Origin of the sequence: Bradyrhizobium retamae (genome assembly GCF_001440415.1) — a bacterium.
Classification (GTDB): Bacteria; Pseudomonadota; Alphaproteobacteria; order Rhizobiales; family Xanthobacteraceae; genus Bradyrhizobium; species Bradyrhizobium retamae.
The window spans coordinates 1-56,601 of sequence record NZ_LLYA01000024.1 but is presented as its reverse complement, the minus strand read 5'-3'; the positions used below and the strand labels follow the sequence as shown (position 1 = coordinate 56,601).

General features: G+C 63.6%; 52 protein-coding genes and 1 other RNA gene (1 of these 53 only partly in view). 24 read left to right on the top strand and 29 right to left on the bottom strand.

What is annotated here, in order from left to right; all coding sequences use genetic code 11:
* Window positions 1-1,460 carry the 3' portion of a dihydroxy-acid dehydratase gene (gene ilvD, locus CQ13_RS05380; protein ID WP_057841967.1) on the top strand. 385 nt of this gene lie to the left of the window's left edge, so the window shows 1,460 of its 1,845 coding nt (coding positions 386-1,845); the start codon falls outside the window, past its left edge; its stop codon occupies window positions 1,458-1,460.
* Window positions 1,461-1,550: 90 nt separating this feature from the next.
* Here ilvD and modC read toward each other — a convergent pair whose 3' ends face one another.
* From modC to mepA, 5 genes are all read right to left on the bottom strand, one after another.
* Window positions 1,551-2,216 (bottom strand): molybdenum ABC transporter ATP-binding protein, encoded by a 666-nt coding sequence (modC, locus tag CQ13_RS05375; protein WP_057841966.1) that lies wholly within the window; start codon window positions 2,214-2,216, stop codon window positions 1,551-1,553.
* 3 nt (window positions 2,217-2,219) lie between these two features.
* On the bottom strand, window positions 2,220-2,915 hold the full coding sequence (gene modB / locus CQ13_RS05370) for a molybdate ABC transporter permease subunit (RefSeq protein WP_057841965.1): 696 nt from the start codon (window positions 2,913-2,915) through the stop codon (window positions 2,220-2,222).
* On the bottom strand, window positions 2,915-3,700 hold the full coding sequence (modA, locus tag CQ13_RS05365) for a molybdate ABC transporter substrate-binding protein (protein ID WP_057842086.1): 786 nt from the start codon (window positions 3,698-3,700) through the stop codon (window positions 2,915-2,917). The genes modB and modA overlap by 1 nt, the downstream gene beginning before the upstream one ends.
* 201 nt (window positions 3,701-3,901) lie before the next feature.
* A complete protein-coding gene (locus CQ13_RS05360; RefSeq protein ID WP_057841964.1) occupies window positions 3,902-4,426 on the bottom strand; it encodes a Spy/CpxP family protein refolding chaperone in 525 nt (174 codons plus the stop codon).
* Complete coding sequence (mepA, locus tag CQ13_RS05355; RefSeq protein WP_057841963.1) at window positions 4,423-5,403, bottom strand: penicillin-insensitive murein endopeptidase; 981 nt, start codon at window positions 5,401-5,403, stop codon at window positions 4,423-4,425. Before mepA ends, CQ13_RS05360 begins: the two co-directional genes overlap by 4 nt.
* Before the next feature lie 198 nt (window positions 5,404-5,601).
* Here mepA and CQ13_RS42545 point away from each other — a divergent pair, with 198 nt between their 5' ends.
* Both CQ13_RS42545 and CQ13_RS05350 read left to right on the top strand, forming a co-directional pair.
* Window positions 5,602-5,772: a hypothetical protein gene (locus tag CQ13_RS42545; protein ID WP_156433514.1), complete on the top strand. Its 171-nt coding sequence runs from the start codon at window positions 5,602-5,604 to the stop codon at window positions 5,770-5,772.
* A 275-nt stretch (window positions 5,773-6,047) separates the two neighbouring features.
* Window positions 6,048-8,252, top strand: coding sequence for a putative bifunctional diguanylate cyclase/phosphodiesterase (locus tag CQ13_RS05350; RefSeq protein WP_082637328.1), 2,205 nt, complete (start codon window positions 6,048-6,050; stop codon window positions 8,250-8,252).
* A gap of 52 nt (window positions 8,253-8,304) precedes the next feature.
* On the opposite strand, the gene CQ13_RS05345 is transcribed toward CQ13_RS05350, so the two are convergent.
* From CQ13_RS05345 to lepA, 4 genes are all read right to left on the bottom strand, one after another.
* Window positions 8,305-8,697, bottom strand: a complete 393-nt coding sequence (locus CQ13_RS05345; protein WP_245309026.1) for a DUF1801 domain-containing protein — start codon at window positions 8,695-8,697, stop codon at window positions 8,305-8,307.
* A gap of 80 nt (window positions 8,698-8,777) precedes the next feature.
* Window positions 8,778-9,950 carry an acyl-CoA dehydrogenase family protein gene (locus CQ13_RS05340; RefSeq protein ID WP_057841962.1) on the bottom strand — a complete coding sequence of 391 codons (1,173 nt, stop codon included), beginning with the start codon at window positions 9,948-9,950 and terminating at the stop codon, window positions 8,778-8,780.
* 39 nt (window positions 9,951-9,989) lie between these two features.
* Window positions 9,990-11,225 (bottom strand): MFS transporter, encoded by a 1,236-nt coding sequence (locus CQ13_RS05335; protein WP_057841961.1) that lies wholly within the window; start codon window positions 11,223-11,225, stop codon window positions 9,990-9,992.
* Window positions 11,226-11,547: 322 nt separating this feature from the next.
* On the bottom strand, window positions 11,548-13,359 hold the full coding sequence (lepA, locus tag CQ13_RS05330) for a translation elongation factor 4 (protein WP_057842083.1): 1,812 nt from the start codon (window positions 13,357-13,359) through the stop codon (window positions 11,548-11,550).
* A gap of 113 nt (window positions 13,360-13,472) precedes the next feature.
* Here lepA and CQ13_RS05325 point away from each other — a divergent pair, with 113 nt between their 5' ends.
* Window positions 13,473-15,068, top strand: coding sequence for a glycosyltransferase family 39 protein (locus CQ13_RS05325; protein ID WP_057842082.1), 1,596 nt, complete (start codon window positions 13,473-13,475; stop codon window positions 15,066-15,068).
* A gap of 22 nt (window positions 15,069-15,090) precedes the next feature.
* Window positions 15,091-15,888, top strand: a complete 798-nt coding sequence (locus CQ13_RS05320) for an SDR family NAD(P)-dependent oxidoreductase (protein WP_057841960.1) — start codon at window positions 15,091-15,093, stop codon at window positions 15,886-15,888.
* A gap of 166 nt (window positions 15,889-16,054) precedes the next feature.
* Here the strand turns inward: CQ13_RS05320 and CQ13_RS05315 are convergent, their stop codons facing one another.
* The 5 genes from CQ13_RS05315 to CQ13_RS05295 form a co-directional block, all read right to left on the bottom strand.
* Complete coding sequence (locus CQ13_RS05315; protein WP_057841959.1) at window positions 16,055-16,381, bottom strand: HPr family phosphocarrier protein; 327 nt, start codon at window positions 16,379-16,381, stop codon at window positions 16,055-16,057.
* On the bottom strand, window positions 16,378-16,779 hold the full coding sequence (locus tag CQ13_RS05310) for a PTS sugar transporter subunit IIA (RefSeq protein ID WP_024339151.1): 402 nt from the start codon (window positions 16,777-16,779) through the stop codon (window positions 16,378-16,380). Before CQ13_RS05310 ends, CQ13_RS05315 begins: the two co-directional genes overlap by 4 nt.
* A gap of 132 nt (window positions 16,780-16,911) precedes the next feature.
* Entirely contained in the window at window positions 16,912-17,433 is a 522-nt protein-coding gene (locus CQ13_RS05305; protein ID WP_057841958.1) for an HPr kinase/phosphorylase, read from the bottom strand.
* A complete protein-coding gene (locus CQ13_RS05300; protein WP_057841957.1) occupies window positions 17,430-19,247 on the bottom strand; it encodes a sensor histidine kinase in 1,818 nt (605 codons plus the stop codon). Before CQ13_RS05300 ends, CQ13_RS05305 begins: the two co-directional genes overlap by 4 nt.
* A gap of 99 nt (window positions 19,248-19,346) precedes the next feature.
* Entirely contained in the window at window positions 19,347-20,048 is a 702-nt protein-coding gene (locus CQ13_RS05295) for a response regulator transcription factor (protein WP_027541437.1), read from the bottom strand.
* A gap of 218 nt (window positions 20,049-20,266) precedes the next feature.
* On the opposite strand from CQ13_RS05295, the gene CQ13_RS05290 reads away from it, so the two are divergent.
* Both CQ13_RS05290 and CQ13_RS05285 read left to right on the top strand, forming a co-directional pair.
* Window positions 20,267-21,001, top strand: coding sequence for a HugZ family pyridoxamine 5'-phosphate oxidase (locus tag CQ13_RS05290; protein WP_057841956.1), 735 nt, complete (start codon window positions 20,267-20,269; stop codon window positions 20,999-21,001).
* 454 nt (window positions 21,002-21,455) lie between these two features.
* Window positions 21,456-23,072, top strand: a complete 1,617-nt coding sequence (locus tag CQ13_RS05285) for a phosphoenolpyruvate carboxykinase (protein ID WP_057841955.1) — start codon at window positions 21,456-21,458, stop codon at window positions 23,070-23,072.
* Between the two features lie 35 nt (window positions 23,073-23,107).
* On the opposite strand, the gene rocF is transcribed toward CQ13_RS05285, so the two are convergent.
* The 3 genes from rocF to CQ13_RS05270 form a co-directional block, all read right to left on the bottom strand.
* Window positions 23,108-24,109, bottom strand: a complete 1,002-nt coding sequence (gene rocF / locus CQ13_RS05280) for an arginase (RefSeq protein WP_057841954.1) — start codon at window positions 24,107-24,109, stop codon at window positions 23,108-23,110.
* A 116-nt stretch (window positions 24,110-24,225) separates the two neighbouring features.
* On the bottom strand, window positions 24,226-25,044 hold the full coding sequence (locus CQ13_RS05275; RefSeq protein WP_057841953.1) for an acyl-CoA thioesterase: 819 nt from the start codon (window positions 25,042-25,044) through the stop codon (window positions 24,226-24,228).
* A gap of 175 nt (window positions 25,045-25,219) precedes the next feature.
* Window positions 25,220-27,748, bottom strand: coding sequence for a glycogen/starch/alpha-glucan phosphorylase (locus CQ13_RS05270; protein ID WP_430649655.1), 2,529 nt, complete (start codon window positions 27,746-27,748; stop codon window positions 25,220-25,222).
* A gap of 241 nt (window positions 27,749-27,989) precedes the next feature.
* On the opposite strand from CQ13_RS05270, the gene CQ13_RS05265 reads away from it, so the two are divergent.
* Together CQ13_RS05265 and CQ13_RS05260 are read left to right on the top strand one after the other, a co-directional pair.
* Complete coding sequence (locus CQ13_RS05265) at window positions 27,990-28,220, top strand: hypothetical protein (RefSeq protein WP_057841952.1); 231 nt, start codon at window positions 27,990-27,992, stop codon at window positions 28,218-28,220.
* Between the two features lie 255 nt (window positions 28,221-28,475).
* Window positions 28,476-28,907, top strand: a complete 432-nt coding sequence (locus CQ13_RS05260) for a hypothetical protein (RefSeq protein ID WP_028350968.1) — start codon at window positions 28,476-28,478, stop codon at window positions 28,905-28,907.
* Window positions 28,908-29,013: 106 nt separating this feature from the next.
* Here CQ13_RS05260 and CQ13_RS05255 read toward each other — a convergent pair whose 3' ends face one another.
* Both CQ13_RS05255 and pyrE read right to left on the bottom strand, forming a co-directional pair.
* Complete coding sequence (locus CQ13_RS05255) at window positions 29,014-29,826, bottom strand: DUF2865 domain-containing protein (RefSeq protein ID WP_057842080.1); 813 nt, start codon at window positions 29,824-29,826, stop codon at window positions 29,014-29,016.
* Window positions 29,827-29,994: 168 nt separating this feature from the next.
* Window positions 29,995-30,558, bottom strand: a complete 564-nt coding sequence (pyrE, locus tag CQ13_RS05250) for an orotate phosphoribosyltransferase (RefSeq protein ID WP_057841951.1) — start codon at window positions 30,556-30,558, stop codon at window positions 29,995-29,997.
* 231 nt (window positions 30,559-30,789) lie between these two features.
* On the opposite strand from pyrE, the gene CQ13_RS05245 reads away from it, so the two are divergent.
* Complete coding sequence (locus CQ13_RS05245) at window positions 30,790-31,416, top strand: glutathione S-transferase family protein (protein ID WP_057841950.1); 627 nt, start codon at window positions 30,790-30,792, stop codon at window positions 31,414-31,416.
* Between the two features lie 184 nt (window positions 31,417-31,600).
* On the opposite strand, the gene CQ13_RS05240 is transcribed toward CQ13_RS05245, so the two are convergent.
* The 3 genes from CQ13_RS05240 to CQ13_RS05230 form a co-directional block, all read right to left on the bottom strand.
* Entirely contained in the window at window positions 31,601-32,236 is a 636-nt protein-coding gene (locus CQ13_RS05240) for a LysE family translocator (protein WP_057841949.1), read from the bottom strand.
* A 179-nt stretch (window positions 32,237-32,415) separates the two neighbouring features.
* Complete coding sequence (gene polA, locus CQ13_RS05235) at window positions 32,416-35,442, bottom strand: DNA polymerase I (protein ID WP_057841948.1); 3,027 nt, start codon at window positions 35,440-35,442, stop codon at window positions 32,416-32,418.
* 112 nt (window positions 35,443-35,554) lie between these two features.
* The gene (locus CQ13_RS05230) at window positions 35,555-36,607 is read right to left on the bottom strand and encodes an acyltransferase family protein (protein ID WP_057842079.1); all 1,053 of its coding nucleotides are present in this window, start codon (window positions 36,605-36,607) and stop codon (window positions 35,555-35,557) included.
* A gap of 180 nt (window positions 36,608-36,787) precedes the next feature.
* Here CQ13_RS05230 and CQ13_RS05225 point away from each other — a divergent pair, with 180 nt between their 5' ends.
* The 6 genes from CQ13_RS05225 (at window position 36,788) to CQ13_RS05200 (ending at window position 43,844) form a co-directional block, all read left to right on the top strand.
* Window positions 36,788-38,104, top strand: coding sequence for a UDP-glucose dehydrogenase family protein (locus CQ13_RS05225; RefSeq protein WP_057841947.1), 1,317 nt, complete (start codon window positions 36,788-36,790; stop codon window positions 38,102-38,104).
* 140 nt (window positions 38,105-38,244) lie between these two features.
* The gene (hrpB, locus tag CQ13_RS05220) at window positions 38,245-40,728 is read left to right on the top strand and encodes an ATP-dependent helicase HrpB (RefSeq protein WP_057841946.1); all 2,484 of its coding nucleotides are present in this window, start codon (window positions 38,245-38,247) and stop codon (window positions 40,726-40,728) included.
* 271 nt (window positions 40,729-40,999) lie between these two features.
* On the top strand, window positions 41,000-41,515 hold the full coding sequence (locus CQ13_RS05215) for a TIGR02281 family clan AA aspartic protease (RefSeq protein ID WP_057841945.1): 516 nt from the start codon (window positions 41,000-41,002) through the stop codon (window positions 41,513-41,515).
* 59 nt (window positions 41,516-41,574) lie between these two features.
* Entirely contained in the window at window positions 41,575-41,871 is a 297-nt protein-coding gene (locus CQ13_RS05210; protein ID WP_057841944.1) for a nucleotidyltransferase family protein, read from the top strand.
* Window positions 41,861-42,208, top strand: a complete 348-nt coding sequence (locus CQ13_RS05205; RefSeq protein WP_057841943.1) for a HepT-like ribonuclease domain-containing protein — start codon at window positions 41,861-41,863, stop codon at window positions 42,206-42,208. Before CQ13_RS05210 ends, CQ13_RS05205 begins: the two co-directional genes overlap by 11 nt.
* A gap of 136 nt (window positions 42,209-42,344) precedes the next feature.
* Window positions 42,345-43,844: a phosphomannomutase/phosphoglucomutase gene (locus tag CQ13_RS05200; RefSeq protein ID WP_057841942.1), complete on the top strand. Its 1,500-nt coding sequence runs from the start codon at window positions 42,345-42,347 to the stop codon at window positions 43,842-43,844.
* A gap of 150 nt (window positions 43,845-43,994) precedes the next feature.
* Here CQ13_RS05200 and CQ13_RS05195 read toward each other — a convergent pair whose 3' ends face one another.
* The 4 genes from CQ13_RS05195 to CQ13_RS05180 form a co-directional block, all read right to left on the bottom strand.
* A complete protein-coding gene (locus CQ13_RS05195; RefSeq protein ID WP_028351627.1) occupies window positions 43,995-44,495 on the bottom strand; it encodes an Lrp/AsnC family transcriptional regulator in 501 nt (166 codons plus the stop codon).
* Between the two features lie 66 nt (window positions 44,496-44,561).
* Window positions 44,562-45,524, bottom strand: coding sequence for a sugar kinase (locus CQ13_RS05190; protein ID WP_057841941.1), 963 nt, complete (start codon window positions 45,522-45,524; stop codon window positions 44,562-44,564).
* A gap of 62 nt (window positions 45,525-45,586) precedes the next feature.
* Window positions 45,587-46,537, bottom strand: coding sequence for an NAD(+) diphosphatase (gene nudC, locus CQ13_RS05185; RefSeq protein ID WP_057841940.1), 951 nt, complete (start codon window positions 46,535-46,537; stop codon window positions 45,587-45,589).
* Between the two features lie 4 nt (window positions 46,538-46,541).
* Window positions 46,542-46,967: an HIT domain-containing protein gene (locus CQ13_RS05180; protein WP_057841939.1), complete on the bottom strand. Its 426-nt coding sequence runs from the start codon at window positions 46,965-46,967 to the stop codon at window positions 46,542-46,544.
* A 225-nt stretch (window positions 46,968-47,192) separates the two neighbouring features.
* On the opposite strand from CQ13_RS05180, the gene ffs reads away from it, so the two are divergent.
* From ffs to CQ13_RS05160, 5 genes are all read left to right on the top strand, one after another.
* An RNA gene (gene ffs / locus CQ13_RS40115) (signal recognition particle sRNA small type) lies at window positions 47,193-47,289 on the top strand.
* A gap of 108 nt (window positions 47,290-47,397) precedes the next feature.
* Window positions 47,398-49,239, top strand: a complete 1,842-nt coding sequence (locus tag CQ13_RS05175; protein WP_057841938.1) for a DNA polymerase III subunit gamma/tau — start codon at window positions 47,398-47,400, stop codon at window positions 49,237-49,239.
* 24 nt (window positions 49,240-49,263) lie between these two features.
* Window positions 49,264-49,584 (top strand): YbaB/EbfC family nucleoid-associated protein, encoded by a 321-nt coding sequence (locus CQ13_RS05170; RefSeq protein WP_057841937.1) that lies wholly within the window; start codon window positions 49,264-49,266, stop codon window positions 49,582-49,584.
* A gap of 1 nt (window position 49,585) precedes the next feature.
* Window positions 49,586-50,191, top strand: a complete 606-nt coding sequence (gene recR / locus CQ13_RS05165) for a recombination mediator RecR (RefSeq protein WP_057841936.1) — start codon at window positions 49,586-49,588, stop codon at window positions 50,189-50,191.
* Between the two features lie 24 nt (window positions 50,192-50,215).
* Complete coding sequence (locus CQ13_RS05160; protein WP_057841935.1) at window positions 50,216-50,635, top strand: hypothetical protein; 420 nt, start codon at window positions 50,216-50,218, stop codon at window positions 50,633-50,635.
* Between the two features lie 185 nt (window positions 50,636-50,820).
* On the opposite strand, the gene CQ13_RS05155 is transcribed toward CQ13_RS05160, so the two are convergent.
* The 3 genes from CQ13_RS05155 to CQ13_RS05145 all read right to left on the bottom strand — a co-directional run bounded on the left by CQ13_RS05155 (window position 50,821) and on the right by CQ13_RS05145 (window position 53,856).
* Complete coding sequence (locus CQ13_RS05155) at window positions 50,821-52,182, bottom strand: AmpG family muropeptide MFS transporter (protein WP_057841934.1); 1,362 nt, start codon at window positions 52,180-52,182, stop codon at window positions 50,821-50,823.
* 78 nt (window positions 52,183-52,260) lie between these two features.
* Entirely contained in the window at window positions 52,261-52,566 is a 306-nt protein-coding gene (locus CQ13_RS05150) for a GIY-YIG nuclease family protein (protein WP_057841933.1), read from the bottom strand.
* A gap of 81 nt (window positions 52,567-52,647) precedes the next feature.
* A complete protein-coding gene (locus CQ13_RS05145) occupies window positions 52,648-53,856 on the bottom strand; it encodes a DNA recombination protein RmuC (RefSeq protein ID WP_057842078.1) in 1,209 nt (402 codons plus the stop codon).
* A gap of 182 nt (window positions 53,857-54,038) precedes the next feature.
* Between CQ13_RS05145 and def the strand changes: the two genes are divergently transcribed.
* The 3 genes from def to truA all read left to right on the top strand — a co-directional run bounded on the left by def (window position 54,039) and on the right by truA (window position 56,528).
* Window positions 54,039-54,566: a peptide deformylase gene (gene def, locus CQ13_RS05140; RefSeq protein WP_057841932.1), complete on the top strand. Its 528-nt coding sequence runs from the start codon at window positions 54,039-54,041 to the stop codon at window positions 54,564-54,566.
* 140 nt (window positions 54,567-54,706) lie between these two features.
* Window positions 54,707-55,639 carry a methionyl-tRNA formyltransferase gene (gene fmt / locus CQ13_RS05135; protein WP_057841931.1) on the top strand — a complete coding sequence of 311 codons (933 nt, stop codon included), beginning with the start codon at window positions 54,707-54,709 and terminating at the stop codon, window positions 55,637-55,639.
* Between the two features lie 151 nt (window positions 55,640-55,790).
* Window positions 55,791-56,528, top strand: coding sequence for a tRNA pseudouridine(38-40) synthase TruA (gene truA, locus CQ13_RS05130; RefSeq protein WP_057841930.1), 738 nt, complete (start codon window positions 55,791-55,793; stop codon window positions 56,526-56,528).
* Window positions 56,529-56,601 lie beyond the last annotated feature (73 nt).

Here is a 56,601-nt window from a genome sequence, read left to right as displayed (position 1 = left end):
TGCTGATGGCGGCGCTGCGCATCAACATCCCGACCGTGTTCGTCTCGGGCGGTCCGATGGAATCCGGCAAGATCAACCTCAAGGGCAAGGTCCGCGCGGTCGACCTGATCGATGCCATGGTCGCAGCCGCCGACAGCAATGTCAGCGATGCGGACGTGGAAGTGATCGAGCGCTCGGCCTGTCCGACATGCGGATCGTGTTCGGGCATGTTTACCGCCAATTCCATGAACTGCCTGACCGAGGCGCTTGGCTTGGCGCTGCCGGGTAACGGCTCGGTGCTGGCGACGCATGCCGACCGCAGGGGATTGTTCGTCGAGGCCGGGCACCTGATCGTCGACCTGGCGCGGCGATATTACGAGCAGGAGGACGAAACCGCGTTGCCGCGGGCGATTGCCAACTTCAAGGCGTTCGAGAATGCGATGACGCTCGACATTGCCATGGGCGGCTCGACCAACACCGTGCTGCATTTGCTGGCGGCGGCTTACGAGGGCAAGGTGCCGTTCACGATGCAGGACATCGACCGGCTGTCGCGGCGGGTGCCGGTGCTGTGCAAGGTCGCGCCGTCGGTGGCGGACGTGCATCTGGAAGACGTGCACCGCGCCGGCGGCGTGATGGCCATCCTCGGCGAACTCGATCGCGCCGGGCTGCTCAACCGCGGCCTTCCGATGGTTCACTCCAAGACGCTGGAAGACGCGCTGTGCCGCTGGGATATCAAGCAGACGAAGAGCGAAAGCGTCCGCAAGTTCTTCACGGCGGCGCCGGGCAATGTGCCGACGCAGGTCGCCTTCAGCCAGGAGCGCCGGTTCGAGGAACTCGATACCGACCGCGCCACGGGCTGCATCCGTGACGCCGCGCATGCGTTCTCCAAGGACGGTGGCCTCGCGGTGCTCTCGGGCAACCTCGCGCTCGACGGCTGTATCGTGAAGACGGCGGGCGTCGACGAGAGCATTTTGAAGTTCGAAGGACCGGCGCGGATTTTTGAAAGCCAGGATGCCGCGGTCGAAGGTATTTTGGGCGGCAAGATCAAGGCCGGGGACGTCGTCGTGGTTCGCTATGAGGGGCCCCGCGGCGGTCCCGGCATGCAGGAGATGCTGTATCCGACCAGCTATCTGAAATCGAAGGGCCTCGGAAAGGTCTGCGCGCTGATCACCGATGGCCGGTTCTCCGGCGGCTCCTCGGGCCTGTCGATCGGACACGTTTCGCCGGAAGCGGCTGAGGGCGGCCTGATCGGCCTCGCGGCAGACGGCGACCTGATCAAGATCGACATCCCCGCGCGCTCGATCAGCCTCGTGGTGGATGACGCCACGCTGGCGAAGCGGCGCGAAGCCATGCTGGCCCGCGGGGCGGACGCCTGGAAGCCCGCCAAGAAGCGCAGCCGCAACGTGTCGATGGCGCTGAAGGCCTATGCCGCGCTGACGACGAGCGCGGCCCGCGGCGCGGTGCGGATCGTTCCGGAATGAGCGATAGAGCGAGATGACTTTCGTCATCCCGCTCTATCCCTTTTGTTTGAGCATGATCTTTTTCGGAAAACCGATGCCCACTTTTCCGGATCATGCTTGTGTCAGCACCTTGACGCCGCCGAGCGCGGTGACGCGGCCGCGCTTGAGCATCACGATCTGCGTCGCGAGCTGGCGCAGCTCGGCCGCGTCGTGGCTGACATAAACCATGGGGATGCCTTCGTCGCGCAGCCGCACCAGGTAGGGCAGGATTTCCTCCTTGCGGCCTTCGTCGAGCGATCCCAGCGGCTCGTCCAGCAGCAATAGCCGCGGCTTCGATAACAGCGCGCGGCCGAGCGCGACGCGCTGGCGCTCGCCGCCGGAGAGTTTTCCGGGACGGCGATCGAGCAGATGGCCGATATCGAGCAGGTCGGTGATGCGCGTGAATTGCGCGGGATCCGCCGCGAGACGGTTCATGCGCCGGCCGTAGTCGAGGTTTTGCCGCACGTCGAGATGCGGAAGCAGCCGGGCGTCCTGAAACACGTAGCCGATCCGTCGCCGATGCGGCGGCACGTGGACGCCTGCGGATGTATCATCGAGCGTCTCATCGTCGAGTGCGATGATGCCACGATCGGGCCGCAACAGCCCTGCGATCATGTTGATCAGCGAGGTCTTGCCGGCGCCGGATGCGCCGAACAGGCCGGTGACGCGGCCTTGGCTCTCGAAGGAAGCCTCAAGCGAGAATTCGCCGAGCTGCTTGGTGACGTCAACGCGCAGCATGGGTCAATTCCCGTGCAGGCGCTGCGTGGCGCGCCGCGCGAACCATTCGGACGCCATCAGGGCGCCCATCGAGATCACGATCGAGATCAGCACCAGTCGCCCCGCCGCGGCATCGCCGTCCGGCGTCTGGATCAGCGAGTAGATCGCCGATGAAATGGTCTGGGTTTCGGCGGGAATGTTGGAGACGAAGGTGATGGTAGCGCCAAACTCGCCGATTGCCTTGGCAAAGCCGAGCACCATGCCTGCGAGTACGCCCGGCAACGCCAGCGGCAGGGTTACCGTCGCAAACACCTGCCACGGCGCCGCGCCGAGCGTGCCTGCCGCCTGCTCGAGGCGACGGTCGACCGCCTCGATCGAGAGCCGGATCGGCCGCACCAGCAGCGGAAATGACATGATGCCGCAGGCGAGCGCGGCGCCGGTCCAGCGAAACGCGAAGACGATGCCGAGATGATCGGCGAGCCACGCTCCGACCAGGCCACGGCGGCCGAAGGTCAGCAGCAACAAATAGCCGGTGACGACCGGTGGCAGCACCAGCGGCAAATGGACCAGAGCGTCGAGAACCGATTTGCCCCAGAACTCACGCCGCGCCAGCAGCCATGCCAACGCGATGCCGAACGGCGTCGCCACCAGCGTTGCGATGATGGCCACCCGCAGCGACAGCAGGATGGCGGTCCATTCGGCCGGCGAGATCTCGAACATCAGGTTGACGGGCTGACGAGGAATTTGAAGCCGTATTTTTCAAAAATGGCCTTCGCCGCGGTCGAGCGCAGGAAGGCGAGATAATTGGAGGCTTCCGGCTTCGCGGTCGTCGTCGCCGCGACGGGATAGATGATCGCGGAATGGGAATCGGCCGGAAAGGCGCCGACGATTTTGACGCCGGGCTCGACCTTGGCGTCGGTGGAATAGACGATGCCGAGTGCAGCCTCGCCGCGCGCCACCAGCGTCAGCGCGGCGCGAACGTCGACGGCCATCGCAAATTTCGGCTCGGCGGCCTGCCATGCGCCGAGCTTCTCCAGCGCCGCCTTGGCGTATTTGCCGGCGGGCACGGATTTCACGTCGCCGGTGGCGATCCGGCCGTCGCTGGCGAGTTTTGCAAGATCGAAGCCGGGGCCGATGTTCACATTGTCAATTTTCGAATCCTTCGGTGCGATCAGCACGATGCTGTTGCCGAGCAAATTGACCCGGCTCGGTTCGTTGATGGTTTTCTTTCCGATTGCGTAGTCCATCCAGTCGGTATCGGCGGAGATGAATACATCGGCCGGTGCGCCCTGTTCGATCTGTCGGGCGAGCGCAGAACTGGCGGCGTAGCTGACGGTGATCTTGGCGGCCGTCTTCACGGCATAGGCGGCGTCGATCTCGTCGAGCGCATTCTTCATCGAGGCCGCGGCGAAGATGGTCAGCGATTTGTCCTGCGCGGCGGCGGGTGAGGGGATAGCTGCCAGTGACGCGGCGAAGGCCAGGACAAGGCCGGCAAGACGATTCATCGGGCGCTCCATGCATGATTGCGAGCTGCGGTTGCCGCGCGCAAGACAGGCGTTGGTTGGGGTAAGGCGACCATCGGAAGCGCCGTTCCGGTATTCCCTGAAAGACTTGCGGTCGATCGGGATATCGCCAGCCCTGACAATAGTCAGGATGGGAAAGGAGGTAAAGGCGGCTGCACCGGCTTGCAAGGTGCAGCCTGGCCGTCAATGGTGATGGGGTCGCTTGTGCCCGCCACCGCTGTAACCCCGCAGCTCCGCATACCTGGTCATCTGCGACGGGGTTAAAATGCTGCCGGTCGACAAGTGATATTTCAGATGGGTCTCGCGCAGCACCCCTTGCGTGGCGGCAACGGCTGCGGTGGACGCCTTCAGGCTTTCGGGCGTGACGGTGCGGGTGGCAAACTGCTTGTCCAGTTCGGCTTCCTGCTCGATCAGCTTGGCGCCCAGCGGCATCGCTTCGGCCTTCATGGAATCGAACAGCCGCTGCATGCTGGCGCGTTGCTCGGCAGAGAGTTCGAGCTTGTCGGCCAGCTCGAGAACGTGCAACGGCCCTGGATAGCCGTTCAGTTCGGCCGCGAGCGCCAGGCCCATTCCGCGGCCGGCGCCAAGATCGGAAATCTGCTGCTCCGATAGCGCCTTGATCGAGCGCGTCTGCATTCCTGCGTAAGGGGTCTGTGCGTGCACGCTCGTGACAAATGCGATCGATGCAATCAGGGGCCAAATCTTCATCGTCGTTCTCCGGTGGGTCTGCTTGACACTTCGTGTTTGGCATCCGGCGCGTTCAGCACCGTCTTGCAGGCGGGCGGCAGCGCCGCCATCGTCATCGGCGGCTTCGGCTTCGGCGGCACTTTCGGCGGCTTCGGGCGCAGCACGGCATCGCTGAACCAGTAGGCGAGATCGCCCGCGCTGCAGCCTTCGCCCTCGTTCGGCTCGGGCTGGCTCTCGCATTCGCTCGCGCCGGGCGGGCATTTGATGCGGATGTGGACGTGATAGTCGTGGCCGTACATCGGCCGCACCTTGTGGAGCCAGCCGCGGTCGCCCTTGGCTTCGCGGCACAGCGCCTTCTTGATTGCGGCATTGACGAAGATGCGCTGTACGGTGGGCTCGATCGCCGCGGCGCGGATCACCGCAAGATGCGTCGGCGTCCAGGCGTGCGGATCGATATCGAGCCGGTCGCTGCGCACCATCATCACCGCGGACATTTCCTCGCGCTCGTTGCGCGATAGTTGCCGGTTCGGCATCGGCGTCAGCCAGATGTCGGCGTCGAGCCCCACCTGATGGCTGGCATGCCCGGTCAACATCGGCCCGCCGCGTGGCTGCGACATGTCGCCGACCAGTATGCCGGGCCAGCCGGCATCCCGGCGCGCCCTTGCGGCCAGCCGCTTGACCAGTGCGACCAGGTCGGGATGACCCCAATGGCGATTGCGCGACAGCCGCATCACCTGCCAGTTATCGCCGTTGATCGGCAGCCCTTCCGCGCCCGCGATGCAGCCATGGGCATAGAACCCGTGCACGCGCGTCGGCATTGCCGTCGGCAGCACCTTGCGGCCGAACAGTTCCTTGGCGGCGATGTTGGGATCGTTGGGATTTGCCAGCGGCGGCAGCGGTTTTGGATGGACCGTGCCCTTGTCCTGCGCCCATGCGCTTGCGGCATGGGCGGCGGCTAGCAAGATTATCAGGGGGATCAGAAACAGGCGCGGGTGCATTGGACCAGAGAGTTTCAGGGATCACTCAGTTCGCGCAAACGTAGCACGAAATCGGCAACAGGGGAGAGGCGCGGCTAGCACAATTGCGTGGTCCCCGCTCCAGCGCAACAATCCGCGCAACATCCCGCATCGGGACCAGCCGAGCGGCTGAGACGCGAGCGGGTAGCGGCCGTTCAGCGCGGTGCGCGCGAGAATGGGATGCGCTACGACTCGTCCTACGCCGATCTCGACGTGCGCGATGCCGAGATATCAGCCCATGCGGCGTTCCGCAGGCGGCTTTGCGATCACGACGTGGTGCCGGAAGCGCAGCCGCAGCATCTTCGCTGTACTAAACAGTCGTTGCACGCGGTCGTATTAACCGCGCGATAACCCTCTCGGTCACTGACGGACATTTATGCGCACGTTCGGCGTTTCGCGCATTCCTTGTGCATCCGTCGCGCGAGAAGCTGTGCCCGGCGGCCGCGCGTCGATTACGCCCCGTGGATCGGCGGTCTGCACCGAGCTTGTACACGCAAAGCGTGTGCGTGCCCTTCTTGTCAGGCGGCGCATGAGCGCGTGCGGTAGCAGTTTATACGACAAGAGATACCTTTTTTTCAGAGAGTTATCTGAAAACTTTGCACGCACAGTGCGAGTAGAGCGTAGTAATGCCGAAGAAGCCAAAAGCTACCAGGAAGCCGAAACAGTTGATTGTCCGTTTTCCTGGCCGACCGGCAAAGCCCGCTGCGAAGCTGTCCGCCAATCGCCGGCCCGCGACTGGCGAGGCCGTGCGCAAGGCCGCCGAGGTCAAAGCCGCGCTTGCGGAGGCGCGCAAATCGCACGAGCGCTTGCGTGAGGCGATCGATATCCTGCCGCAGGGGATCGTGTTTCTTGACGCCGACGGCCGTTACATTCTCTGGAACAAGAAGTATGCGGAGATGTACAGCCGCAGTTCGGACCTGTTCAGGCCGGGCGTGCGGCTGGAGGATACGATCCGCGTCGGCATCGCGCGGGGCGATTACCCGGAAGCGATCGGGCGCGAGGAAGAATGGATCGCCGCGCGGCTCAAGAAGCTATTTCAGCCGGGCGAGCAGCATGAGCAACGGCTGGCCGACGGCCGTGTCATCCTGATCGATGAACGGCTGACCGGGGATGGCGGCATCATCGGGTTGCGCGTCGACATCACCGAGTTGAAGCAGCGCGAGGCTTCGTTCCGGCTGCTGTTCGACAGCAATCCGGTCCCGATGATCGTCTGCGCACTGGGTGACGAACGAATTCTCGCCGTCAACGACGCCGCAATCCAGCACTATGGTTACAGCCGCGGTGAATTCGAGAAGCTTACGATCCGCAACCTGCAGGCCTTCGACGTCGAGCCGCCATGGGCCGGCGAACACGCCGGCGACGAGCGCGCGGCCCACGCCTGGAAGCATGTCAGGGGCGACGGCGCGCTGATCGATCTGGCGATCTATTCGCGCCAGCTTGTTTACGGCGATCGGCCTGCGGTCCTGCTTGCGCTGCTGGACACCACCGAGCGCAAGCGCGCCGAGGCGCGGCTGACGTTCATGGCCCAGCATGACGGGCTGACCGGGCTACCGAACCGTAATCTGCTCCGTCAGCAGATGGACGACATCCTGCTGCGCACCCGCCGCAACGCCGAGAAGGTGGCGGTGCTCGTGCTCGGCCTCGACCATTTCAAGGCGGTCAACGATACGCTCGGTCACGGCATCGGTGACAAGCTGCTGCGCGGCGTCGCCAAGCGATTGCAATCGATGCTGCGCGAGGAAGATGCGCTGGCCCGGCTCAACTCCGACGAATTCGCTGTCATCCAGAGCGGGGTGACGCGACCTGAGGACGCGATATCCATGGCGAGGCGCCTGTTGGACGCGATCGCTGACCCCTATCTTCTGGACGGGCATTCGGTCGTCATCGGCGCCAGCATTGGCGTTGCGATGTCGCCCAGCGACGGCGATGAATCCGAGAAACTGCTGAAGAACGCCGACCTTGCATTGTCGCGCGCCAAGAACGATTCCCGCGGCACGTTCTCGTTCTTCGAAGCGGGAATGGATGCGCGCGCCCAGGCCCGCCGCAAGATCGAAACCGACCTGCGCGAGGCCGTGCACACCGGTGCGCTGCGACCCTATTACCAGCCGTTGGTTGATCTCGCGAGCGGGCGCATCACCGGTTTCGAAGCGCTGGTGCGCTGGCCGCATCCCGAGCGCGGCATGATCTCGCCGGCCGAGTTTATCCCCGTTGCAGAGGAGACCGGGCTGATCAACGCCGTCGGCGGCTTGATGCTGCGCCGCGCCTGCACGGATGCGGCGCAATGGCCCGATGACGTCCGCGTCGCGGTCAATCTGTCGCCGCTGCAGTTCCGCGTCGGCAATCTCTTGTCGCTGGTCGTGGAAACATTGGAGCAGTCCGGCCTGCCGGCGAAGCGCCTGGAACTCGAGATTACCGAGACGCTGCTATTGGAAAAGAGCAGTGAGGTGCTCGCGACGCTGCATGCGCTGCGCGCGCTCGGCGTTCGCATCTCAATGGACGATTTCGGCACCGGCTATTCCAGCCTGAGTTACCTGCGCAGCTTTCCGTTCGACAAGATCAAGATCGATCAGTCCTTCGTGCGCGACCTCGTCGCCAATCCCGACGCGCAGGCGATCGTGCGTTCGATCATCAGCCTCGGCAAGGGCCTCGGCGTCACGATCACGGCGGAAGGCGTCGAGAGCGAGGCCGAAGTAAATTGCCTGCGCAACGAGGGATGCCACGAGGGACAGGGTTTTCTGTTCAGCCGTGCGCGGCCCAACGCGGAGATCGTCAGCCTGTTGAAGACGCAAGGCAACTGGAGCGCGCCGGCGGGTGCGGCGCTGGTGGCGTGATTTGAGGCCGTCATTCCGGGTCTGGTGCTAGTGCACCATCGCGGAATGACGGTCATCTCCCCCTCCGCTTCCTCGCATGATACGTCAGCGCCAGCGCCACGCAGTGGCGCAATTCCGCCTCGGGCAGCTTTTCACCGGCGTCAAGCAGAATGCTGCGGTTGCCGCCGTAGCGCAGTTCCGGATACAGCTCGCGAAAGGTCTCGACCAGATCGGTCTGGCAGTGAAAATAGACCGCGTAGCGGCCGGCTTCCGCCTTCACCTGGTCGATCCGGATCGTGCTGCCGCTCTTGCTCTCGGTCGTGAGATAGCTCGGCTGGCCCCATTTCAGCGTCTCTTCCAGGGAGCCGACGCCCTCGGTGGTCCTTGCGGTGTCAAAAATCAGCCGGCGCAGCGCCAGCAGTTTTGCCCTGACCGGATTGGGATAGGCCTTGAAGACGGCTTCCACCACAGCGTCCCGAGCGGCAGCGCTCGGCCGGATGCGAGCGGGCGGAAGCCGTCTCTTGCGTGCCTGTCGGGCCGGCTGCTTCATCGCGTCGTCGGCGGTGCGTCGAGATTGCCCGCGAGGATCGCCCGGCCGGCATCCTCATAATGGGCGTCACGGCCCTGGATCTGCTGCGCGATCGCGTGCATGTCGCGAAAGCGGCGCTCGAACTTGTTGGCATTGAATACGGCCGTTGCGCCCGTCATGTGATAGGCGGTGTCGACCACGGCGGCCGATTGATGGATCGTCCATGTCGAGGCGATGCGCAACGCCACGCGATGGGCTTCGGTGATAACAGCGCCTTGCGATAGATCATGCCACACATCCGCTGCTGTGGCATAGAGATAGGCGCGCGTGGCGCGCAGTTGCGCCTCGGTGCGGCCGATCAGCCCCTGCACGGCGTTGTTGTCGCGCATCGCCTTTGACGCTTGCGGTGTCTTGCCCCGGGCAAGATCGATCGCCGCATCGAGCGTGGCGCGGGCGACGCCGAGCGAGGTCGCTGCAAAGCCCATGCCGAAAACCATGTTGGTAGAGAGCTTGTACAGCGGCCCGCTCTCGCGCAGCGCCGCCGGATCGTCGCGCAGCGCTGCGAACTTTTCCGGGATGAACAGATTGTCGACCGAATAGGAATCGGTGCCGGTGCCGCGCAGGCCGATCACGTCCCAGACGTCGTGCATCGTGGCGCTGGTTACCGGAAACAGGATGGTACGAATTTCCGGCGAACCGTCCGGCCTGCGCCGCGGCGTGCCGTCGGCTTCGACGACCCGGACATGGGCGCCGAGCCAGCTTGCCTGCCGCGAGCCGGACGCAAAATCCCAGCGCGCGCTGGCCTTGTAGCCGCCGGGAACCGCCTGCACTTCGTGGTTGATCGCGCCCCAGGCCAGAATGCCGGGTGCAACGTTGAAGATTTCGTTGGCAGCATCGGGATCGAGATAGGCCGCGGTCATGGCGCAGACGCTGCACTGGCCAAGGCACCATGCGGACGAGGCATCCGCCTTGGCGACCTCCTCCTGCATCTGCATGAACGTTTCCAGCGGCACCTCGGCGCCGCCAAAACTTTTCGGCAACAGCGCGCGGTAGAGCCCGTTCTCGATCAGCGCCTGTGTCACCGCTGGAGTCAGGCGGCGGGTCCGCTCGATTTCGTCGGCCTCGCGCATGATCAATGGCGCCAGCGCCCGCGCGCGTTCCACAAGGTCGATGCCGGGCTGCCTGTTCATGCGTTCCTCGCGTTTTCTTCTTCGCTGCGGCGTTCGGTTTCACGCCGCCGCCCGGCCCAGATCGAGCGATGGCTGCGGCGGTCGCTTGGCGGACGGGAAACTCAAGGCTATGGCGACGGCGGCTATACCGATCGTGAAAGAGCCGACATAGAGCCAGCTATAGCCGTGGAAGGCGTCGAATACCCAGCCGCCGGCGAGCGGCCCCAGCGCCATGCCGAGGCTGGCAAAGGCGGAGACGGCGCCGAACATGCTGCCCATGATGCGCACGCCGAAATATTCGCGCACCAGCACGGCGTATAGCGGCATTACGCCGCCATAGGCGAGGCCGAAGACAACCGACAGGGCGTAGAATTCGCCGAGTTGGCCGACCGCGAGATAGGTTGCGATCGCCAAGGCCTGGACGAACAGGCCGCCGACCAGAACGTGCTTGGCGCCGAAGCGATCAGCCAGCAAGCCGAGCAGCAAACGGCCGCCGAGGCCGGAGAAGCCGGCGAGGCTGTAGACCGTGACCGCGGTCAGCGGCGCGATGCCGCAGATCATGGCGTAGCTCACCAGATGGAAGATCGGCCCCGAATGCGCCGCGCAGCAGGCGAAATGCGCGGATGCCAGGATGATGAATTGCGGCGTTCGCAGCGCCTGCGCGACCGTCCACTGCCCGTCAGGCGCGCCCGTCCCATGGGCGGCAGCAGGCGTTGACGGCTCCGGCGGCCGTCGCACCAGCAATGAGGCCGGGATCAACAGCGCCAAGGCGACGATGCCGATTATCAGCATCGCCATGCGCCAGTCATAGGCCGTGATCAAATAGCTTGCGAATGGCGCGACCGTCATCGGCGAAACGCCCATGCCGGCCGACACCAACGCCACCGCGAGGCTGCGGCGATGTTCGACCCAGGCGCTCGCCACCGCGACCATCGGCGCATAGAAGCTGCCGGCCGCAATCCCGATCGAGACGCCGAACGCCAATTGAAATTGCCACAGGCTGGTGGCCTGGCTCGCGCCGATCAGCCCGGCGCCAAGCAGCAGGGTGCCAGACAGGACGACGATGCGGGTGCCAAACCGGTCGGACAGCGTGCCCCAGAAGAACGCTGCCAATCCCATGGCGAGAAAGTTGATCGTCGCTGCCGCCGAGACGCCGCTGCGCGACCATCCCATGGTCTCCGAAATCGGTTGCAGGAACACCGCGAGCGCCAACATCGAGCCGAACGCGACGCAGGTCATCAGCGCGCCTACGGCGACGACGACCCAGCCGTAGGATGAACCGGAGGCCTTGCCCATGCGTTTCCCCGCGCGTGTGCTGTTGTTTATATGCGCGGGATGATGGTGGCCTATTCGCCGCCAGCGCGCAATGCGGTAGAACGCAACTCTCTCATTCGAAAGATCGCTTGATCCAGCGTTGCATTCGCCTCAGCGTCGTCGCCGCGCCGATTCAGCGAAGCCTGCCCGCCCGCGATTGGATGGTGGGCACGCTACGCTTTGCCCACCCTACAAATCCCGATGTCTACTTCGCATGGGGTTATTTTCGATCTTTTTGTTGTGCGGCACGGGAGCCTCAAGACCGGACCTGATCCATCATGCCCTGTTGGTTTCAGCACTCTCCTCAGCTATCCACCTTCAGCGCGGCAATGAACGCTTCCTGCGGGATGTCGACCTTGCCGAACTGCCGCATCTTCTTCTTGCCTTCCTTCTGCTTCTCCAGAAGCTTGCGTTTGCGCGTGATGTCGCCGCCGTAGCATTTGGCGGTGACGTCCTTGCGCAGCGCGCGGACGGTTTCGCGGGCGATCACCTTGCCGCCGATCGCGGCCTGGATCGGGATCTGGAACATGTGCGGCGGGATCAGTTCCTTCATCTTTTCGACCATGGCGCGGCCGCGGCCCTCCGCGCGCGTCCGGTGCACCAGCATCGACAGCGCATCGACCGGCTCGCCGTTGACGAGGATCTGCATCTTGACGAGGTCGGCCACCTTGTAGTCGGTCAGATGATAATCGAACGAGGCATAGCCCTTCGAGACGGATTTTAGCCGGTCGTAGAAATCGAACACGACTTCGTTGAGCGGCAAATCGTATTTCACCATCGCGCGGGAGCCGACGTATGTGAGCTCCTTCTGCGCGCCGCGGCGGTCCTGGCACAGTTTTAGCACACTGCCGAGATATTCGTCCGGCGTGAGGATCGTGGCCTCAATCCACGGCTCCTCGATGTCGGCGATCTTGACAACATCAGGCATGTCGACCGGGTTGTGGATCTCGATCTCCTGCCCATCGGTCAGGTGCATCTTGTAGATCACGCTCGGCGCCGTCGCGATCAGGTTGAGATCGAACTCGCGCGACAGCCGCTCCTGGATGATTTCGAGATGCAGCAGCCCGAGGAAACCGCAGCGGAAACCGAAGCCCAGCGCGGCCGAAGTCTCCATCTCGTAGGAGAAGCTCGCGTCGTTGAGCCGCAGCTTGCCCATTGCCGCGCGCAGCGTCTCGAAATCGTTGGCATCGACCGGGAACAGGCCGCAGAACACCACCGGGATCGCCGGCTTGAAGCCGGGCAGCATCTCGGTGATCGGCTTCTTGTCGTCGGTGATGGTATCGCCGACGCGGGTGTCGGCGACTTCCTTGATCGCCGCGGTAATGAAGCCGATCTCGCCGGGGCCGAGCTCGTCGACCTGCTCCATCTTCGGCGTGAAGAACCCGACGCGCTCGACGTCATAGGCCGCGTTGGTGCCCATCATGCGGATGCGCTGGCCCTTTTTCATCGTGCCGTCGACGACGCGGATCAGCACGACGACGCCGAGATAGACGTCGTACCAGCTATCCACCAATAGCGCCTTCAGCGTCGCGCCGCGGTCGCCCTTCGGCGGCGGCAGCCGGGTCACGATGGCTTCCAGCACGTCGGGAACGCCCAAGCCCGTCTTGGCCGAGATCATCACGGCGTCCGAGGCGTCGATGCCGATCACGTCCTCGATCTGCTGCTTGACCTTGTCAGGCTCGGCCGCCGGCAGGTCGACCTTGTTGAGAACCGGCACGATCTCGTGATTGTTGTCGAGCGCCTGATAGACGTTGGCGAGCGTCTGCGCCTCGACGCCCTGGCTGGCATCGACCACCAAGAGCGACCCTTCGCAGGCTGCCAGCGACCGCGAGACTTCGTAGGCGAAGTCGACATGGCCGGGCGTGTCCATCAGGTTGAAGATGTAATTCTTGCCGTCCTTGGCGCAGTAGTTCAGCCGCACCGTCTGCGCCTTGATGGTGATGCCCCGCTCGCGCTCGATATCCATGGAATCGAGTACCTGTTCCTTGCCCGCCATTTCGCGGTCCGACAGCCCGCCTGTCATCTGGATCAGACGGTCGGCCAGCGTCGATTTGCCATGGTCGATGTGAGCGACGATGGAGAAGTTGCGGATGTTGGAAATGGGCGCAGTTGTCATGGGCGCGGGATAGCATTCGCGTCCCCGTGCGGCAACCATCTTGCTGTATTTTAAGGGGCTTTCTTCGCGCCAAGCTGATTCCACTTGAGCCGAAAACACGCTAGGCAATGGCCATGTCGATTGCATCCATTTCATCCACGGCCGCGCGCAGGCGCATTCCCACGATCCGGCGGCTGGCGGCGTGGCTGGCCTCACGCGCCAGTGATCCCAAAGCTGGCCTGTGGCTGGCGACCGGCTTTGCCGTGGTCCACGCCGTGCTGTGGACGCTGATCCTGGTCAGTCTGAAGACCGGGCAGGACGTCCATATGGACGTCGCGGAGGCCTTCGCCTGGGGGCAGAAGTTCCTGCTCGGCTATGGCAAGCACCCGCCACTGTCGGGATGGGTCGCCGGTGCCTGGTTCATGCTGTTTCCAGTAACGGACTGGGCGACCTATGCATTGGCAATGGCGACGCTCGGCTGCTCCCTCGTGATCTGCTGGCTGTTGGCGCTGCGCGTGGTCGATCGCCGCCGCGCGTTCTTCGTCGTGGCGATGCTCGCGCTCTATCCGATCTTCAACTTCAAGGGCTTCAAGTACAATCCGGACCTGTTGCAACTCGTCACGCTGCCGCTCGTCGTGCTGGCTTATCTCGACGCGTTCGAGAAGCGCAGCATCAAATCGGGCGTGTGGCTCGGGCTCGCCGGTGCGCTGGCGCTGATGACAAAATACTGGGTGCTGACCATGATCGGCGCCGTCGGCCTTGCCGCATTGATCCATCCGCAGCGTTTGCAGTTCCTGCGTTCGCCGGCGCCATGGGTCGCGATTGCCACGCTCGTCGTCGCAATGCTCCCGCACTTCATGTGGCTGAAGCAGGTGGACTTCGTCCCGCTCACCTATGCCGGCGATACTTACTCTCTCACCGATCGTGCGATGATCGACGATCTCGCGCTGGGCTATGTCGGGCACAATCTCGCGCTGCTGGCAGCACCGGTGATACTCGGCGCGATCGCGCTGATGTGGCGGCCGTTCCGCCTGATGCCGTTTCCGTTCCTGACGCGCGGCGCCAGTACCGGCGTCAACATTTCGCAGGCGATCAATGTCTGGATCGTCCAGGCGGTGGTGGCGATCGGTCCGCCGCTGGGTGCGCTGATATTCCACGTCTACATCAAGACTGACTGGGGCATCCCGCTGTTCTTCCTGGTGCCGCTCGCGCTGGTCGCGATCCCTGCGGTGCGGATCCGGAGAATCGCGCTGTTGAACCTGACGACGGCCTGGCTCGTCATTTCGCTCGTCGTGCTGGCGATGTCGCCAAGGATCGTCGCCTACGAACTGGATGAAAAGCGCACCGCAGGCGCGACCTACCGGGCGCGTTCCGAGCTCGCCCGCGAACTGACGGAAGCCTGGCACACGCGGTTTTATTCGCGCTGGCCGGTGGTCGCCGCCTATACCGATACCGGCCAGCCTGTCACCTTCTACAGCCCCGACCATCCGACGCCGCTGACGCCGGACGAGCCGTGGTCGTCCGGCCTGACCTCGCTCGAGGAGGCGAAGCGATCGGGCTTCATCGGCATCTGCGAGGTCGACCACTGGAAGCTGGAAAAATGCGAGGCGTGGATGCAGGCCCATGCCGCCAATGCCGAGCGCATGGTGATGACCACGCGGCGATTCTTTCTCGGCAAGGCTGGCCCCGCGACGGCCTGGAACATCTTCATCGTGCCGCCGGCCAGATAGAAATCACTCGAAGGGGTAACGCATGGATCTCGACCTGACGGATAAAACGGCGCTCGTGACCGGCTCGACTCGCGGCATCGGGCTCGCGACCGCTATCGGGCTTGCGCAAATGGGCGCGGAAGTGATCGTCAACGGCCGCGAGAAGGCGGCGGTCGGCGAGGCCGTGGCAAAAGTCCAGCAGGCTGCGCCGTCAGCCAAGGTGCACGCGGCGGCGTTCGATCTCGGCAATGCAGCGGGCTGTGCCGCGCTGGTGGCGCAATTTCCCGACGTCGACATCCTCGTCAACAATCTCGGCATCTACGAACCGAAGGGATTTTTCGAGATCGAGGATTCCGATTGGTCGAGGATGTTCGAAGTCAATGTCATGAGCGGGGTGCGGCTGACGCGACACTATTTGAAGCGGATGCTTGATAATAAGGACTGGGGCCGTGTCGTGTTCGTCTCCAGCGAATCCGGCGTCTTTGTTCCGAAGGAGATGGTGCACTACGGCTTCTCGAAATCGGCGCAGCTCGTCATCGCGCGCGGCGCGGCGGAAACCACCAGGGGCACCAGCGTGACTGTCAATTCGGTGATGCCCGGCCCGACCTGGGTCGAGATGGCGCCGGTTCGCCTGGCCGCGCGCGCGAAAGCTGCGGGCACGACCGTCGACGACCTCGTCTCGCGCACCTTCAGCGAACGTCGCCCGGCGTCGCTCTTGCAGCGTTACGCCGCGCCGGAAGAGATCGCCAATCTGATCTGCTATGTCTGTTCAAAAGCCTCCAGCGCCACCAACGGCGCCGCGCTGCGCGCCGACGGCGGGATCGTGACGAATCCGTTTTGATGTCTCGACTCCCTCGCCCCGCTCTTGCGGGGAGAGGGTAGGGGTGAGGGGCTCTTTCCGCACAGTAGGGTGGGCAAAGCGAAGCGTGCCCACCATTTGAGACGAGCGCCGGGATAGATGGTGGGCACGGCGCAAGCGCGCCTTTGTCCACCCGAACAGCGTTCGCTCACACGCCTTCTTCGTTGAATTTGTCGGCGACCAGCGCGGCGATGGCATCGACCGCTTGCTGCGCCTCGGGGCCGATCGCGGAGACCGTAACCGAGGTTCCAGGTCCCGCTGCCAGCATCATCAAGCCCATGATCGAGGTGCCGCCGACGGTCTCGTTGCCACGCGTCACCCAGACTTCGGCATTGAAGCGTTCCACCATCTGGACGAACTTCGCCGACGCCCGCGCGTGCAGGCCGCGCTTATTGATGATCTGAAGTTCCCGCGAGATGGCGCCCGCGGGCACACTCGGCCCGAGTTCCTTGTCGGGCGCAGCCTCGTCGCTCATTTGCCGGCGAGCACGCGGCTGGCGATGGTGACGTACTTGCGGCCGGCTTCCTGCGCCATGGCGATGGCATCGGGAAGCGAGCGCTCTTCGCGCACCTTGGCAAGCTTAACCAGCATGGGAAGATTGATGCCTGCGAGCACTTCCACCTTGGGGCGGCTCATGCAGGAAATTGCGAGGTTGGAAGGTGTGCCGCCGAACATGTCGGTGAGGATGGCGACGCCATCGCCGCTGTCGACGCGATTCACCGCTTCGATGATATCGCTTCGACACAGATCGGAGTCGTCTTCGGCTCCAATCGTGATGGCTTCAATTTGTTTTTGCGGACCCATGACATGTTCGAGCGCCGCCTTGAACTCGTCGGCAAGGCGCCCATGGGTCACAAGCACTAGACCAATCATCGGAAACTCCTCGCGGGTGCTTTTTGGTGCACCGCACGAACGCGCCACTTTGACCATCCAGAGGCCCCGCGCAAGAGGGCATCTTGGCTATTGTTCCGGAATTTGCCGGTAGAGAGTGAGGCCTGCGCCGGTTTATTCGGTGGCGATATTGGGGCTTATATGGTTACCAATCCCCTTCGAACAATCATCCAAAGGTTGGACGGAACCTGAACCGCCGGTTGTCGTCAGGGCCGCTGCAATCAGCGGGAGGGGGTCGTAACCGGTTCCGACGGGAATCCTCGGTAACAAAACACCGTTCAGGCGAATGGAGAGCGCTTCTGGCGGCGGCAGCCGCTGGGCATCGCTGGCCGCGAGGTCGGCGACGAGGCCCACCACCGCCTCCCCAACAAAGTCACAATGGCGAATGCCGAGGCCCCGGACCTCGATCAGCCCGGCCAATTCTCGCGCCGGGCGGACCAACAATTGTCCGGCCACTGTGTCAAGATGGACACGGTCATCGCCGACTAAAACGGCCCGCGGAAGCTGTCCGGCGCGTCCGGCGAGAATCAGGTCGAAGGCTAGCCGCGACTTGCCGGCGCCTGATGGCCCGCGGATCAGCACGGCGCGATCGCCCACCAGCACAGCGGAGGCGTGCACGCTCGCGCCCGCCGTCATGGCGTGGGCAGCCTGACCACGAACCGCGCACCCGCCACACTCGGCCTGCCGTCGGCGCCGGCGGGGCCATGGCGGTTTTCCGCCCAGATCCGCCCGTTATGCGCTTCGATAATCTGCTTGGAGATCGACAGGCCGAGACCTGAGTTCTGGCCAAAGCCCTGATGGGGACGGTCGGTGTAGAAGCGCTCGAAGATGCGTTCCAGCGCATCTTCGCCGATGCCCGGTCCATCGTCATCGACGATGATCTCGATCTCCGAGCGCGCGCGGCGGCAGGTGACGCGCACCTTCCCGCCGGGCGTGGAGAAGGATTGCGCATTGGACAGCAAGTTTGAGATCACCTGTCCCAGCCGGGAATCGTGGCCGGGGACCGAGAACGTATCGGTGGCGCCGCGGCCCTCGAAGCGCGCTTCGACCGCGACGTCGTGGCCGAGCCGGGTTTCGTTGGCGACCGAGGTCAGCGTCGTCAGCAGCCGGCGCAGATCGACCGGCGCCATGTCCTGGCGCTGCAATTCGGCATCGAGGCGGCTGGCATCTGAAATATCCGAGATCAGCCGGTCGAGCCGCTTGACGTCGTGCTCGATCACCTCGAGCAGGCGCGCGCGGCTAGTGTCGTTGCGTGCCAAAGGCAGCGTTTCCACCGCCGACCGCAGCGACGTCAGCGGATTCTTCAATTCATGGGCGACGTCGGCGGCGAACATCTCGATCGCCTCGATGCGGCTGTAGAGCGCGTTCGTCATGTCGCGCAGCGCGCCGGACAGATGGCCGATCTCGTCGCGGCGGCGGGTGAAATCGGGAATCTCGACGCGGGTCTGGATGCGCCGGCGGACGCGCTCGGCGCCGTCGGCCAGCCGCCGCACCGGACCTGCGATCGTGCTCGCGAGCAAGAGCGACAGCACGATCATGACCGCCGAGGCCACGCCGCCGACCTTGAGGATCGCCAGCCGCTCGGCGGTCACCATCTGGTCGATGTCGTCGCCTTGAGTCGAGAGCATCAGCGCACCGTGTACGGCACGGAACCGCTGTACGGGGACCGCGACCGAGACGATTACCTCGCCGCGGTCGTTGACGCGCACCATGCTGCTTTTGACGCCGTCGAGCGCCTGCACGATTTCCTGATAGCCCTTGCCGTTCTCCGGGCCCAGTTCGCGATAGAGCGGCAGGTCGCCGCGATTGAGCCAGGTACGGGTCGCGATCAGCGCGCGTTCGACGAAGCCCGGCTTCTCCGTCGAAGGTGGCGGCAGTTCGAATCGCAATACGTCGCCGCGGCCATAGAGACTGCGGCTGTCGAGGATCATGCCGCCGTCGCCGCCATAGATGCGGGCGCGGGTCTTGGTCGGCGAGATCAGCCGCCGCAGCACCGGCGCGACCCGCTCCGGATTGATCGGAAAATCCAGCCCGGAAGATTCGTCCGGCGCGCCGTAGCTTTCGCCAGGCTTGAGGTCGAGCAGCCGGTCCGGATCGATCGTGATGGTGTTGGTTTCGACGGTGGCGGAGGCGGCAATCGCGCCGGCGATGATTTCGGCCTGCACCAGAAGGCTCTGCGCCCGCGCATCGATCAGGCCGGCACGGAACTGCGAGAGATAGAGAATGCTCGCCACCAGCGCGACGAGGCCCGCCAGATTGAGCGAGACGATCCGGCGCGTGAGGCTGGAGAAGGAGAGCGCGAAGAAGAACTGCCCGGCCCGGCGCAACCAGCCGAGCGGTCGCCGCCAGCCCTTCTCGCCCGCATTATCCTCGGCAACGCGTTCCCGCTCGAGGAGCTCCAAAGCATCCTCGTGGTTCAGGTTGGGATCGGGCTGCGTTCGATCTAGCAATGGCTGAACTGCCGGTTGTGATGCGCCGATTTCTAGCTCTACGCCTTTACGCCGAACGGGCGGATGTGTCAGTTGACACTTCCGCCCGGAAAACGCAGATCAGGCTTCCTTGAAGCGATAGCCGACGCCGTACAGCGTCTCGATCATCTCGAAATCGTCGTCGACCACCTTGAACTTCTTGCGCAGCCGCTTGATGTGGCTGTCGATGGTACGATCGTCGACATAGACCTGGTCGTCATAGGCCGCGTCCATCAGCGCGTTGCGGCTCTTCACCACACCGGGCCGCGTGGCCAGCGCCTGCAGGATCAAGAACTCCGTCACCGTCAGCGTCACCGGCTCGTTCTTCCAGGTGCAAGTGTGACGCTCCGGGTCCATCCGCAACAGGCCGCGGTCCAGCGCGCGTGCATCCGGCTCCTTCGGAACGGCGGTCGGATCCTTGGGCTGGCCGCGGCGAAGCACGGCCTTGACCCGCTCGACCAAGAGGCGCTGCGAGAACGGCTTGCGGATAAAATCGTCGGCGCCCATCTTGAGGCCGAACAATTCGTCGATCTCTTCATCTTTGGAAGTCAAGAAGATCACCGGCAGATCGGACTTCTGCCGCAAACGGCGTAATGTCTCCATGCCGTCCATGCGCGGCATCTTGATATCGAGGATCGCAAGATCCGGCGGTGAGGTGCGGAAGCCGTCCAGCGCCGAGGCACCATCCGTATAGGTCATGATGCGATAGCCTTCGGCTTCGAGCGCGATCGATACGGAAGTAAGAATGTTGCGGTCATCATCGACCAGGGCGATTGTGGGCATGAGCCTCTGCTTTCGAATAAGAGAGTGGCTTAAACGGCGAGCACTTGAGCCAGACGCCGCATAAATGGGCTTCGTACACAGTCAACGAGCAATGCAAGCTGGGCTGAAGTGTGACCGAGTTCCGCAAAACGTTCCCAAGGAGACGCGCGGCCCCCCATATAGCACCCTGACCCGCTGAGAAAAGGCCCTTTTTGCAATCAGATGGCCGGAAAGGAACCATGCAGCCGACCGCAGATTTTGATGCTTTTAAACTGGCCCGATCGCTGCTGCGCCGCTGTCGGCAGGGCGCGTTGGCCACGCTTATGCCCGAAAGTGGCGATCCCTATTGCTCGCTGGTGAACGTCGCCAGTCATGCCGATGCGTCGCCGATTCTGCTGCTTTCGCGGCTGGCGCTGCATACAAAAAACATCATTGCCGACAGCAGGGTATCGCTGATGCTGGACGAACGCGCCGCCGGCGATCCGCTGGAGGGTGCACGGATCATGCTGGCGGGACGGGCCGAGGAAGCCCAAGGGGAAGCTGCGAAAATCCTGCGCCGGCGCTATCTCAACGCTCATCCATCGGCTGAAGCGTTTGTAGACTTCAAGGACTTCTCATTCTTCCGGATCGTCCCGTCAGGCCTGCATCTGGTCGCGGGTTTCGGCCGCATCATCGACCTCAGGCCCGGGCAGTTCATGACCGAGATCGGCGATGCCGCCGATTTGCTGGAAGCCGAGCAAGGCGCTGTCGAGCATATGAACGAGGATCACCGCGAGGCGATGAATCTCTACGCAACCAAGCTGCTGGGCGCCGAGTCGGACAACTGGCGCTGCACCGGCTGCGACCCCGACGGCGTAGACATGCAGGCCGGCTCCGCGACGTTGCGGCTGGATTTCCCGGAGCGGGTCACCAGCGCCACGTCGTTGCGCAAGATGCTGGTGCGGCTGGCGGGCGAGGCGCGGGGCAAGGCCTAGCAAGGGTTAACGCTTGCCGTTACCGAGCAACTACGCCGCGCTGTCGAATTCATCGCCGATGACAGTGAAGAAGATTCAGGCGCTATTGTCGTAAAGCGAAGCGATGGTGCAGTTAGCGATCACGGGCGGAAAGCTTCGTCATGAAAACGCGCTCCGCGCGCTGAAATGCTCTGATTGTGCGACGCAGCAATCACCCGCCGCGCTCGCCAACGACTGATGGTCGCGCAACCAAGAGGGCAAACCGGCGCAAAGCAGTGCAGCAAGCGATTGATGCAAATCAACCTTCCGCGCTGGAATAAACCAAATCGCGTGGATCGGCTTGGCAAGCACGGCGTTCAACAATATAGGTCGCCGCACCGAGGCCGGAAGGCTATATTCAGGGTTCACCGCGACAGAGCGCGTCAAGCGACATGCGCGCGATTCGAGTAACGCGGGTTCGAGGAGGACTTTCTTCGTGCAAGAGACGGGTCTACGTAACGGCGCCTTCGGTGCCGACAAATTCGGCTTAAAAAATCTCAAGACGGTGCATTGGAATCTCGGTGCGCCGCAGCTTTATCAACATTCACTCACGGCCGGCGAGGCCGTGTTGTCGGCCGACGGCGCGCTCTGCGCGGACACCGGCGAATTCACCGGCCGAAGTCCCAAGGACAAGTTCACGGTCCGTGATGCGACCACCGACAAGAACATGTGGTGGGCCGGCAACCAGTCGATCACCTCGGAGCAGTTTGCCGCGCTCTATGCCGACTTCCTCAAGCATGCCGAAGGCATGATGCTGTACGCGCAGGATCTTTACGGCGGCGCCGATCCGAGCTTCCAGATCAAGACGCGCGTCTTCACCGAACTCGCCTGGCACTCGCTGTTCATCCGCACGCTCTTGATCCGTCCCGAGGCTTCGGCGCTGAAGGATTTCGTGCCTGAACTCACCATCATCGACCTGCCGAGCTTCCGCGCCGACCCTAAACGTCACGGTGTGCGCTCGGAGAACGTCGTCGCGATCGATTTCGCCCGCAAGATCGTCCTGATCGGCGGGTCTTATTATGCCGGCGAGATGAAGAAGTCGGTCTTCACCACGCTGAACTATTATCTGCCCGCCAAGGGCGTGCTGCCGATGCACTGCTCGGCCAATGTCGGACCCAAGGGCGACACTGCGATCTTCTTCGGCCTTTCCGGTACCGGAAAGACCACGCTGTCGGCGGATCCCAACCGCACGCTGATCGGCGACGACGAGCATGGCTGGGGCAGCGACGGCGTGTTCAACTTCGAAGGCGGCTGCTACGCCAAGTGCATCAAGCTGTCGAAGGAAGCCGAGCCGCAGATCTTCGCCGCCAGCAGCCGCTTCGGCGCCGTGCTCGAAAACGTGGTGCTCGACGAAAATACGCGCGTGCCCGACTTCGACGACGGTTCGAAGACCGAAAACACCCGTTCGGCCTACCCGCTCGATTTCATCCCGAACGCTTCGCGCACCGGCCGCGCCGGCCAGCCGAAAAACGTCGTGATGCTGGCCGCCGACGCGTTCGGCGTATTGCCCCCGATTGCAAAACTCTCGCCGGCGCAGGCGATGTATCATTTCCTGTCTGGCTATACCGCCAAGGTCGCCGGCACCGAGCGCGGTCTCGGCAATGAGCCGCAGCCGGAATTCTCCACCTGCTTCGGTTCGCCGTTCCTGCCGCTCGATCCGTCCGTCTACGGCAACATGCTGCGCGAACTGATCGCCAAGCACAACGTCGATTGCTGGCTGGTCAACACCGGCTGGACCGGCGGAAAATACGGCACCGGCAGCCGGATGCCGATCAAGGTGACGCGCGCGCTGTTGACCGCAGCGCTGGACGGTTCGTTGCGCAATGTCGAATTCCGAACCGACAAGTATTTCGGTTTTGCGGTGCCGACCGCGCTGCCGGGCGTGCCCAGCGAGATCCTCAATCCGGTCAACACCTGGAAGGACAAGGCCGAGTTCGACAAGACTGCGCGCGCACTGGTCGGTATGTTCCAGAAGAACTTTGCCAAGTTCGAAGCCCAGGTCGACGCCGAAGTTCGCGCTGCTGCGCCGGATTTGAAGCTCGCGGCGGAGTAAGGCTCAAACCCAGGCAACTGCTCCAAAGGGCGGCTTCATGGGCCGCCCTTTTTGCTTTTCCGACGAATTTGGCTGTTGTCCGGAAAGACCGCGTTGCTGGGCGTGCGGCGATCGGTGATCTGCAGGCCGAACAGGCTGCTGATCAATTCGACTGCGACGCGCGCGGTGCGGCCGCGTTCGTCCAGGAACGGGTTGAGCTCGACGACGTCGACTGATCGCACCAGACCGGAATCGTGCAGCAACTCCATGATGAGATGCGCTTCGCGATAGGTCGCGCCACCCGGTACCGTGGTGCCGACGCCGGGGGCGACCGCAGGATCGAGAAAATCGACGTCGAAGCTTAAATGCAGCACCCCGTTGCTCGCCCTGACGCGCTCGATCACGCGCCGGATCAGGACAGCGACGCCGAACTCGTCGATGGCGCGCATGTCGGCGATCGCGACGCGGCGGTCGAACACCAGCTTTCTCTCCAGCGGATCGATCGAGCGGATGCCGAACAGATCGAGCCGCTCGGGACCGATCGAGGCGCGGGGCACGTCGCCGAGCAGGCCCTCGAGGCCGTCTTCGCCGCAGAGAAAGGCCGCCGACATGCCGTGCATGTTGCCGGTCTCGGTCGTCTGCGGCGTGTTGTAGTCGGCATGTGCATCGAGCCACAGCACGAACAACGGCCGGCCCTGTTCCTGCCAGTGGCGCGCGACGCCGTTCACCGACCCCATCGAGAGCGAGTGATCGCCGCCCATGAAGATCGGAACGGCGCCGGATTGCGCGAGCAAATACGAATGCTCGCTGAGCGCGCGGATCCAGGTTTTGATCACGTCGTAATATTTGGCATTCGCCGGCGGCGGCCCCTCGGCGGGAGCAATGGCCGGCGTCAGCATATCGCCATGGTCTTCGACGACAAAACCGAGTTGATCGAGGATACGGCCGATGCCTGCGGTGCGCAGCGCCGCCGGTCCCATCAGCGTGCCAGCCTGCGAGGCACCGATCTCGAGGGGGACACCGAGCAGGGCGATGCGGGGTTGGGCAGCTTCGGACATGAGCCGGGCCTCCGACGAATCGTAGGGTGGACAAAGCGTAGCCTGCCCACCGACCAGGATCACAGTCGGATAGATGGTGGGCACGGCGCAAGCCCGCCTTTGCCCGCCCTACGCTGTCACGCCTTGAAATAGGCGATTTGCGTCGTGGTTGCGAGGAGGCGCCCCGACGGCGACCATAATTCGCCGTGCTGGTCGCCATAACTCCTGTGGAAAATTCTGGCATCGGCCACTGCCAGCACATGGGTGATGTCCTCGGCCGCCAGTTCTTCCGATGCGGTATGGAAATACGTCGTCAGCGACACCGTGCCGAATGGAACCAGTTCGCGGCGAGCCAGGAAAATCCGCCCGAAGAACGCGTCCGACATCGACATCAGCGACAGCATGTCGATCTTCCGCGGCGTGCGGTCGCCGATCCACTGTTTGGAGAATGCATCGAGCGGCGGCGAAGCCGGCGAGCCGTAGAAACTCGGTTCGCCCTCGACGAAGCGGAAATCATACTGGTGCGTCCAGGTCATCGGCGTGTTCGGAAACGAGCGTGACTGCTCGAACGGCGCGGCGCCCGGAAATTTTGCCTGCTGGTGCGACCAGGACGGGCGGCGTTCGGCGAACACGGCGGTCGCCAGCGTCGCGACAGCGCCACCGCCTTGCGTCATCTCCACGCACCAATGCTGGCTCGAACGGTTGGCCTTGACCAGGCGCACGTCGAGATCGAAGCCGCCTTCGGTGACCGGTGCGCAGAAGTTCACCGTGACCGACAACGGATCACCCGCACGTTGCGGATGCTCCATCAGCGCGCGCAGGATGGCGGCGGCTGTGCAGCCGCCGAACGGGCCGACAAAGGCCCAGTAATCCGGGCTGGTCCTGCCTTGCCAGCAGCTATCGCCGGCGGTGACCCGCGTGGCGTCGTCGAAGAGGTGTGGGCCTTTGGTGAGCATTCCATATTTCCCGTCATTGCGAGGAGCAAAGCGACGAAGCAATCCATCTTTTCTTTGCGTAGCGACATGGATTGCTTCGCTTCGCTCGCAATGACGTCGTGAACGTCAAATGCAGTATCACCGCAACTCCGCCGAATTCAATGACGTCTGAGGTAATGGATACCCGCCCACCGGCTTATCGCGTCGCCCCGCGCTGGACGCCTGCCTCCAGCACCGGCGCGGCCGCCCGCACCGGCACGTTCCAGATATCCTCGGCATATTCGCGGATGGTGCGGTCGGAGGAGAACCACGGCATCCGCGCCACATTGAGGATCGAGGCGCGGGTCCAGGCCGGCACCACTTGCCAGCGCGCATCGATGCCGCGCTGCGCCGTGTAGTAGGAATCGAAATCGGCCGAGACCATGTAGTGGTCGAGATAGCGCAGCGCGTGGCCGATCGAGGCGAAACGGGCGCGATCGTCGGGCGAGAACGCGCCGCTCTCGATTGCGGTAATGGCGCGCGCCAGCCGCGGCGAGCGGCTGATCACGTCGGTCGCATCCAGGCCCTGCTTGCGCCGGATCATGACGTCGCCGGCCTCCATGCCGAAGATCGCGATATTCTCCGCGCCGACATGGTCTCGGATTTCGATATTGGCGCCGTCGAGCGTGCCGATCGTCAGCGCGCCGTTCAGCGCCAGCTTCATGTTACCGGTACCGGAGGCCTCCATGCCGGCGGTCGAAATCTGTTCGGATAGATCGGCGGCCGGAATGATCACTTCGGCGAGGCTGACATTGTAGTCGGCGAGAAAGACGACCTTCAGCCTTCCCGCGACATCAGGGTCGTTGTTGACGACTTCGGCGACATCGTTGATCAGCTTGATGATCAGCTTGGCGTAGCGATAGCTCGCCGCCGCCTTGCCGGCGAAGATTTTTACGCGCGGCACCCAGTCGCGCTGCGGCTCGTCCTTGATCGCCTGGTACAGGGCAATGGTCTCGACGACATTGAGCAATTGCCGCTTGTATTCGTGGATGCGCTTGATCTGGATATCGAACAATGCCGACGGATCGATCTTGACGCCAAGGCGCTCGTTGACGAGCCGCGCCAGCGCCAGCTTGTTGTGATGCTTGACCTCGCGAAAACGCTGCTGGAACGCGTTGTCGCTGGCGTGGGCCTCGAGGCGCTCGAACAGCGAGAAGTCGTCGAGCACGGCCTCGCCGCAGACCTCGCGCATAAGACCGGTGAGCTTCGGGTTGGCCAGCATCAGCCAGCGGCGGAAGGTGATGCCGTTGGTCTTGTTGGTGATGCGGCCGGGATAGAGATGATTGAGATCGTGGAATACGGTCTCCTTCATCAGGTCGGAGTGCATCGCCGACACGCCGTTGATGCGGTGCGAGCCGACGAAGGCGAGCTGCCCCATACGCACGCGACGTCCGGACTTCTCATCGATCAGCGACACCGATGCGCGATATTCGATGTCGCCGGGGCAGCGCTGATCGGCCAGCGCCAGATGCGCGGCGTTGATGCGGTAGATGATTTCGAGATGCCGCGGCAGCAGCCGCTCGAACAGTTCGACCGGCCAGGTTTCCAGCGCTTCCGGCAGCAGCGTGTGATTGGTGTAGGACAGCGTCGCCACCGTGATCTTCCACGCCTCGTCCCAGCGGAAATTGTGCAGATCGACCAGGATGCGCATCAACTCGGTGACGGCAAGGCTCGGATGGGTGTCGTTGAGCTGCACCGCGACCTTCGACGCCAAGCTGCGCAACTGCCCGTCCGAGGCGAGGTGCCGCTTGACCAGGTCCTGCAGCGAGGCCGAGACGAAGAAATATTCCTGCCGCAGCCGCAGTTCGCGGCCCGCGGGGCTCTCGTCGTTCGGGTAGAGGAATTTGCAGATCGATTCCGCGCGCGCTTCCTCGGCGACGGCGCCGAGATAGTCGCCGGTGTTGAAGACGTCGAGCCGCAAGGGATCGGGCGAGCGCGCCGACCAAAGCCGCAGCGCGTTGACGTGCTGACCACGCCAGCCCACGATCGGCGTGTCATAGGCGACGGCCTGCACGGTTTCCGCCGGGCGCCACGTCGCGCGGTCACGCCCGCGATCGTCGACGTGATCGACAAAGCCGCCGAAATGAACGTGATAGACCACCTCCGCCCGCAGGAATTCCCAGGGGTTGCCGAAGCTCAGCCATTCGTCCGGATATTCCTGCTGCCAACCCTGCGAAATGATCTGGCGGAACAGGCCGAAATCGTAGCGGATGCCGTAACCGATAGCGGGAACCGCCAGCGTCGCCATGCTTTCCATGAAGCACGCCGCAAGCCGTCCGAGACCGCCATTGCCGAGCGCGGCATCCGGCTCGCATTTGCGCAAATCATCCAGGCCGACGCCGAGATCGCCGAGCGCCGCCTCGAACACCGGCAAGAGGCCCATATTGTTCAGCGCGTCGGTGAACAGCCGGCCGATCAGGAATTCGAGCGAGAGGTAATAGACCCGTTTGCTGCCCGCATCGTAGCTCTCCTTTTCGGCCGTCAGCCAGCGGTGCACGACGCGGTCGCGCAACGCCAGCGCCGCGGCCTTGTACCAGTCGCGACGCGTCGCCATGCCGGCGTCCTTGCCGATCGCAAGGCGCAGCTTGGCGAGGATGGCGCCCTTGATTTCGGCCAGTGCGAGTTCGTCGACCGGCTGGCCAAGTGCCGGATAGTTCCCTGCGATTTGTTCCTGCAACACGTCGATCCCTGCATTGAGACGCACAACATAGGCGTCTTGTCCGGTAATCGAAACGCCGGAGAACGCCGGAGTATGTTGTGCACTGCGCTGGCATGAATTTATGCAAGGACCGGGCCGATTTCGCGGCACCGGCGGCCGGCTTTTGGTGTTATAATTCAATACCAAAGTACAGGGGTCGCCGGGCTTGGTGGGTAGATGCCGATTGGGATCCAAGGAATCGCGTGCCAGTAAAGCGGGGAAGCCTGTCATGAGATTGACGATCGAGATCGCTGCCACCGCGTTATTGATGGTCTGCATCAGCGCCACGAGCGCCGCCTTTGCCGCGGGCAAGACCGGCAGAAGCGCCGACGGGCTGAGCTGCTCGTTTAGCGTCGCAAAGGGCGCTTCGCCAGCCGCGCGTTGTGCCGTGATCAAGCGGCAATGCGGCGGAAAACTTCACGCCAATTATTGCGGTGACAAGCTGTTGTCGGCGATGTGAAGGATCAAGTTGCGGATGGTTCATACCATTGCGGGATCCCAAGGCTCTCGCGTCGGCCGCTTCCAGTAACAGCGTCCGAAATCTGGCTTGCTCGCCCCCGGCCATGATTCTCGATCCTTGCGGCAACCGGAGAGGCAAAGTTTCGGCACGAAGCTGGAACAAATTAAGAACACCTTAGCAAGTCTTTGATATATCATTGTGATTCGGCACGTCGCCGACACAACATATAGGCCCATCCGAGTTTGCGAGGACTACATGTCCACCATCGCTTTCGATCAGTTCGCTCTCACCCGCATCGCCGATTTCGCGCGTTCGTTGTCGCGCCTGCATCAGGCCTCGCGCCGCCAGCTCGTCGACGACGACGCGATCGACCGCGAGTTCAATGCGGTCTGCATGTCGGTGTGGGGCTACACCACGGACGATTTCAGCGACGAACTGTTTTCGATCGAGGATCACGCCTTTCTCGATTCGCTGGATGAGGCGCAGGCGCGGATTTTTGCGGCCGAGCAAGGCTACGATCTCGTTGACGACCAGGGCATGCTGACGGACTGGTGGGGCTATTGCTGGATGATTCTCGCCGAGAAGCGCGGTTTGCTGACGCCGGAAAATCGCGCCGCGGCGCGGGCGGCAATCGAGGAAAAATATCTGTCGGCGCCGAACGTGATCGGCGTCATCGTCGGGCGGTAGTGCTGGCGTCAGCTATGTGAATGCCGGCGAGGCCGGGCCCACGCTACTTTGCATGGGGTTGTTTTCGCAATTTTTGTGTTTGGGCCTGCGGCGTACTGCGGGTGCCCTATCGCGCTTCCGCCCGCTTCGCCGCTTTCGGCGCAGCCGTCTTCGGGATCGAGGCGGTCGGCAGTTCGTCGTCGCGCCGTGCTTCGGGCAGCGGCGTGGTGCCGGCGACCATCTCGGCGCTGACCGGCGCGACCTTCATTTCGCCGAGCCGGGCGCGGACATCCGCCGTGAGGCCAGGATAGGAGGCGACTGGCGTGAACTCCGCCGTGTGGTCGGCGCCAAGACGCACGCCGGTATAGGCCACCAGGCCGTCGGTGGTGGCGACGACATCGCCGGAGCGCAGCGAGGTGTCGAGCGTGAGATCGACCGGCGCAAGCCCGGACGGGCTTCTGCCGTTGCAGGTGCAGTCGGCGCTCAGCGCCTTGCGATAGGCGTAGGCGTTCTCGCTGTCGGCATAACGCTCGCCGTTGCTGGCGGTCGCATGATCGATGTTGCTGCCGTAAAACACCTTGGTGACGCTGGCCGGGCAGAACGCCTGGCAGGCCTGCGCCGGCGAGGCGGTGCCGCGCGTGGTCAGCGGAAAATATTTGCCGTCGCAGCTTCGCACGCAAAACGCTGGCCCGGAGCCGGCCACGCGTGGGGCCGGGGCGGGCGGTGATGGCTGCTGATTGAGGCCGAACGGATCGGCGAAGAAATTGGCCTGCGGTGACGCTTGCCGCGCCTGCTGCTTCTGCGCGCCGCCGAACAGGAAATCGAACAGGCCTTCGGCGGAAACGCTGCCGGGCGCGAGCAGGAGAGCGCCCGAAAGGATCGCTGCGGCAACCAACGTCGCGCGGCGCCGCACGCGCGAAAAAGCCAACTCTGTACGCAACGCCAACTCCACCCAACGCAACCAACGCGCTGAAGCGCGACGGCTTCAGTTCGGGTAACCTTAACGGCGGATGGTAAATGAGTGATGAGCGGGGGCCGGACGAGCCGAAAAGAAATGGGGGCACTTCTTCTCCCTCGCCCGTTTGCGGGGGAGATAAGCCAACAGCCATCACCCCTTCAAAAATTCACCCGCCTTGTACAGCGAACGAAACTCAAGCCCTGCCGCGGCAAAGGCTTCGGTCGCGCCTTCCTCACGGTCTACCATCGTAAGCACGAGCACGATCTCGCCGCCGGCTTCGCGCACGGCCTCGACCGCCTTCAACGCCGAGCCGCCTGTGGTGGTGACGTCCTCGACGATCACGATGCGCTTGCCCTGCAGGGTCTCGCCCTTGGCCAGCCCCTCGACCGCGAGGCGGGCGCCATGTTCCTTCGGCTTCTTGCGCACGAAAAACGCCGCGATCGGGTGGCCCTTGATCCAGGAGAGCTGCGCGATCGCGCCCGCCAGTGGGACCGCGCCCATCTCCAGCCCGCCGACGAAATCGAGATTGTCGTCCTTCAGCGCCTCATAGGTCAGTTCCGCCAACAGCGCCGCACCTTCGGGGTCGAGCATGGTCGGCTTGAGGTTGAAGTAGAAGTCGCTCTTGCGGCCCGAGGCCAGCGTGATCTCGCCGCGGCCGAACGAGCGCTTGCGGATGATCTCGGCGAGGCGGGCGCGGGAGGCTGATTTGGACAAGACGGTTTCCCCAAAGGGTTCAGGCGGGGCGCAATCTATCGGCGCTGCGGGCTAGATTCCAGCGCCGATCCAGCGCCGTCAACAGGGCACAATGTCGTCTCGGCCATCGGGTCGGCGCACCGTGCAGCCCGATGACAGGCTCCAGCGGATGACCCCGTATTCCGCAGCGGCTGTTGTAACACCCTGAAGTTCCGGGGTACTGGATACCCCGCTTTCGCGGGGATGACAAAAATGACGATCGAACTGCACACCTGGAACACGCCGAACGGCCGGAAGATCTCGGTTGCGCTGGAGGAAATGGGGCTGCCCTACAAGGTGATCCCGGTGAACATCACCAAGGGCGAGCAAATGGCGCCCGCCTTTCTCAAGCTCAGCCCGAACAACAAGATCCCGGCGATCGTCGATCCCGACGGCCCCGGCGGCAAGCCGGTCGGCATCTTCGAGTCCGGCGCGATCCTGCTTTATCTCGGCGAGAAGACCGGCAAGTTCCTGCCCAAGCCGCTGGCCGAGCGTATCCCGGTCTATGAATGGGTGATGTGGCAGATGGGCGGATTTGGGCCGATGCCGGGCCAGGTGCATCATTTCATCGCGCTGGAGAACGAAACCGACCGCGCCTACGGCCTTAAGCGCTTCATGGCCGAAACCCGCCGGCTCTACGGCGTCCTCGACCGTCGGCTGGAGGGCCGGGAGTTCGTCGCCGATGCCTTGTCGGTCGCCGACTTCGCCATCCTTGGCTGGGCCTGGCGCCATCCGCGTCACAAGGTGGAGCTGAAGGATTTTCCGAACGTCGAGCGCTGGTACAACGCGATGATGGCCCGCCCGGCGACCAAGCGCGGCATGGAAGCCAAGCTGGATTGAAATTCTCCGCCCCACCCACCGCTGTCGTCGCCCGGCTTGACCGGGCGATCCAGTCCGCCGCGGCCTTCCGATTGAGCGAGGCGGTCAATGCGGCACGAGTTGCGATTTACAGCACTTGCTCTGGAATACTGGGTCGCCCGGTCAAGCCGGGCGATGACGGCCGGTGGCTTGGAGACGGCGACTGCTACGCCCTTTTCGCCTCGAACGCCATCTTCACCGCAAGCGCCGCCAGCACCGTTCCCATCAGCCAGCGCTGCAGCAATAGCCACGTCGGCCGCGAGCCGAGAAACATTGCGATCGATCCGGCAGCGAGCGCGATCATCGCGTTGACGCTGACGCTGATCACGATCTGGATCGCACCGAGCGCCAGCGACTGCGTCAGCACGCTTCCCACGGCCGGATCGATGAACTGCGGCAGCAGCGCCAGATACAGCATCGCGATCTTCGGATTGAGCAGATTGGTGACGAAGCCCATCGCAAACAATTTGCGCGGGCCGTCGACGTCGAGCTTTTTCACTTGGAACGGCGAGCGCCCGTTCGGTCTGAGCGCCTGCCACGCCAGCCACAGCAGATAGGCAGCGCCAGCAAACCGCAGCGCGTCGTAAGCATAGGGCGCCGCAAACAAGAGCGCCGTGATGCCGAACGCCGCGCACAGCATGTAGAACACGAAGCCGAGTGCGACGCCGCCCAGCGAGACGATGCCGGCTGCCGGTCCTTGCGTGATCGAGCGCGAGATCAGGTAGATCATGTTCGGCCCCGGCGTCAGCACCATGCCGAGCGAGACCAGGGCAAAACCAAACAGTGTTGTGATGTGAGGCATGGGGGACTCGCGGCGAGGAATGCACACGTTTCTAGCGCGCAGCACGCGGCGATGTCATTTCGTATATTGCTCCGAGGACATTTCTGGCGGCGATGGAGGCCTATCTGCACACACGCCCGTCATCGCCCGGTCCCAGTGCGCAATTGCGCACAAGGGCGGGCGATGACAGTGTTGTTGCCTCAATGCGCCTCGTCCCAATTATTCGCCGCCCGCGCATCGACCCGCAGCGGCACCGAGAGCGCCACCGCAGGGAACGGCGCGTCTTGCATGACGTGCTGCACGACCGGCAGCGTCGCCGCCACTTCGTCGTCGGGCACCTCGAAGATCAGTTCGTCATGCACCTGCAACAGCATCTGCGCCGACAGCTTCTTCTCCGCCAGCGCATCTTCCATCCGGATCATGGCGCGGCGGATGATGTCGGCGGCGGTGCCTTGCAGGCGCGCATTGATTGCGGCGCGCTCGTTGAAGGAGCGGATCGAGGCGTTGGAGGCCTTGATGTCGGGGTAATGGCATTTGCGCCCGAACAGGGTCAGCACATAACCATTGGTACGGCAGAAATCCCGCGTCTCGTCCATGTAGGCGCGGATGCCCGGGAAGCGCTCGAAGTACTTTTTGATGTAGGCCGAGGCTTCCTCGCGGGCGATGCCGAGCTGGTTGGCCAGCCCGAATGCCGAGATGCCGTAGATGATGCCGAAATTGATCGCCTTCGCGCGCCGCCGCACTTCGCCCGGCATGTCCTTGATCGGCACGCCGAACATCTCGGACGCCGTCATGGCGTGAATGTCGAGCCCGTCGCGGAACGCCTGCTTCAAAACGGGGATGTCGGCAATCTCGGCCAACAGCCGCAATTCGATTTGCGAGTAATCCGCCGACACCAGCTTGTGCCCGGGCGTCGCGATAAAGGCGCGGCGGATCTTGCGGCCGTCCTCGGTACGAACCGGAATGTTCTGCAGGTTCGGCTCGTTGGATGACAGCCGCCCCGTGGTAGTCGCGGCCAGCGCATAGGTCGTGTGCACGCGGTGGGTCTGCGGATGCACGTAATTCGGCAGCGCGTCGGTATAGGTCGATTTCAGTTTCGAGACCTGGCGCCATTCCAGAATCTTCTTCGGGAATTCATGGCCCTGTTCGGCGAGTTCGTCGAGGATCTGCGCCGAGGTCGACCACGCCCCGGTCTTGGTCTTGGTGCCGCCGGGGATGCCCATCTTGCCAAAGATGATGTCGCCGATCTGCTTGGGGCTGCCGACATTGATCGGCTCGCCGGCGATCTCCTGCAACTCGGCCTCGACGCGCGCCGCGGTCTGGGCGAAATCGCCGGACAGCCGCGACAGCACCTGGCGGTCAATCGAAATGCCGCGCCGCTCCATCCGCGCCAGCACGGTGACCAGCGGCCGCTCCAGGGTCTCATAGACCGTCATCATGTGCTCAGCGGCGAGGCGCGGTTTAAGCACGCGATGCAGCCGCAGGATCACGTCGGCGCTTTCGGCTGAATAGGCGGTCGCCTTGTCAATTGCCACCTGGTCGAACGTGAGCTTGCTCTTCCCGTTGCCGATTAGCTCGCTTTCGCCGATCACAGCATGGCCGAACCAACGTTCGGCGAGCGAGCCCAGCGCATGTGAATTACGTCCGGCGTCGAGCGCGTACGACATCAATTGCGCGTCGTCGACGTTGCACAGGGTGACGCCGTGCTGCGCCAGCATCACGGCGCTGAACTTGATGTCGAAGCCGATCTTGAGAATGCCCGGCGATTCCAACAGCGGCTGCAGCGCCGCCAGCGCCTCGGCGGCCGTGATCTGGTCCGGCGCGAGGCCGGCATCGAACAGGCCAGCGCCGCCGCCCGATTGCTTGTGCGTGAGTGGAAGATAGCAGGCGTCGTTTGGCGCCAGCGCCAGCGCGATGCCGCAGATGTCGGCCTGCATTGGATCGTCCGAGCTCGCCTTGGTGACAATCGCAAACGTGCCGGCGTCATAGGCCCGCGCGACCCAGGCATTGAGCTCATCGAACGTGCGGATGGTCTGGTACTTGGTCCGATCGACCGGCAGTTTTCGCGCGGCCTCCGCGCGGACCGCGGCCAGCGATATCGGCGTACCCTTGTGGCTCGCCGCCTTGTCCTGCTTGTCGCCGCCGGTCTTGCCCGGCGCGGGGCCAGCTTTGCCGGCGGGAGGACTATCCAACGTCGCGCCTTCATAGCCCTCCGGCTTCTTGCCCGATGGCGGCACCGCGAAGACACTGGCGCCGCTCTTGTTGCCGGCATCCGGCTCGATATCGGCGGGATCAATCTGCGAATATTCGGCGACACGGCGGGTAAGGGTGGAGAACTCCATCGCCTTGAGGAAGGCGATCAGCTTGCGCGCATCCGGCTCGTGCACGGCAAGGTCATCGAGCGGCACTTCGAGATCGACCTTGTCGTCGAGCAGCACCAGTTGCCGCGAGATCCGCGCCTTCTCGGCGTTCTCGAGCAGCGCCTCGCGCCGTTTCGGCTGCTTGATCTCGCCGGCGCGCTGCAGCAGCGTTTCCAGGTCGCCATACTCGACGATCAGTTGCGCCGCGGTCTTGACGCCGATGCCGGGTACACCCGGCACGTTGTCGGTGGAATCGCCGGCCAAAGCCTGCACCTCGACGACTTTTTCCGGTGGAACGCCGAATTTCTCGATCACCTCGGCGATCCCGAGGCGACGGTCCTTCATGGTGTCGTACATGGTGACGCAGTCGGTCACGAGCTGCATCAGGTCTTTGTCCGAGGACACGATGGTAGCGGTGGCGCCGCGCTCGCAGGCAATGCGGACATAGGTCGCGATCAGGTCGTCGGCCTCGAAGCCGACCTGTTCCAGGCAGGGCAGATCGAACGCGCGCACCGCCTCGCGGATCAGCGCGAATTGCGGGATCAGATCGTCCGGCGCCGCCGTCCGGTGCGCCTTGTAATCGGGATAGAGCTTGTTGCGGAACGTGATCTCCGATTTATCGAACACGACCGCCAGATGCGTCGGCTTATTATCCTCGGGCATCTCGCGCAACAGCTTCCACAGCATATTGCAGAAGCCGAGCACGGCATTGACCTGCAGCCCGTCGGATTTGCGGTTCAGCGGCGGCAGTGCGTGGTAGGCGCGGAAAATGTAGCCGGAACCGTCGACCAGGAAGACATGGTCGCCCTTGGCAGGCGCTTTGGCGGGAACGGGTTTCGCGGCGGCTTTGGGGGCTGATTTCGGCATGGCCGAAATTTAGGGATTTTTGCGCGGATTGACAGCCTCGGGAGAGGGATTTTGAGCCAAATACACACCTGTCGTCACCCGCGGGCGACGACAGCCAAGTGTGTCGAGCACCTTACTCCGCCGGCTGCAGCGCCGGCGCGGCCTTTTTCGGCGCGATCCAGAACGCGGCCGGGCGCTCGAACAGGAAGTCGGCCCGCAGCGCCAGCGCCAGGCGCCAGATCACCACCGCCCCCGCGATACCCGCAACGGTCACGATCAGCGAGACCATCCCGATATCGGCGATCAGGCCGGTCTTCAAAAGCAGCGTTCGGGTCACCGCCATCGGCAGGAAGAAGGCGAGATAGATGACGATGGAATGCTCGCCGCAGTAGCGCAGGAAGTTCAGCCACTGCATGCGCGCCAGCAGCGTGCCCATGACGATGATGGCGCCGGCACCCGCAAAGCCGAGCGCCAGCGACACGAGCGGCCATTCGTCAAAGCCGGACACGACCAGCGCGCCGTTGACGAGCGTCCACAACGCGACGCCCATAAGGGCGAGGGCCGGGCGCGCCCGCGCGCGGTCCGACAACGCGAACACGTAGTTGGCAAACAGGTAGCCGGAATAGAAATAGACGAAACGCCCGCAGAATTCGTCGATCACGGTCCAGCCGGTCGTGATATGCGCCATCTCGAGCGCCGCAGCCGCGAGCCAGATCGCAAGCGGCGGGACGCGACGCAACAGTTTTGTGACAACGAAGAACACCGGCAATAAATAAATGAACCACAGCGTACCGAACGGCTCGATGAAGGATTCCAGATACATGAATCCGACATGCCGCCAACCCGATTCAGCGGCGAAACCAGGAGCCTTGAAGCCGAATTGGATCGTCACCCACAGCACATAAAAATAAGCGAAGTGCAGCACCTTGCGGTCGAGATAGGTGCGCCAGTCACGGTCGATGACAACGGCAAGAAACAGGCCCGAAATCAGGAAGAAATCCGGCATCCGGAACGGTTTTGCGAACATCACGAACGCATGCATAAAGCCGCTCTCGCCGGCCGCCGCTTCGACCCCCAGCACCGAATGCATCATCACCACCATGACGATGCAGATGCCCTTGGCGTAGTCCACCCAGTCGATGCGGGTGGAGCGTTCCGTGACGGCAGATGTACCGTTTGAAGTCATCGGTGTCCCTTTTCGGCGCGAGGCGGCCGCATCTTCGGCCCGATACGTTGCTTTCTTCTTTACCCATACAAAGCACATGCCGGGATCGGGCGCTTTTTCCGGTTTCCCCTTTGATGAAAAATGCTCTAAGACGCCCGCACAATCGGGATTGGCGTTAACCATCAAATACGGGTTGTTTTCATGCGAATCGCCATGATTGGAACGGGCTATGTGGGGCTGGTATCCGGCGCCTGCTTTGCCGATTTCGGCCACCAGGTCACTTGCGTGGACAAGGACGCCGGCAAGATCGAAGCCCTGCGCCGAGGCGAGATCCCGATTTTCGAGCCCGGGCTCGACGCGCTGGTGGCCTCCAACGTCAAGGCCAAGCGGCTGGATTTCACCACCGACCTGACCGTGCCGGTGGCAGAAGCCGACGCCGTGTTCATCGCGGTCGGAACGCCCTCGCGGCGTGGCGACGGCCATGCCGACCTCACTTACGTTTACAGCGCCGCGCGCGAGATTGCGGCGGCGATATCGGGCTTCACGGTGGTGGTCACCAAATCGACCGTGCCGGTCGGCACTGGCGATGAGGTCGAACGATTGATCCGCGAGACCAATCCGTCGGCCGACGTCGTGGTCGCCTCCAATCCGGAATTTTTGCGCGAGGGCGCCGCGATCCGCGACTTCAAATTCCCCGACCGTATCGTGGTCGGAACCGACGACGAACGCGGGCGCAAGGTGCTCGGCGACGTCTACCGGCCGCTGTCGCTCAACCAGGCGCCGTTGATGTTCACGGCGCGGCGCACCGCTGAACTGATCAAATACGCGGCCAACGCGTTCCTCGCTACCAAGATCACTTTCATCAACGAGATTGCCGATCTCTCGGAAAAAGTCGGCGCCGACGTGCAGCAAGTCGCGCGCGGCATCGGGCTCGACAACCGCATCGGCTCAAAATTCCTGCATGCCGGTCCGGGCTTCGGCGGCTCCTGCTTTCCGAAGGATACCCGCGCGCTGGTCAAGATCGCGCAGGACCATGACGTGCAACTGCGCATCGTCGAGGCCGTGCTCGGCGTCAACGACATCAGAAAGCGGGCGATGGCGCGCAAGGTTTCCAACGCAACCGGCGGCCTGCGCGGCAAGACGGTGGCGGTGCTCGGCCTCACCTTCAAGCCCGACACCGACGACATGCGCGAGGCGCCGTCGATACCGCTCGTCACCGGCCTGCTCGACATGGGCGCCAAGGTGCGCGCGCATGATCCGGTCGGCATGGAGCAGGCGAAGAAGGAACTGCCCGAGATCGAATATTGCACCGACCCTTACGAATGCGCGCGCGGTGCCGATGCGCTGGTGATCGTCACCGAGTGGGTTCAGTTCCGGGCGCTTGATCTGGAGCGCCTGAGGAATGAAATGGCGCAGCCCGTGGTGGTCGACCTGCGCAACATCTATCGCCCCGAGGACATGGCCGCGCAGGGCTTCACGTACGAGAGTGTCGGACGGGCGCCTGAGCCGAAGGTGTAGCCGCAACCACAGTTGTCATACCCCGCGCAGGCGGGGTATCCAGCACGCAAGGTCTTCGTAATCAGAAACGCCTGCGTTTACTGGATCACCCGCCCCAGTGCGCCATTGCGCACAAGGTGGGTGATGACGGATGAGAGATATTGCCTCTTACTTTCGACACCCCTCTCCCGATCGACGCGGTGCTCGACGAACTCGGGCGTACGCTTGCGGCCAACAACGCGGCGGTGCTGGTGGCGCCTCCAGGGGCCGGCAAGACCACGCGGGTGCCGCTCGCGCTGCTCGATGCGCCCTGGCTGAAGGACAAGAAGATCATCATGCTGGAGCCGCGGCGGATCGCGGCGCGGGCCAGCGCCGAACGAATGGCGCGGACGCTGGGCGAGCGGGCGGGGGAGACCGTCGGCTATCGCGTCCGCTTCGGCTCCAAGATCTCGCGCGCGACCCGGATCGAGGTGGTCACCGAGGGAATCTTTTCACGCCAGATTCTCGATGATCCCGAGTTGAACGGCGTTGCCGCCGTGCTGTTCGATGAATTTCACGAGCGTTCGCTCGACGCGGATCTGGGGCTCGCGCTCGCCCGCGATGCGCAGACCGGGCTGCGCGAGGACCTGCGCATCCTCGTGATGTCGGCGACACTCGACGGCGCAAGGGTCGGCAAACTGCTCGGCGACGCGCCTGTCGTTGCCAGCGAAGGCCGCGCTTTTCCGGTGGAGACGCGTTATCTCGGCCGCAAGGCCGATGCGCCGATCGAGCGGCAGATGGCCGATGCGATCGCAACCGCGCTGCGCGCCGATCCCGGCTCGGTGCTGGCGTTCCTGCCGGGCGCCGCAGAAATCCGCCGTACGCAGAATTTTCTCGGCGAACGGGTTCATGACGCAAGCGTCGAGATCGTGCCGCTGTTCGGCGCACTGGAAGCCGCCGTGCAGGACCGCGCCATCGCGCCGGCACCGAAGGGGCAACGCAAAGTCGTGCTGGCGACTTCGATCGCCGAGACCTCGCTCACCATCGAGGGCGTCCGCATCGTCGTCGATTCCGGTCTGGCGCGGGTGCCGCGTTACGAGCCTGATATTGGCCTGACACGGCTGGAGACCGTGCGCGCTTCGCGCGCCGCGGTCGACCAGCGGCGCGGCCGCGCCGGCCGCACCGAGCCCGGCGTGTGCTACCGGCTATGGGACGAACCGCAGACGGCGTCGCTTGCCGCCTACACGCAGCCCGAGATTCTTTCGGCCGATCTTTCCTCGCTGGTGCTGGATCTCGCGCAATGGGGCGTCCGCGATCCGGCGACGCTGGCGTTTCTCGATCCCCCGCCGGCGCCGGCGCTGAAGGAAGCGGGCAGCCTGCTTCTCGAACTCGGCGCTCTCGATGGCGACGGCCGCATCACCGCAGAGGGCAAGAGCCTGCGTGCGCTGGCGCTGCCGCCGCGGCTGGCGCGCATGATCGTGGATTCGCACCGGCTGGGTGCGGGCGAGGAGGCGGCCGAAATCGCCGCCATCCTGACCGAACGCGGCCTCGGGGGCGACAGTGTCGATCTCGACGTCAGGCTCGATCAGTTCCGCCGCGATCGCTCGCCGCGCGCTTCCAGCGCGCGCAGCCTCGCGCAGCGCTGGGCCCAGCAGGTGGCGGCGACGGAGCCCAAACAGCTTCGCCCGCCTGACGGCGAACTTTCAACAGGCGTCATGCTCGCGCTTGCTTTTCCCGATCGGGTCGCCCGCAACCGCGGCAACGGCAGTTTCGTGCTCGCCAACGGCCGTGGCGCCGCCGTCGAGCAAGCCTCGTCGCTGGCGCGCGCGCCCTATATCGCGGTCGCCGAACTGACCGGCACCGCAGCCCAGGGACGCATTCTGCTGGCAGCACCGATCGCGCAGGCCGATATCGAATCGCATTTCGCCGATCAGATCGAAAGCACCGAAGAGATTTCATTCGATCGCGGCGCGATGGCCCTGCGCGCGCGCCGCAAGCGGACGCTGCATGCAATCACGCTGTCGGAAGCGCCGATGGCGCTGTCGCCGTCGGCAGAGACCGCACGCATCTTCGCTGCGGGCTTGGTCGCCGCCGGGTTCGATAAGCTGCCGTGGTCGAAATCCCTGAAGCAATGGCGCGACCGCGTGATGTTCCTGCGCAAGGCGGAAGGTGAGAGCTGGCCCGATCTGTCGGAGGCTGCGCTGGCAGCCCAAGCCGAGAACTGGCTGGTGCCCGCGCTCTACGACAAGACCTCGCTGAAGGATTTTTCCCCCGGCGATCTCTCGGATGCGCTGATGACGCTGTTGCCATGGGAATTGCGCACGCGACTGGAGCGCGAGGCGCCGACGCATTTCGAGGCTCCGACCGGCACCATGCTCGCGATCGACTACGAGGCCGAGCAGGGCCCGACCATCGCTGTGCGCCTGCAGGAACTGTTCGGGCTCAACACCCATCCTTCGATCGCCAAAGGCAAGGTGCCGCTGGTGCTGGAATTGCTGTCCCCGGCGCAGCGCCCGGTGCAGGTGACGCGCGACCTTCCAGGCTTCTGGCGCGGCAGCTATGCCGCGGTGCGTTCCGACCTCCGCGGCCGCTATCCCCGCCACCCCTGGCCGGAAGACCCGGCCACCGCGCTGCCGACCCGCCGGGTCAAGCCGCGCGGGACGTGAGAAATCTTAACTCCCTCTCGCGCCCTTCGCGGGGAGAGGGTTGGGGTGAGGGGCTCCTTCCACGAGCTGATCTCCATCGATAGACCTGTACCCCCTTCACCCGGATTGCTTCGCAATCCGACCTCTCCCCGCAAGCGGGGCGAGGTTCAGGAGACGGCGTTAACCCTTCACTCATCCTTTTCGTCAAAATGGCAGGCCCGGTCATCGCCGTTAGTCGCGATTTCGCGGCTGGCGTGGTGATATCGGCGGTCTGGCAGTCGAGTGTGGCGTGATGCGTAACCTGATGATCCTTGCCGCCGTCCTGGTCGGCCTCGGCACCTACATGGCGCAGATGGCAGACAAGATGTCGCTGGCCTCGGCCTCCGCCAGCACGTCGCCTCAAAAGGCTCCCCTGCAAACGGTCGCGCAAGCCTCAGGCCGCAGCCTCGACATTCCCCGCGATGCGCGCGGCCATTTCCAGACCGACGGTCGCATCGATGGGCAACGCATCAACTTCATGGTCGACACCGGCGCCTCGCTGGTGGCGCTGAACGAAAAGTCGGCGGCGCGGTTTGGCCTGCGTCCCTCGCGCAGCGACTACAACGCGACCGTCACCACCGCCAACGGCACCATCAAGGCCGCGCGTACGCGGCTTGCCATGATCGAACTCGGCGGGCTTGTGGTGCGCGACGTCGACGCCGTGGTGCTGCCGGACGAGGCGCTATCGGAGAACCTGCTCGGCCTGTCGTTCCTGTCGAAGCTGAAGCGCTTCGAATACGCCAACGGCAGGATGGTGCTGGAACAGTAGGGCTTCCCGCCCGGTCGTTACCTCTCCCGGTTAGCGTAGCGGCATGCTATAGTTTTCAGATGAACAGTTCCGAAGCCTTGGAGACCCTGCGACGCTCCGAACACGCCCTGCGCGGGCGCGGTGTGAAGCATGCTGCCTTGTTCGGGTCAGTGGCACGGGGCGAAAATCGTTCCGACAGCGATATCGATATCATGATTGAATTCGATCCGGAGGCTCGTATTACGGTCTTCGACTACGTGGATATCAAGGAATTCATCGCGCAGCTTTTTGACGGGCCCGTGGATGTTGTGAACCGCGAAGGGCTCAAACCTTATGTCCGTCCGGCGGCAATGGCCGACGCCATCTATGCCTTCTGACCCCACGAGCCGCGCGCTCCGCGATATCCTCCATCACATCGATTTGGCGGAGAGCTTCGTCGAAGGTTTGGACCGCGAAACATTCAAGGCGGATTTGCGGGCTTTCTATGCAGTTACTCGTTGCCTGGAGATCATATCTGAAGCTTCGCGGCGCCTACCAAATGAGCTAAAGGCGCGCCACTCCGCGATTTCCTGGAAGCAAATGGCAGACGCCGTAAACGTCTATCGTCACGACTACGAGGACGTTGCGGCCCAACTGGTTTGGGAGACCGTGCAGCAATCCTTGCCGCCGTTGAAGGTTGTCGTCGAAACGGAAATTCGACGATTAGGCGCCTAAGTTTGGCGACCCGTTTGCCGCAACTGCCAAATTCGCCGCAATTAATCGTCACAAGCCGCCGGTCTCGCCTTCCGCTGCGCCTCGGCATTCGCTATGGCTGCGGTGTTCCCTCGTATTTCCACGACAAGGCCTCCCCATGTTCCCGAAGCCCAAATCCGTGCTGGTTCCGAATACCTATGACTTCGAATCCGGGCCAATGGTGAAGGCGACCGGCTTTCGCGAATATGACGCGCGCTGGTTGTTCGAGAAAGAAATCAATTTGATGGGTGTTCAGGCGCTGGGCATGGGGCTCGGTGCGCTGATTGAGGAACTTGGCGTCAAACAGGAAATCGTCACTGGCCACGATTTCCGCGGCTATTCGGCCTCGATCAAATACGCGCTGATTTCCGGGCTGATGGCCGCGGGCTGCAAAGTGCACGACATCGGGCTCGCGATAACGCCGATGGCCTATTTCGCGCAGTTCGACCTCGATGTGCCCTGCGTCGCGATGGTCACCGCCTCGCACAACGACAATGGCTGGACCGGCGTCAAGATGGGCGCCAACCGTCCGCTCACCTTCGGCCCCGACGAGATGACGCGGCTGAAAGAGATCGTGCTCAACGCTGATTTCAAGAACAGGGTCGGCGGCTCCTATCAATTCCACGAGAAGTTTCCGGCGCGCTATATCACCGATCTCACCAGCCGTCCCAAGCTGAAACGCAAGCTGAAGGTTGTTGCCGCCTGCGGCAACGGCACCGCGGGCGCGTTCGCGCCGCAGGTTTTGGAGGCGATCGGCTGCGAAGTGATCCCGCTCGACACCGAACTCGACCACACGTTTCCGAAGTACAATCCGAATCCGGAAGACATGGAGATGCTGCACGCGATCCGCGACGCCGTGCTCAAGCACAAGGCCGATGTGGGCCTGGGCTTCGACGGCGATGGCGACCGCTGCGGTGTCGTCGACAACACCGGAGAGGAAATCTTCGCCGACAAGGTCGGCGTGATGCTGGCGCGCGACATGTCGGCGATCCACAAGGAAGCGCAGTTCGTGGTCGACGTGAAATCGACGGGATTGTTCGTCACGGATCCGGTGTTGCAAAAGCAGGGCGCGAAAACGGCCTACTGGAAAACCGGCCATTCCTACATGAAACGCCGCACCAACGAGATCGGCGCGCTGGCGGGATTCGAGAAGTCTGGCCACTTCTTCTTCAACAAGCCGTTCGGCCGCGGCTATGACGACGGCCTGGTCTCGGCAATTGCGATCTGCGAGATGCTCGATCGCGCGCCTGACAAGTCGATGGCGGACCTGAAGAATGCGCTGCCGAAAACCTGGTCGTCGCCGACCATGTCGCCGCATTGCGCCGACGAGGCCAAATACGGCGTTGCCGAGGCCGTGGTGAAGCATTTCGAAGCGCTGCAGAAGAAGGGCGACAAGGTCGCCGGCCAGAAAATCCGCGATCTCGTCACCGTCAACGGCGTGCGCGTTACCGTCGAGGACGGAAGCTGGGGTCTGGTGCGGGCCTCATCGAACAAGCCGGAACTGGTGGTCGTGGTCGAGAGCCCGGTGAGTGAGGCGCGCATGCGCGACATGTTCGAGGCGATGGATTCCGTGCTGCGCACGCATCCGGAAGTGGGTGAGTATAACCAGAAGATTTGAAGCGGGCATCGTCGCCGCGCTCACCGCTGTCGTCCCCCGCGAAGGCGGGGGACCCAGTACGCCGCGGCTTCTCGATCGAAAATGGACGTCTCTGGAATACTGGGTCGCCCGGTCAAGCCGGCGATGACAGCTTCGCGAGTGGCGATAACTCTACGCCGCCGGCACTGGCAGTGCTGTCACCGACTTGATCTTCTCCATCGCAAACCGCGAGGTGACGTTCTTCAGGGGCACCGCGCTGATCAGCTTTTTGTAGAACACGTCATAGCTCGCCATGTCGGCGACCACGACGCGCAGCATGTAATCGACGTCGCCGGCCATCCGGTAAAATTCCATCACCTCAGGCATGGCGCTGACGGCGTCGGCGAACTTTCGCAGCCAGGCCTCGGAATGGTCGGCGCTCTCGACCGAGACGAACACGGAAATGCCGAGCCCGATCTTGTTCTGGTCGACCAGCGCCACCCGGCGCAGGATCACGCCGTCGGCCTCCAGCCGCTGGATCCGCTTCCAGCACGGCGTCGACGACAACCCGACCCGGTCCCCAATCTCGGCAACCGATAGCGAGGCGTCCTCCTGCAGCACTGTCAGGATCTTGCGGTCGATGGCATCCAGCCGGCGGCTGGCTTCAGGGAGCTGAACGGCTAGGTCGGTCATGAGAAGAATGTTCCATATGAAAGGTCTGATCCCCTCATATATAGAAAATTCTTCTATAGCAAGCCGTTAGTGGTCGGTCGAAGTCTGGCCTGCCGCTTGGCCGTGGGTCAAAAACTCTTCAACTTCAGCACGTTGCGGGGCTGCGAAGGCTCCCCCAAAGCGGGTGCATTTCAATGCCGCCGCGGCGGAGGCGAATCGGAGCGCCTGGCGCAATTCCTGTTTCTCGGTGATCGCGAGCGCAAACGCGCCGTGGAACACGTCGCCGGCGCCCAGGGTGTCTACCGTATGCACCGGGAAAGCCGGGGTTTCCTGGATACCGCCGTTCTCGTCGAGCCAGATCGTGCCCCTCGGGCCTCGGGTTCCCGCCAGAAACGAGGGGGTCAGTTTTGCAATTTTCTTCAGCGCCTGGGCATCGTCGCTAACATCTGCGGTTTCCTGCAACGGCTCGCTCGAGAACACCAAGTGGGTGGAGGCGTTCAACAGGCCCTCGCGCATCGACATCGCGCGATCGACGTCGACGATCACGGGAATGCCGCGCCGGACCGCCTCGGCGCAGAGCTCGGTGCAGAATTCCGCACAGCGGCTCTCGGTGAGAATGGCGGCGCAATCGTCGAGCAGCGTGTCGAAGTCGGGCAACTTCACATGCCACAGTTTGGGATCGCGGAAGGTCACGATGGTGCGTTCGCCCGAAGGATCGATCATCACCGCCGAGATCGGCGTCACCAGCCCCGGCATGTGGATGAGATGTTTTGTCTCGATGCCCTCATGCGCCATCTGCTCGAAGATGAAGCGGCTCGATGTTTCCTTGGCATCGCCCATCGGCCCGCAAATCGAGGCGCGTCCACCAAGCCGAACGATGCCGATCGCGCCATTGAGCGCGTTGCCGCCGCAGATTTCGTCGAATGCAGTGGCGTTCTCCTTGGAACCGCGCCCGGGAACGCCCGGCGTATGAAAAGTGAGGTCACGCACCGGCATGCCGATGCAGAGGACACGCGGAGGTATTTTGGGCGCCTTGTCCTGAAAGTTCATGCGTGGATCCGTCATGTCCGTTCAAGTCCCCAGTTAATCGAGCAAGCAGGCACCGGTTCCCGCTACGCGCAGTTATCCCTTCGGCCATGCAACCATTGGCCGATCAAATGATGCGCGATCGCGAAGGGATGCGCGGCAAACAGGCCGTCGGGATGCTGGCGCTTGTGCATGAGCGCGACCTCGGCGCGATCGAACCAGCGCGCGTCCTCGAGTTCTGCGCGATCGACCACGATCTCCTCGTTGAGCGCACGCGCGGAACATCCGATCATCAGCGATGACGGATAGGGCCACGGCTGCGTCATGTAATAGCTCACGTCGGTGCAACGGATGCCGGCTTCCTCGAAAATTTCCCTGCAAACCGCGTCCTCGATCGTCTCGGCCGCTTCGACGAAGCCGGCGAGGCACGACCACATTCCAGGCATAAACTGCTTCTGCCGGCCGAGCAGGCATCGATCACCGTGCGTAACCAGCATGATCACGACCGGATCGGTGCGCGGAAAGTGCTCGGCCTTGCAGCTCGGGCACTCGCGTTTCCAACCGCCTTCCTTCATCGCCGTGCGGGTACCGCAATTGGCGCAATAGCCGTGGCGCTGATGCCAGGTCACCATCGATTTGGCCATGGCGATCGCAGAGAGTTGTTCCGGCGGCACGGTGCCCTGCATGGCCATGCCGCGCAGCTCGGTCACGGCGACGTCGTCGCGCGTCATCAGCGATTCCACGGCCGTGGCTGAAATACCCATGCCGAACACCGGCGCGCCGTCGCGCAGGCCCAGAAAGATGGTGCCGGGATTGGCGCCGAGCTTCACCGCCTCTTCGACGCCGAGCAGCACGCGCGGCCCGTCCGCCTCCTGCTTCACCAGGAGCGAGTCGCGGTAGATCACATAGGCGCTGGCGTTGCGCTGGTTCTCCAGCGCGAACAGTTTTTCGTCGTTGGTGCGCAGATGCGCGGCGCGATCCAGAATATTGGTAACGAAAGCGGGCTTCCCCAGCGGATACTTGTCGAATGCGGACATCTATTCAACCCAACCAGATCTTGCGGCGAAGCGCGTTGATGAAATTCTGGACTTCCTCGGCGTCGTGCGCCAGCGGCGGCATCACGCCCCAGACCGGGCGCGGCCAGGCCGCATCGCTGGTGCGTCGCGCGATGACGTGGACGTGCAACTGCGGCACCAGATTGCCGAGCGCCGCGACATTGAGCTTGTCGCATTTGGTGATCTCTTTCAGCGCACGCGAAACCCGGGAGATTTCGGCCATCAATTGCGCCTGCTCGACATCGTCGAGGTCGATGATTTCCACCGCGCCTGCCCTGCGTGGCACCAGGAGCAGCCACGGGTAATGCGCGTCCTTGATGACCAGCACCTTGCACAGCGGCAGGTCGCCGATATCGATGGTGTCTTTTTTGAGCTGGGAATGCAGCGACCAGGCGGAGGCGTCAGAGGGCATCAAGAGTTCCCATGCCCGATCCATGCCGGGCCGATAAAGTGCCTTGTGTGGGCACCCCTGGTTTCATACCAAGGTGTCATCATCCGCGAAAGCGGATGATCCAGTACGCGTGGCCCCTTGCGTTTTTACCGTTAGGCCGCGGCGCACTGGATACCCTGCTTTCGCGGGGTATGACAGGGAAAGCCCCGCTTGCTTTCCGGTCCTTTTGGCCCCAAATAGGGACCGGGAGATTGGCGGTGGACGAGCCACTCGCCAACCGGGTCAGGTCCGGAAGGAAGCAGCCCTAACGAGGTCCGGATCGGGTCGCTCGTCAGTCTCCTACCTGTTTTTCGAGCGAATCGCGCATGAACGCGGCCAGTCTGCGCCATGCGCTCGATTCCGTTCCTATCCGCAAGCCGGCCCCGAGAGACAATCAATTGCGGATCGACCGATGAGTGATGCTGGCGCTCCCCCCGATATGACAGCAGGCGCCGGCCAGGGTGGCTTGGAGCTCGGCGGCCAGCCCGCCACCACGCCCTACCGGGTGCTGGCGCGAAAATACCGCCCCTCCAGTTTCGACGACCTGATAGGCCAGGAGGCCATGGTCCGCACCGTCTCGAACGCGTTCGAAACGGGCCGAATTCCGCAGGCCTGGATCCTGACCGGCGTCCGCGGCGTCGGCAAAACCACCACGGCGCGGATTCTGGCCCGCGCGCTGAACTACGAAAAGCCTGACGGTTCGGTGAAAGGGCCGACTATCCACATGCCGGATCTCGGCGTGCACTGCCAGGCGATCATGGAAAGCCGGCACATGGATGTGCTGGAAATGGATGCCGCGTCCCATACCGGCGTTGACGACGTGCGCCAGATCAATGACAGCGTGCGCTACGCACCTGCCAGCGCCCGCTACAAGGTCTACATCATCGACGAAGTCCACATGCTGTCGACGGCGGCCTTCAACGCCTTCCTGAAGACGCTGGAAGAGCCGCCCGAGCACGCCAAGTTCGTATTCGCCACCACCGAGATCCGTAAAGTCCCGGTGACGGTGCTGTCGCGCTGCCAGCGTTTTGATCTCCGCCGCGTCGAGGCCGACGTGCTGATGGGGCATCTCTCCAACATCGCGAAAAAGGAAGGTGTCGAGGTCGAGCCGGAAGCGCTTGGTATCATCGCGCGCGCCGCCGAAGGCTCGGTGCGCGATTCGCTGTCGCTGTTCGATCAGGCAATTGCGCATGCGGCGGGACTTGTCCGTGCCGACTCGGTACGGCAGATGCTGGGGCTTGCCGACCGGACCCGGGTGATCGACCTGTTCGAGCATCTGGCGCGCGGCGATATCGCCAGCGCCTTTGGCGAATTCCGCAGCCAATATGACGTCGGCGCCGATCCGGTCGTGGTGCTGTCCGACCTCGCCGAATTCGTCAATTTTGTCACCCGCGTGAAGATCGTCCCGGCCACCGCCGACAACGTCGCGTTCGGCGAGACCGAGCGCGTCCGCGCCCGTGAATTTGCCGCAAAGCTGTCGATGCGGGTGCTGTCGCGGATGTGGCAGATGCTGCTCAAGGGCATCACGGAGGTGCAGACCGCGACCCGGCCGGCGGCTGCCGCCGAAATGGTGCTGGTGCGCATCGCCTATGTCGCCGACTTGCCGACGCCGGACGAAGCGATCCGGATGCTCGACCAAAACGGCGGTGGCGCACAAATCGCCGCGGGCGGTGCGGCGCCGTCACGGGCTGCGCCGACTGCACCGGTATCTTCCATGTCTGCCGCATCGCCGATGCGAACGCCTGCCTCGCCCCGCTCCGGCGCGGAAGCGTCCGCGCGCCCACAAATGGCGGCGCCGTCGGCACAAACGGACTCCGCGCCGGTTCTGCGGATCACCACTTTCCCGCAACTTGTCGCACTCGCCGGCGAAAAGCGCGATCTCCTGACCAAGGCGGCGCTGGAAGCCGATATGCGCCTGGTCCGCTTCGAGGACGGGCGGCTTGAGGTGGCGCTGGAGCGGAATGCGGCGCGGGGGCTGCTCAACGACCTCTCCCGCAAGCTGGAACTGTGGACCGGGCGGCGCTGGACCGTGATCGTCTCCAACGAGGCCGGCCAGCCGACATTGCGCTCGCAGAACGAGCAGGCGAGAAACGAGCACGCCCGCGCAGCCGAGGCCGATCCGCGCGTGCAGGAGGTGCTGGCGCGGTTTCCCGGCACGAAGGTCGTCGAGGTGCGAAGGCTTGCCGCCGAGCCGCCGGAATCCGATATTATCACTGACGACTTGAACGAGACTTCCGACGGCGACGACGACTGATCGGACTCTCGAGAGGACGGATGAATGGCTGATTTTCTCGGCATGATGAAGCAGGCGGCGGAGCTGCAATCCAAGATGCAGGCGATGCAGGAAGAGCTCGGCAATCTCGAGGTCGAGGGCATTTCCGGCGGCGGGCTGGTTGCCGTTCGCATGACTGCGAAGATGGAAGTGAAGGGCGTGAAGATCGATCCGTCGCTGATGAAGGCCGAGGAGCGCGAAGTGCTCGAGGATCTGCTGGTCACCGCGCAGAACGACGCGCGGCGCAAGGCGGAAACCGCGGCGATGGAAAAGATGCAGGCGCTGACCGGTGGGCTCGGCCTGCCGCCCGGACTTGGTCTCACCTGAAATGGCCGCAAGCGTTGCCGGCCCTGAAATCGAACGCCTGATCCAGCTCCTGGCGCGCCTGCCGGGGCTCGGGCCGCGCTCGGCGCGGCGCGCGGCGCTGCACCTGATCAAGAAGCGCGAGGCGCTGATGACGCCCTTGGCCGGCGCGCTGCAGGTGGCAATCGACAGGATTCAGGTCTGCAAGACCTGCGGCAACATCGATACCCAAAATCCCTGCACCGTGTGCATCGACCCCAGGCGCGATCCCTCGACCATCGTCGTGGTCGCCGACGTCGCCGACCTCTGGGCGCTGGAACGCGCGAACGCGACCAACGGTCGCTATCATGTGCTCGGCGCCACATTGTCGCCGCTCGACGGCATCGGTCCGCAGGATCTGACCATCGACGCGCTGGTGGCCCGCGCACACGAGTCGCAAGTCAGCGAAATCGTACTCGCGCTGAACGCCACTGTCGACGGCCAGACCACCGCTCATTACATCACCGATCTCCTGCAGGACGCCAACGTCAAGATCACCCGACTTGCCCATGGCGTGCCGGTCGGCGGCGAGCTTGATTATCTCGACGAAGGTACGCTATCGGCTGCCATGCGGCAGCGCACGCTGTTCTAGCCATCACCAACGGAACTGATCGACATGACGAAACCACGATTCGGCAAGCGCTATTGTTTTGGGGTCCTCATGGCGGCGACCTTGATCGCGCCTTCCGCGTGGGCGCAGCAGACCGAGCCGGCGCCGAAGCCCGGTAAGCCGATCAAGGCCGGCGACGTGCTGTCCGGCGAACTCAACGCCATGAAGGGCGGCAGGAAGCGCGCCGCCACCTACCAGATCACCAGCGAGCCGCGCCGGCTGCCGCCGCCGAACGGGCTCTGCAATCTCGAAACCGGGCCCGAGACGTTCCAACTCGTCACCAGCAGCGAGGCCCAGACCGCGCAACTGAAGAATTTCATCGGCAAGGAAATTTCCGTGAAGGTCGACGAAGTCGCCTGCGCGCAGGATGCCGGGCAGATCAGCGAAGCTGTGATCACCAAGTGGAGCGTGGTGACCAAGCATTGAGTTGTCGCCGTCGTTGCCATACATACCGTTGCCGTCGCCCGGCCTTGTGCGCAATTGCGCACTGGGACCGGGCGATTCAGTACGCCGCGCCGCGCTCTCTCGATTCTATCGCAACTGCTCTGGAATACTGCATCACCCGCTTTCGCGGATGATGACTATTTGTGTTTGCGGATGCCGGGGAGCAACTACACCTTCACCGGCCCCAGCGCCGCAAAATGTCCGCGCCGCTGCAGCCACGTCAGCAGGATCAGGCTCGGCACCGCGACCGCAACTGAGATCACGAAGAACAGCGGCCAGCCCGTCGCCTCCGCCACATAGCCGGCGCCGGAGGATAAATAGGTGCGCCCGACGGCCGCCAGTGCGGTGAGCAGCGCGTATTGGGTCGCCGTGTGCAACGGGTTCCGGCATAGCGCCGAGAGATAGGCGACGAAGATCACGGTGCCGATCGCGCCGGTGAAGTTTTCCGCCGAAATGGCGGCGGCCAGTGCCCATTGGTTGGTGCCGACAAAGGCGAGCCACGCAAACACCAGGTTGGAGATCGCCTGCAGCACGCCGCCGATCCAGAGGCTTGCGACCAGCGAATAGCGCCGCGCCACATAGCCGCCGGCAAAGCCGCCGATCAGGGTCGCGGCGAGACCGACGCCCTTGACGATCGCGGCGTAGTCGTTGCGGGTGAAGCCGAGGTCGATCACGAACGGCGCGGTCATGGTGCCGGAAAACGCGTCGGTGAGTTTGAACAGCACCACGAAGGCCAGCACCGTCAAGGCATGCTTGCGGACCAGAAATTCAGAGAACGCCCCGATGGCGGCATGCATAACGCGCGAGAATGCAGCCTCGTCGTGGGTCTTGGCCTCCGCGCGCACCGATTGTTCAGGCTCGGTGGCGGCCAGCGCCGTAATGGTGCCGATCAGCACCAGCGCGGCCATGGCAACATAGCCCCACATCCACGCCGAGCTACGCCCGATGCCGGTGTCCTCGAACGCGCTTACGAGGAACAGCACGCCGGCTGTCGAGACCAGCATGCCGATCCGGTAGGCCGCGACGTAGGAGGCCATCCCGGCGGCCTGTTCGCTTTCGGGCAGGCTCTCGACGCGGAACGCGTCGACCACGATGTCCTGCGTCGAGGACATGGTCGCGACCAGAAGTGCGCCGAGCGCCACGAACAGCGGCGAGCGCGCCGGGTCGGTCAGCGCCAGCAGCATAATCGCGCCGATCAGGAGCAGTTGCGAGAACCCCAGCCAGCCGCGCCTGCGGCCGAACGCGCGCGTGAAGATCGGCACATGCAGCGCATCGACCAGCGGCGCCCAGGCAAATTTCAGCGTGTAGGGCGTACCGACCAGCGCGAACAATCCGATGGTGCCGAGATCGACGCCGGATTCGCGCATCCATACCAGCAGCGTCGATCCCGACAGCGCCAGCGGCAGCCCGGACGAAAAGCCGAGCAGCAGCACGATCAGCACGCGCGGCTGGAGGTACACGGCCCAAGCCTCGCGCCAGTTTGGCGCGGATGTGGCTGATGCGGGGGATGTGGTTCCAGGTGCGGTCATGCAGGCGTGTTAGCAGAGATTCGGCCCAAAAAGACTGTCATCGCCCGGCTTGACCGGGCGACCCAGTATCCCAGAGGCCTATCCGCCGCCCCCGGCAATCTCAGGGTAAAGATCAATCCAGTCCGGATTTTGTTTCTCGATCAGCGAGATCTTCCAGGCTCGCGGCCATTTCTTGAGGCGTTTTTCGCGCTGGATTGCAAATTCGATCTGATCGAACGCTTCGAAATAGACGAGCCGGCTCACCTCATACTTCTTGGTGAAACCCTCCGCGATCTTCAACTTGTGCTCGCCAACGCGCCGTACCAGATCATTAGTCACGCCAATGTAAAGCGTGCCGCCGATGCGGCTGGCGAGGATGTAAACGTAGTAACTGCGTGTTCCCAATCGCCGCCTCTGGAATACTAGGTCGCCCGGTCAAGCCGGGCGATGACAGCCTAATGTGTGGCCGCAACGCAGCAAGCCCCACTATTCCCCCGCCTGCAGCTTGCGGGGCACGGGGAACAGCTCGGCCGTTCCGCCTTTCATTACGCGCGGCACTTCCACCGGCGCATCGGTCTTGCTGAAATCGAGTTCCTCGATCCGCCCGGCGCGCTTTTCGATTTTGTCGGCGGAGATCAGGATCTGGCGGACGTCCTCGTTCACGTCGCCGAAATGCTTTTGCAGCTTCAGCACGCGGTCGCGGAGGCGGCCCAGATCGTCGCCGAGATTGAGCACTTCGGTGCGGATCTGGTCGGCGGCATCGCGCATGCGCGCGTCTTTCAGGATTTGTTGCATCACCTGGATCGCCAGCATCAATAGCGAGGGCGACACCAGCACGACGCGGGCGCGGTAGGCTTTTTGGATCACGTCGTCAAAGCCATCGTGGATTTCGGCATAGACCGATTCCGACGGCACGAACATCAGCGCCGTATCCTGGGTCTCGCCGGCGATCAGGTACTTCTCGGCGATGTCATTGACGTGTTTCATCACGTCGTTGCGCAGGCGCTGCGTGGCGAATTTGCGCTCCTCGTCGCTGCGCGCGTCGTGCAGCGCGGTCATTGCCTCCAGCGGAAATTTGGCGTCGATGCAGAGCGGGCGCTGATCCGGCAGGAACACCACGCAATCCGGCCGCTTGCCCGACGAGAGCGTGTACTGGAACTCGTACGAGCCCTGCGGCATGCCGTCCTGCACGATCGCTTCCATCCGCGCCTGGCCGAAGGCGCCGCGCGACTGCTTGTTGGCGAGCACGTCGCGCAGGGTCGTCACCTGCGAGGTCAGGTCGGTGAGATTCTTGTGCGCGTTGTCGATGATGCCGAGCCGCTCATGCAGCACCCGCAAGCTATCCATGGTGTGGCGCGTGGTCGCTTCCATCGACTGGCCGACGCGATGCGTCACCGAATCCAGCCGCTCGTTGACCGCGCGCGCCATCTCGGCCTGGCGCCCGGCCAGCGCCTGCGCCATCGCGTCGACCCGTCCGGTCGATTCGCTCTGTGCCCGCAGCATCTCGCTCAGCCGCTCTTCCAGCTCGTCGGCGCGGATCGCCTGGGCCATTGCCAGTTCCGCGCCGCGGCGGCCAGAGCGGGCGATGACGATGGCAATCGCCAGCAGCAGCACCAATGCGAGCCCGCCGAAGCCTGCAAGCGCCTCGCCGACGTGAATCGGCAGGTCGCCGGCGGTGAAGAGAATTTCGTTCATGTCAGCCTTGTAGCCCGATTCGCCGCCCGAAGCGAACGAAGAGGGAACATCTATGGTAAATGCAGGATCAATTTTCGTGGTTAACGCCGCCTTAAAAATCATGGTTAAGGCCGGCTTAACCGTCGCCGCGGCGGATTGACCCCGGCAGGTCAGCGGCTTAAATCCCGCGCCAGAGAAAAATCATGGCCATCAGAGAAATCATCATCCTGCCGGACAAGCAGTTGCGGCTCGTCTCCAAACCTGTCGAAAAGGTGACGACGGAGATCCGCAAGCTCGCCGACGACATGTTTGAAACGATGTACGACGCGCCCGGCATTGGTCTGGCCGCGATCCAAGTCGCGCAACCGTTGCGATTGATCACCATGGACCTCGCCAAGAAGGACGAGAACGGCGAGACCCAACCGAAGCCGCGGGTGTTCATCAACCCGGAAATCATCTCCTCGTCCGAGGAAATGTCGATCTACGAGGAGGGCTGCCTTTCGATCCCCGAATATTACGAGGAGGTCGAACGCCCGGCGCGGGTTCGCATCCGCTACACCGATCTCGACGGCAAGGTGCATGAGGAGGACGCCGATGGCCTGTTCGCCACCTGCATCCAGCATGAGATCGACCACCTCAACGGCGTGTTGTTCGTGGACTATCTGTCGAAGCTGAAGCGCGACCGCGTGATGAAGAAGTTTACCAAGGCTGCCAAGCGCGCGGCGGGGTGATTTGCATTTCTCTCAGCCGTCATGCCCGGGCTTGTCCCGGGCATCCACGCCTTTCTTTCTGGCTGCACTAAAGACGTGGATGGCCGGGACAAGCCCGGCCATGACGAATTAAACTAGCGTCGTCTCGGGATTTCCTTCTTATGCCACTTCGCCTGATCTTCATGGGCACGCCCGATTTCGCAGTGCCGACGCTGCTGGAACTCGTGGCCCACGGCCATGAGGTCGTGGCCATCTACACCCGCGCGCCAAAGCCGGCCGGGCGCGGCATGAAACTGCAGCCGACCCCGGTCGAGCAGGAAGCGCGCCGGCTCGGGATTCCCGTGCTGACGCCGGCGACGCTGAAAACGCCGGAAGCGCTTGCCGAATTCCGCGCGCACAATGCTGACGCCGCCGTCGTCGTCGCCTACGGCATGATCCTGCCGCAGGCCATTCTCGACGCGCCGCGCTACGGCTGCTTCAACCTGCACGCTTCGCTGCTGCCGCGCTGGCGCGGCGCCGCCCCGATCAACCGCGCGATCATGGCAGGTGATGCTGAGACCGGCGTGATGGTGATGAAGATGGATGTTGGCCTCGACACCGGCGACGTCGCGATGGCCGAGCGGCTCGCGATCACGGACTTAATGATGGCGGCCGACCTGCACGACGCGCTGGCGCCGCTCGGGGCCGACCTGATGGTGCGCGCCATGGGCGGGCTCGAGCGCGGCGGGTTGCAGCTCAAGAAACAGAGCGAAGACGGCGTGACCTACGCCGCCAAGATCGACAAGGCCGAGGCGCGGATCGACTGGAAGCGACCGGCGCGCGAGGTGCTGCGGCATATTCACGGGCTGTCGCCGTTTCCGGGCGCCTGGTGCGAGTTGGCTACCGACGGCGAGCCGGCGCGGATCAAGATTCTGCGCTGTGAGTTGGCGAAGGGTTCAGGCGCGCCCGGCGAGGTGCTCGACGATGGTTTGACGATCGCCTGTGGTGACGGTGCGATCCGCGTTCTGGAACTGCAACGCGAAGGCAAGGCGCGGATGAAGGCCGCAGATTTCCTGCGCGGGACGCTATTGAAGGCTGGTGCGCGGTTTGCGTGACACTGTCATACCCCGCGAAAGCGGGGTATCCAGTACGCTGCGGCCCCTGAGAATAAATATGAACTTCACGGCGTACTGGATCGTCCGCCTGAGCCTGTCATCCGGCCGGCCGAAGGCCGGACCGGTTGGCGGACGATGACATCGAGTAAACATGCCCCGCTACAAACTCATCATCGAATACGACGGCACGCCGTTCTCCGGCTGGCAGATCCAGGATAACGCGCCGACCGTGCAGGGCGCGCTGGAAGCCGCGGTGAAGGCGATCTGCGGCGAGGATGTGCGCGTCCATGGCTCGGGCCGCACCGATGCCGGGGTCCATGCGTTGGCGCAGGTCGCGCATTGCGATATCCAGAAGCCGTTTCCGCTGGGCCGCCTGCGCGATGGGTTGAACGCGCATTTGCGCCCGCATCCGATCGGTGTGCTCTCGGCGGAGATCGTGGCCGACGATTTCGAGGCACGTTTCTCGGCCAAGAGACGCCACTACCGCTACCGGATCACCAACCACCGCGCCAATCTCGCACTCGATATCAAGCGGAGCTGGCGGGTGCCGCGGCATCTCGATACGGATGCGATGGACGCCGCAGCCAAGAGGCTGCTCGGTAAGCACGATTTCACGACGTTTCGGGACACCGAGTGCCAGGCGAAATCGCCGGAGAAGACGCTGGACCAGCTCGACGTGATCAGGGAAGGCGATCAGGTTTTGATCCTCACTTCCGCGCGCTCGTTCCTGCACAGCCAGGTGCGCTCGATGGTGGGCTCACTGGTCTGGGTCGGCGAAGGCCGCTGGAGCGCCGACGACCTCGCCGCCGCTTTAGCCGCCCGCAACCGCGCCGCCTGCGGCCCGGTGGCGCCTCCGGAGGGGCTGTATCTGGTGCGGGTGGAGTATTAGCTCACCACGACGCCGGCTTCGTAGAGCCTGTGAACCATTTGGGTTTTGCGGGTAGTCGGAGCCGAGACAACGG

Bases quoted from the DNA above. Each gene is read 5' to 3' on its own strand.
- modC (WP_057841966.1), bottom strand. From the start codon at position 2,216: ATGCTGCGCGTTGACGTCACCAAGCAGCTCGGCGAATTCTCGCTTGAG.
- modB (WP_057841965.1), bottom strand. From the start codon at position 2,915: ATGTTCGAGATCTCGCCGGCCGAATGGACCGCCATCCTGCTGTCGCTG.
- modA (WP_057842086.1), bottom strand. From the start codon at position 3,700: ATGAATCGTCTTGCCGGCCTTGTCCTGGCCTTCGCCGCGTCACTGGCA.
- CQ13_RS05360 (WP_057841964.1), bottom strand. From the start codon at position 4,426: ATGAAGATTTGGCCCCTGATTGCATCGATCGCATTTGTCACGAGCGTG.
- mepA (WP_057841963.1), bottom strand. From the start codon at position 5,403: ATGCACCCGCGCCTGTTTCTGATCCCCCTGATAATCTTGCTAGCCGCC.
- CQ13_RS42545 (WP_156433514.1), top strand. From the start codon at position 5,602: ATGCGCTACGACTCGTCCTACGCCGATCTCGACGTGCGCGATGCCGAG.
- CQ13_RS05350 (WP_082637328.1), top strand. From the start codon at position 6,048: ATGCCGAAGAAGCCAAAAGCTACCAGGAAGCCGAAACAGTTGATTGTC.
- CQ13_RS05340 (WP_057841962.1), bottom strand. From the start codon at position 9,950: ATGAACAGGCAGCCCGGCATCGACCTTGTGGAACGCGCGCGGGCGCTG.
- CQ13_RS05335 (WP_057841961.1), bottom strand. From the start codon at position 11,225: ATGGGCAAGGCCTCCGGTTCATCCTACGGCTGGGTCGTCGTCGCCGTA.
- lepA (WP_057842083.1), bottom strand. From the start codon at position 13,359: ATGACAACTGCGCCCATTTCCAACATCCGCAACTTCTCCATCGTCGCT.
- CQ13_RS05325 (WP_057842082.1), top strand. From the start codon at position 13,473: ATGTCGATTGCATCCATTTCATCCACGGCCGCGCGCAGGCGCATTCCC.
- CQ13_RS05320 (WP_057841960.1), top strand. From the start codon at position 15,091: ATGGATCTCGACCTGACGGATAAAACGGCGCTCGTGACCGGCTCGACT.
- CQ13_RS05315 (WP_057841959.1), bottom strand. From the start codon at position 16,381: ATGAGCGACGAGGCTGCGCCCGACAAGGAACTCGGGCCGAGTGTGCCC.
- CQ13_RS05310 (WP_024339151.1), bottom strand. From the start codon at position 16,779: ATGATTGGTCTAGTGCTTGTGACCCATGGGCGCCTTGCCGACGAGTTC.
- CQ13_RS05305 (WP_057841958.1), bottom strand. From the start codon at position 17,433: ATGACGGCGGGCGCGAGCGTGCACGCCTCCGCTGTGCTGGTGGGCGAT.
- CQ13_RS05295 (WP_027541437.1), bottom strand. From the start codon at position 20,048: ATGCCCACAATCGCCCTGGTCGATGATGACCGCAACATTCTTACTTCC.
- CQ13_RS05290 (WP_057841956.1), top strand. From the start codon at position 20,267: ATGCAGCCGACCGCAGATTTTGATGCTTTTAAACTGGCCCGATCGCTG.
- rocF (WP_057841954.1), bottom strand. From the start codon at position 24,109: ATGTCCGAAGCTGCCCAACCCCGCATCGCCCTGCTCGGTGTCCCCCTC.
- CQ13_RS05275 (WP_057841953.1), bottom strand. From the start codon at position 25,044: ATGCTCACCAAAGGCCCACACCTCTTCGACGACGCCACGCGGGTCACC.
- CQ13_RS05265 (WP_057841952.1), top strand. From the start codon at position 27,990: ATGAGATTGACGATCGAGATCGCTGCCACCGCGTTATTGATGGTCTGC.
- CQ13_RS05260 (WP_028350968.1), top strand. From the start codon at position 28,476: ATGTCCACCATCGCTTTCGATCAGTTCGCTCTCACCCGCATCGCCGAT.
- CQ13_RS05245 (WP_057841950.1), top strand. From the start codon at position 30,790: ATGACGATCGAACTGCACACCTGGAACACGCCGAACGGCCGGAAGATC.
- CQ13_RS05240 (WP_057841949.1), bottom strand. From the start codon at position 32,236: ATGCCTCACATCACAACACTGTTTGGTTTTGCCCTGGTCTCGCTCGGC.
- polA (WP_057841948.1), bottom strand. From the start codon at position 35,442: ATGCCGAAATCAGCCCCCAAAGCCGCCGCGAAACCCGTTCCCGCCAAA.
- CQ13_RS05230 (WP_057842079.1), bottom strand. From the start codon at position 36,607: ATGACTTCAAACGGTACATCTGCCGTCACGGAACGCTCCACCCGCATC.
- CQ13_RS05225 (WP_057841947.1), top strand. From the start codon at position 36,788: ATGCGAATCGCCATGATTGGAACGGGCTATGTGGGGCTGGTATCCGGC.
- CQ13_RS05215 (WP_057841945.1), top strand. From the start codon at position 41,000: ATGCGTAACCTGATGATCCTTGCCGCCGTCCTGGTCGGCCTCGGCACC.
- CQ13_RS05210 (WP_057841944.1), top strand. From the start codon at position 41,575: ATGAACAGTTCCGAAGCCTTGGAGACCCTGCGACGCTCCGAACACGCC.
- CQ13_RS05205 (WP_057841943.1), top strand. From the start codon at position 41,861: ATGCCTTCTGACCCCACGAGCCGCGCGCTCCGCGATATCCTCCATCAC.
- CQ13_RS05200 (WP_057841942.1), top strand. From the start codon at position 42,345: ATGTTCCCGAAGCCCAAATCCGTGCTGGTTCCGAATACCTATGACTTC.
- CQ13_RS05195 (WP_028351627.1), bottom strand. From the start codon at position 44,495: ATGACCGACCTAGCCGTTCAGCTCCCTGAAGCCAGCCGCCGGCTGGAT.
- CQ13_RS05190 (WP_057841941.1), bottom strand. From the start codon at position 45,524: ATGAACTTTCAGGACAAGGCGCCCAAAATACCTCCGCGTGTCCTCTGC.
- nudC (WP_057841940.1), bottom strand. From the start codon at position 46,537: ATGTCCGCATTCGACAAGTATCCGCTGGGGAAGCCCGCTTTCGTTACC.
- CQ13_RS05180 (WP_057841939.1), bottom strand. From the start codon at position 46,967: ATGCCCTCTGACGCCTCCGCCTGGTCGCTGCATTCCCAGCTCAAAAAA.
- CQ13_RS05175 (WP_057841938.1), top strand. From the start codon at position 47,398: ATGAGTGATGCTGGCGCTCCCCCCGATATGACAGCAGGCGCCGGCCAG.
- CQ13_RS05170 (WP_057841937.1), top strand. From the start codon at position 49,264: ATGGCTGATTTTCTCGGCATGATGAAGCAGGCGGCGGAGCTGCAATCC.
- recR (WP_057841936.1), top strand. From the start codon at position 49,586: ATGGCCGCAAGCGTTGCCGGCCCTGAAATCGAACGCCTGATCCAGCTC.
- CQ13_RS05160 (WP_057841935.1), top strand. From the start codon at position 50,216: ATGACGAAACCACGATTCGGCAAGCGCTATTGTTTTGGGGTCCTCATG.
- CQ13_RS05155 (WP_057841934.1), bottom strand. From the start codon at position 52,182: ATGACCGCACCTGGAACCACATCCCCCGCATCAGCCACATCCGCGCCA.
- CQ13_RS05145 (WP_057842078.1), bottom strand. From the start codon at position 53,856: ATGAACGAAATTCTCTTCACCGCCGGCGACCTGCCGATTCACGTCGGC.
- def (WP_057841932.1), top strand. From the start codon at position 54,039: ATGGCCATCAGAGAAATCATCATCCTGCCGGACAAGCAGTTGCGGCTC.
- fmt (WP_057841931.1), top strand. From the start codon at position 54,707: ATGCCACTTCGCCTGATCTTCATGGGCACGCCCGATTTCGCAGTGCCG.
- truA (WP_057841930.1), top strand. From the start codon at position 55,791: ATGCCCCGCTACAAACTCATCATCGAATACGACGGCACGCCGTTCTCC.